The organism is Zhongshania sp. (genome assembly GCF_041584495.1).
Taxonomy (GTDB): Bacteria; Pseudomonadota; Gammaproteobacteria; order Pseudomonadales; family Spongiibacteraceae; genus Spongiibacter.
Map to the genome: position 1 here is coordinate 1 of NZ_JBFHDY010000009.1, position 57,671 is coordinate 57,671.

At 51.3% G+C, this 57,671-nt stretch carries 53 protein-coding genes and 2 pseudogenes (1 of these 55 running past the window's edge); 33 read left to right on the plus strand and 22 right to left on the minus strand.

Annotated features, from left to right (window positions below):
• Positions 1-315, minus strand: a 315-nt coding sequence (locus ABYP33_RS02925) for a Zn-ribbon domain-containing OB-fold protein (RefSeq protein WP_373088210.1), incomplete at its 3' end; no start/stop codon positions are given.
• 727 nt (positions 316-1,042) lie between these two features.
• Between ABYP33_RS02925 and ABYP33_RS02930 the strand changes: the two are divergent.
• Positions 1,043-1,147 (plus strand): annotated as a pseudogene (locus tag ABYP33_RS02930) (IS5/IS1182 family transposase); the annotation flags it as partial.
• 105 nt (positions 1,148-1,252) lie between these two features.
• On the opposite strand, the gene ABYP33_RS02935 reads toward ABYP33_RS02930, so the two are convergent.
• Both ABYP33_RS02935 and ABYP33_RS02940 read right to left on the minus strand, forming a co-directional pair.
• Positions 1,253-2,389, minus strand: coding sequence for an acyl-CoA dehydrogenase family protein (locus ABYP33_RS02935; protein ID WP_373088213.1), 1,137 nt, complete (start codon positions 2,387-2,389; stop codon positions 1,253-1,255).
• Positions 2,390-2,554: 165 nt separating this feature from the next.
• A complete protein-coding gene (locus ABYP33_RS02940) occupies positions 2,555-3,733 on the minus strand; it encodes an acyl-CoA dehydrogenase family protein (RefSeq protein WP_373088216.1) in 1,179 nt (392 codons plus the stop codon).
• 125 nt (positions 3,734-3,858) lie between these two features.
• On the opposite strand from ABYP33_RS02940, the gene ABYP33_RS02945 reads away from it, so the two are divergent.
• A complete protein-coding gene (locus ABYP33_RS02945) occupies positions 3,859-4,827 on the plus strand; it encodes a GlxA family transcriptional regulator (protein WP_373088219.1) in 969 nt (322 codons plus the stop codon).
• Positions 4,828-4,894: 67 nt separating this feature from the next.
• On the opposite strand, the gene ABYP33_RS02950 is transcribed toward ABYP33_RS02945, so the two are convergent.
• Entirely contained in the window at positions 4,895-5,779 is an 885-nt protein-coding gene (locus tag ABYP33_RS02950) for an enoyl-CoA hydratase (RefSeq protein WP_373088222.1), read from the minus strand.
• Positions 5,780-6,007: 228 nt separating this feature from the next.
• Between ABYP33_RS02950 and ABYP33_RS02955 the strand changes: the two are divergent.
• From ABYP33_RS02955 to ABYP33_RS02985, 7 genes and pseudogenes are all read left to right on the plus strand, one after another.
• Positions 6,008-6,106 (plus strand): annotated as a pseudogene (locus ABYP33_RS02955) (DUF4372 domain-containing protein); the annotation flags it as partial.
• A gap of 66 nt (positions 6,107-6,172) precedes the next feature.
• A complete protein-coding gene (locus tag ABYP33_RS02960) occupies positions 6,173-6,436 on the plus strand; it encodes a hypothetical protein (protein ID WP_373088225.1) in 264 nt (87 codons plus the stop codon).
• 521 nt (positions 6,437-6,957) lie between these two features.
• Positions 6,958-7,428: a hypothetical protein gene (locus ABYP33_RS02965; RefSeq protein WP_373088228.1), complete on the plus strand. Its 471-nt coding sequence runs from the start codon at positions 6,958-6,960 to the stop codon at positions 7,426-7,428.
• A 66-nt stretch (positions 7,429-7,494) separates the two neighbouring features.
• Positions 7,495-8,166 (plus strand): hypothetical protein, encoded by a 672-nt coding sequence (locus ABYP33_RS02970; RefSeq protein WP_373088230.1) that lies wholly within the window; start codon positions 7,495-7,497, stop codon positions 8,164-8,166.
• An 861-nt stretch (positions 8,167-9,027) separates the two neighbouring features.
• Positions 9,028-11,346 (plus strand): TonB-dependent receptor, encoded by a 2,319-nt coding sequence (locus ABYP33_RS02975; protein ID WP_373088232.1) that lies wholly within the window; start codon positions 9,028-9,030, stop codon positions 11,344-11,346.
• Between the two features lie 238 nt (positions 11,347-11,584).
• The gene (locus ABYP33_RS02980; protein ID WP_373088235.1) at positions 11,585-12,142 is read left to right on the plus strand and encodes a MarR family transcriptional regulator; all 558 of its coding nucleotides are present in this window, start codon (positions 11,585-11,587) and stop codon (positions 12,140-12,142) included.
• Between the two features lie 201 nt (positions 12,143-12,343).
• Positions 12,344-13,360, plus strand: coding sequence for an NADP-dependent oxidoreductase (locus ABYP33_RS02985; protein WP_373088237.1), 1,017 nt, complete (start codon positions 12,344-12,346; stop codon positions 13,358-13,360).
• 350 nt (positions 13,361-13,710) lie between these two features.
• Here the strand turns inward: ABYP33_RS02985 and ABYP33_RS02990 are convergent, their stop codons facing one another.
• The 4 genes from ABYP33_RS02990 to ABYP33_RS03005 form a co-directional block, all read right to left on the minus strand.
• The gene (locus ABYP33_RS02990) at positions 13,711-14,568 is read right to left on the minus strand and encodes a PA4780 family RIO1-like protein kinase (RefSeq protein ID WP_373088239.1); all 858 of its coding nucleotides are present in this window, start codon (positions 14,566-14,568) and stop codon (positions 13,711-13,713) included.
• A 128-nt stretch (positions 14,569-14,696) separates the two neighbouring features.
• Complete coding sequence (locus ABYP33_RS02995; protein WP_373088241.1) at positions 14,697-15,272, minus strand: PhnA domain-containing protein; 576 nt, start codon at positions 15,270-15,272, stop codon at positions 14,697-14,699.
• 122 nt (positions 15,273-15,394) lie between these two features.
• Positions 15,395-15,787, minus strand: coding sequence for a polymer-forming cytoskeletal protein (locus tag ABYP33_RS03000; protein WP_373088244.1), 393 nt, complete (start codon positions 15,785-15,787; stop codon positions 15,395-15,397).
• Complete coding sequence (locus ABYP33_RS03005; protein WP_373088246.1) at positions 15,745-16,695, minus strand: peptidoglycan DD-metalloendopeptidase family protein; 951 nt, start codon at positions 16,693-16,695, stop codon at positions 15,745-15,747. The genes ABYP33_RS03000 and ABYP33_RS03005 overlap by 43 nt, the downstream gene beginning before the upstream one ends.
• Positions 16,696-17,258: 563 nt before the next feature.
• Between ABYP33_RS03005 and ABYP33_RS03010 the strand changes: the two genes are divergently transcribed.
• Complete coding sequence (locus ABYP33_RS03010) at positions 17,259-17,747, plus strand: hypothetical protein (protein ID WP_373088249.1); 489 nt, start codon at positions 17,259-17,261, stop codon at positions 17,745-17,747.
• Between the two features lie 103 nt (positions 17,748-17,850).
• Here the strand turns inward: ABYP33_RS03010 and ABYP33_RS03015 are convergent, their stop codons facing one another.
• Positions 17,851-19,200, minus strand: a complete 1,350-nt coding sequence (locus ABYP33_RS03015; RefSeq protein ID WP_373088252.1) for a hypothetical protein — start codon at positions 19,198-19,200, stop codon at positions 17,851-17,853.
• A 319-nt stretch (positions 19,201-19,519) separates the two neighbouring features.
• Here ABYP33_RS03015 and ABYP33_RS03020 point away from each other — a divergent pair, with 319 nt between their 5' ends.
• From ABYP33_RS03020 to ABYP33_RS03090, 15 genes are all read left to right on the plus strand, one after another.
• Entirely contained in the window at positions 19,520-19,972 is a 453-nt protein-coding gene (locus tag ABYP33_RS03020; protein WP_373088254.1) for an acyl-CoA thioesterase, read from the plus strand.
• A gap of 121 nt (positions 19,973-20,093) precedes the next feature.
• Positions 20,094-20,465, plus strand: coding sequence for a PH domain-containing protein (locus ABYP33_RS03025; RefSeq protein ID WP_373088256.1), 372 nt, complete (start codon positions 20,094-20,096; stop codon positions 20,463-20,465).
• Positions 20,466-20,487: 22 nt separating this feature from the next.
• Complete coding sequence (locus tag ABYP33_RS03030) at positions 20,488-20,799, plus strand: hypothetical protein (RefSeq protein ID WP_373088259.1); 312 nt, start codon at positions 20,488-20,490, stop codon at positions 20,797-20,799.
• A gap of 27 nt (positions 20,800-20,826) precedes the next feature.
• Positions 20,827-21,159: a DUF3301 domain-containing protein gene (locus ABYP33_RS03035; protein WP_373088261.1), complete on the plus strand. Its 333-nt coding sequence runs from the start codon at positions 20,827-20,829 to the stop codon at positions 21,157-21,159.
• A gap of 35 nt (positions 21,160-21,194) precedes the next feature.
• Positions 21,195-22,997, plus strand: a complete 1,803-nt coding sequence (locus ABYP33_RS03040; protein WP_373088264.1) for an ABC transporter ATP-binding protein/permease — start codon at positions 21,195-21,197, stop codon at positions 22,995-22,997.
• 58 nt (positions 22,998-23,055) lie between these two features.
• Positions 23,056-24,516 carry a wax ester/triacylglycerol synthase family O-acyltransferase gene (locus tag ABYP33_RS03045; RefSeq protein WP_373088267.1) on the plus strand — a complete coding sequence of 487 codons (1,461 nt, stop codon included), beginning with the start codon at positions 23,056-23,058 and terminating at the stop codon, positions 24,514-24,516.
• A 21-nt stretch (positions 24,517-24,537) separates the two neighbouring features.
• A complete protein-coding gene (locus tag ABYP33_RS03050) occupies positions 24,538-26,007 on the plus strand; it encodes an AAA family ATPase (RefSeq protein WP_373088269.1) in 1,470 nt (489 codons plus the stop codon).
• Positions 26,008-26,112: 105 nt separating this feature from the next.
• Entirely contained in the window at positions 26,113-27,018 is a 906-nt protein-coding gene (locus tag ABYP33_RS03055; RefSeq protein WP_373088272.1) for a putative RNA methyltransferase, read from the plus strand.
• A gap of 137 nt (positions 27,019-27,155) precedes the next feature.
• A complete protein-coding gene (locus ABYP33_RS03060; RefSeq protein ID WP_373088274.1) occupies positions 27,156-28,583 on the plus strand; it encodes a wax ester/triacylglycerol synthase family O-acyltransferase in 1,428 nt (475 codons plus the stop codon).
• A gap of 92 nt (positions 28,584-28,675) precedes the next feature.
• Positions 28,676-29,632 carry an AAA family ATPase gene (locus tag ABYP33_RS03065; RefSeq protein ID WP_373088276.1) on the plus strand — a complete coding sequence of 319 codons (957 nt, stop codon included), beginning with the start codon at positions 28,676-28,678 and terminating at the stop codon, positions 29,630-29,632.
• The gene (locus tag ABYP33_RS03070; RefSeq protein ID WP_373088278.1) at positions 29,629-30,585 is read left to right on the plus strand and encodes a DUF58 domain-containing protein; all 957 of its coding nucleotides are present in this window, start codon (positions 29,629-29,631) and stop codon (positions 30,583-30,585) included. Before ABYP33_RS03065 ends, ABYP33_RS03070 begins: the two co-directional genes overlap by 4 nt.
• A complete protein-coding gene (locus ABYP33_RS03075) occupies positions 30,582-31,100 on the plus strand; it encodes a DUF4381 domain-containing protein (protein WP_373088280.1) in 519 nt (172 codons plus the stop codon). Before ABYP33_RS03070 ends, ABYP33_RS03075 begins: the two co-directional genes overlap by 4 nt.
• Entirely contained in the window at positions 31,093-32,142 is a 1,050-nt protein-coding gene (locus ABYP33_RS03080) for a VWA domain-containing protein (RefSeq protein ID WP_373088282.1), read from the plus strand. Before ABYP33_RS03075 ends, ABYP33_RS03080 begins: the two co-directional genes overlap by 8 nt.
• Complete coding sequence (locus ABYP33_RS03085) at positions 32,139-34,100, plus strand: VWA domain-containing protein (RefSeq protein WP_373088285.1); 1,962 nt, start codon at positions 32,139-32,141, stop codon at positions 34,098-34,100. Before ABYP33_RS03080 ends, ABYP33_RS03085 begins: the two co-directional genes overlap by 4 nt.
• Positions 34,087-35,874: a BatD family protein gene (locus ABYP33_RS03090; RefSeq protein WP_373088287.1), complete on the plus strand. Its 1,788-nt coding sequence runs from the start codon at positions 34,087-34,089 to the stop codon at positions 35,872-35,874. Before ABYP33_RS03085 ends, ABYP33_RS03090 begins: the two co-directional genes overlap by 14 nt.
• Here ABYP33_RS03090 and ABYP33_RS03095 read toward each other — a convergent pair.
• Positions 35,837-36,739, minus strand: a complete 903-nt coding sequence (locus tag ABYP33_RS03095) for a DMT family transporter (RefSeq protein WP_373088290.1) — start codon at positions 36,737-36,739, stop codon at positions 35,837-35,839. The two genes, ABYP33_RS03090 and ABYP33_RS03095, sit on opposite strands and share 38 nt — an antisense overlap.
• A gap of 129 nt (positions 36,740-36,868) precedes the next feature.
• Positions 36,869-37,180 carry a hypothetical protein gene (locus tag ABYP33_RS03100; RefSeq protein ID WP_373088292.1) on the minus strand — a complete coding sequence of 104 codons (312 nt, stop codon included), beginning with the start codon at positions 37,178-37,180 and terminating at the stop codon, positions 36,869-36,871.
• A 201-nt stretch (positions 37,181-37,381) separates the two neighbouring features.
• On the opposite strand from ABYP33_RS03100, the gene ABYP33_RS03105 reads away from it, so the two are divergent.
• Together ABYP33_RS03105 and ABYP33_RS03110 are read left to right on the plus strand one after the other, a co-directional pair.
• Complete coding sequence (locus ABYP33_RS03105) at positions 37,382-37,999, plus strand: DoxX family protein (protein WP_373088294.1); 618 nt, start codon at positions 37,382-37,384, stop codon at positions 37,997-37,999.
• A 104-nt stretch (positions 38,000-38,103) separates the two neighbouring features.
• On the plus strand, positions 38,104-38,718 hold the full coding sequence (locus ABYP33_RS03110) for an RNA polymerase sigma factor (RefSeq protein WP_373088297.1): 615 nt from the start codon (positions 38,104-38,106) through the stop codon (positions 38,716-38,718).
• On the opposite strand, the gene ABYP33_RS03115 is transcribed toward ABYP33_RS03110, so the two are convergent.
• The 3 genes from ABYP33_RS03115 to ABYP33_RS03125 form a co-directional block, all read right to left on the minus strand.
• Positions 38,715-38,915 carry a hypothetical protein gene (locus ABYP33_RS03115; RefSeq protein ID WP_373088299.1) on the minus strand — a complete coding sequence of 67 codons (201 nt, stop codon included), beginning with the start codon at positions 38,913-38,915 and terminating at the stop codon, positions 38,715-38,717. The two genes, ABYP33_RS03110 and ABYP33_RS03115, sit on opposite strands and share 4 nt — an antisense overlap.
• Before the next feature lie 63 nt (positions 38,916-38,978).
• The gene (locus ABYP33_RS03120; protein ID WP_373088302.1) at positions 38,979-40,214 is read right to left on the minus strand and encodes an ATP-binding protein; all 1,236 of its coding nucleotides are present in this window, start codon (positions 40,212-40,214) and stop codon (positions 38,979-38,981) included.
• Between the two features lie 192 nt (positions 40,215-40,406).
• Positions 40,407-40,766, minus strand: a complete 360-nt coding sequence (locus tag ABYP33_RS03125) for a hypothetical protein (protein WP_373088305.1) — start codon at positions 40,764-40,766, stop codon at positions 40,407-40,409.
• Between the two features lie 456 nt (positions 40,767-41,222).
• Here ABYP33_RS03125 and traF point away from each other — a divergent pair, with 456 nt between their 5' ends.
• The gene (gene traF, locus ABYP33_RS03130; protein WP_373088307.1) at positions 41,223-42,353 is read left to right on the plus strand and encodes a conjugal transfer protein TraF; all 1,131 of its coding nucleotides are present in this window, start codon (positions 41,223-41,225) and stop codon (positions 42,351-42,353) included.
• A gap of 20 nt (positions 42,354-42,373) precedes the next feature.
• Here traF and ABYP33_RS03135 read toward each other — a convergent pair whose 3' ends face one another.
• A complete protein-coding gene (locus ABYP33_RS03135) occupies positions 42,374-43,978 on the minus strand; it encodes a GMC oxidoreductase (RefSeq protein ID WP_373088309.1) in 1,605 nt (534 codons plus the stop codon).
• 100 nt (positions 43,979-44,078) lie between these two features.
• On the opposite strand from ABYP33_RS03135, the gene ABYP33_RS03140 reads away from it, so the two are divergent.
• Both ABYP33_RS03140 and ABYP33_RS03145 read left to right on the plus strand, forming a co-directional pair.
• A complete protein-coding gene (locus tag ABYP33_RS03140; protein ID WP_008252114.1) occupies positions 44,079-44,726 on the plus strand; it encodes a TetR/AcrR family transcriptional regulator in 648 nt (215 codons plus the stop codon).
• Between the two features lie 131 nt (positions 44,727-44,857).
• Positions 44,858-45,568, plus strand: coding sequence for an alpha/beta fold hydrolase (locus ABYP33_RS03145; RefSeq protein ID WP_373088329.1), 711 nt, complete (start codon positions 44,858-44,860; stop codon positions 45,566-45,568).
• Positions 45,569-45,654: 86 nt separating this feature from the next.
• On the opposite strand, the gene ABYP33_RS03150 is transcribed toward ABYP33_RS03145, so the two are convergent.
• From ABYP33_RS03150 to ABYP33_RS03165, 4 genes are all read right to left on the minus strand, one after another.
• The gene (locus ABYP33_RS03150; protein ID WP_373088311.1) at positions 45,655-46,008 is read right to left on the minus strand and encodes a YkgJ family cysteine cluster protein; all 354 of its coding nucleotides are present in this window, start codon (positions 46,006-46,008) and stop codon (positions 45,655-45,657) included.
• A 124-nt stretch (positions 46,009-46,132) separates the two neighbouring features.
• Entirely contained in the window at positions 46,133-46,900 is a 768-nt protein-coding gene (locus ABYP33_RS03155) for a M48 family metallopeptidase (protein ID WP_373088313.1), read from the minus strand.
• A gap of 27 nt (positions 46,901-46,927) precedes the next feature.
• Entirely contained in the window at positions 46,928-48,442 is a 1,515-nt protein-coding gene (locus ABYP33_RS03160) for a response regulator (RefSeq protein ID WP_373088315.1), read from the minus strand.
• Positions 48,432-51,491, minus strand: coding sequence for a cache domain-containing protein (locus tag ABYP33_RS03165; protein ID WP_373088317.1), 3,060 nt, complete (start codon positions 51,489-51,491; stop codon positions 48,432-48,434). Before ABYP33_RS03165 ends, ABYP33_RS03160 begins: the two co-directional genes overlap by 11 nt.
• Before the next feature lie 196 nt (positions 51,492-51,687).
• On the opposite strand from ABYP33_RS03165, the gene ABYP33_RS03170 reads away from it, so the two are divergent.
• A complete protein-coding gene (locus ABYP33_RS03170; RefSeq protein ID WP_184461163.1) occupies positions 51,688-52,305 on the plus strand; it encodes a response regulator transcription factor in 618 nt (205 codons plus the stop codon).
• Here the strand turns inward: ABYP33_RS03170 and ABYP33_RS03175 are convergent.
• The 3 genes from ABYP33_RS03175 to ABYP33_RS03185 are packed head-to-tail and all read right to left on the minus strand — an operon-like array spanning position 52,302 to position 55,924.
• Positions 52,302-52,628, minus strand: coding sequence for a YqcC family protein (locus ABYP33_RS03175; RefSeq protein WP_373088319.1), 327 nt, complete (start codon positions 52,626-52,628; stop codon positions 52,302-52,304). The two genes, ABYP33_RS03170 and ABYP33_RS03175, sit on opposite strands and share 4 nt — an antisense overlap.
• Positions 52,629-52,633: 5 nt before the next feature.
• On the minus strand, positions 52,634-54,757 hold the full coding sequence (gene dinG, locus ABYP33_RS03180; protein ID WP_373088321.1) for an ATP-dependent DNA helicase DinG: 2,124 nt from the start codon (positions 54,755-54,757) through the stop codon (positions 52,634-52,636).
• A complete protein-coding gene (locus tag ABYP33_RS03185) occupies positions 54,758-55,924 on the minus strand; it encodes a 1-acyl-sn-glycerol-3-phosphate acyltransferase (RefSeq protein WP_373088323.1) in 1,167 nt (388 codons plus the stop codon).
• Between the two features lie 298 nt (positions 55,925-56,222).
• Here ABYP33_RS03185 and ABYP33_RS03190 point away from each other — a divergent pair, with 298 nt between their 5' ends.
• The gene (locus ABYP33_RS03190; protein ID WP_373088325.1) at positions 56,223-56,819 is read left to right on the plus strand and encodes a cysteine hydrolase family protein; all 597 of its coding nucleotides are present in this window, start codon (positions 56,223-56,225) and stop codon (positions 56,817-56,819) included.
• A 21-nt stretch (positions 56,820-56,840) separates the two neighbouring features.
• Positions 56,841-57,671 carry the start of an ATP-binding protein gene (locus ABYP33_RS03195; RefSeq protein ID WP_373088327.1) on the plus strand. It continues 1,746 nt past the right edge of the window, so only the first 831 of its 2,577 coding nucleotides appear in the window; it begins with the start codon at positions 56,841-56,843; the stop codon falls past the right edge of the window.

The following is a 57,671-nucleotide window of genomic DNA, read 5'->3' on the forward strand; positions in this document are numbered from 1 at the left end:
ATCAGGTGCGGCATTGACTATTCGCCCCTCAACGATAATGCCGCTCTCTTCAAACGACACATAGCCGACAACATAAGGCACAAACTCTGCATCTGGCTGCCCATCATCAAACGGGAACTTTGGCTTAAACCGCTGAACGGTATAAGTCCACAAACGACCAACGCCAGAAATTTCAACGAGACCCTCCTCGCCGGACTGAGCACCAACTACCGCAGGAAAAACCACATCACCGGTATTCCCGTCTTTGCTCCCTAGCAAAGCCACAGAACCATCACGAACCCGATAAATACCCTTATCCATCAACCTCGAAGACATAACGAAATAACCCCGACAAATTAATATTATTCAAATATAACAGGAATAGTACATCAATGAACAATACCCCACAACAAAAATTTAAGCTCGGCTAGGCACCAACACTCTTAAGCTAAATTCCCACAGGACTATATAATGAATTCCGAATTTCTGCTGCAAATAGTGAATTTACGAAAAACCACTGAGCACAAACACTCACCACGCTACTAACGAGTAGATAACCACAACACCAGAGCTCATATTAAACATTGCCACCCAAACCAACCCATCAATAGATACCTTGACACCAAGATTCAGGTGGTCCAAGCCATTTTCAACACAGCGAAGACTCAGCTTAACCAGCAAGACTTGCTAATGCGAGAAGGCACCACTGTGGATGCCACCACTATTGCCGCGCCAAACTCAACCTAACAATCAAGACGGGAAGCGAGACCCCGAGATGCATCAGACCAAGAAAGGCAATCAATGGCACTTTGGCATGAAGATGGACATTGGGGTGAAGGTACCCCCGGCCTTATCCACAACGTAACGATAACGACCGCAAATAGGCCATGGCATCATCGCTACGGAGACATTATTACACGGCGAAGAACAACGTGTTTGGGACGGTGCGGCTTATACCGGTATTTACAAGCGTGAGGAGCTTAAAGAACACGAGGTTGATTGGCGTAGCGCCTTATAGCCAAGCACTCGTGCCAAATTGGCAAACGGTCTACCGACATTATTAGAGCACATAAAGGCGGGTGTTCGCGCCAAGGCTGAACACCCGTTCGATACAATCAAACAGCAGGTAGGGTATAGCAAGCTGCGCTACCGCGGCCTGGCGAAACACGAATCGCCGCCATCACCTTAAGCGCTATCACAACGCATATGAGGAACAACCCCGCTTCCGGCACTCCGAAAACCTTCACTAACTACAGCAGCAGCTCATGCACTGCTAGTCAAGCTCGGCCGATAACTTTATGAATTTTCTCTGATTATAATCGGCGTCACCAAAAGTAGTGTTAATCATCATCAATCTCTTGACATAGTGCCCCACACTCAGCTCATCGGTGATGCCCATGCCGCCATGCAATTGAATAGCTTCACCACCAATAAGCTTGCCAGCCCTACCAATCATTACCTTCAGAGCTAACAGGTCTTTATTTGCATATTGACTATTGGCGCTTGCGGAACACACAGCACGGAACAGCAACGAACGAGCCTGCTCTCCAGCTACAAACATATCGACCATACGGTGCTGCAAGGCTTGAAAACTGCCAATGACAGTACCAAATTGCTTACGCGTTTTACTGTACTCAACGGTCGTTTCGGTTAACTTTTGCATAATACCCTGAGCCTCTGCGCAAAGTGCCAGCATGGCGTCGCTTACAACAGTTTGCATCAAGCCAAAACCTTGGTGCAGCTCGCCAATTAACTGCGCATCGCCCACGTTGTTCAGAGAAATGTTCGCAGCTTGCTGACCATCCATCATTGGGTAAGCGGTAACACTAACCCCATCCGCCTCGGTGTCGATCAGGAACAGACTAATACCATTCTCGTCGCATTGATCACCAGCAGTGCGGGCAGAGACAATTAATTTGTTGGCGGCTGCACCGTTAAAGACGACGGTTTTTTCGCCGGTTAGGCGATACCGGTCGCCATCGGCTACCGCCGTGGTCTTAACATCGCTCAGCTCAAATCGGCTTTGGCGCTCATGATAGGCGAAGCCGCCCTGGAGGCTTCCGTCGATGATACTGGCAATCAATTCTTGCTGGATTTCGCCATCACCACTGCGAGCCAGTAAACCACCAAAAAGCAACACGGTAGCAACATAAGGCTCTGCCACCAGCCCCTTGCCAAACTCTTCCATAATTACCATGGTATCAACGGCACTGCCACCAAAGCCACCGAAGGCGCTTGGAAAAGGAATAGACAGCCAACCTAATTCAGCAAAGGTTTGCCAGTTGCTTGGATTAAAGCCGTGCTCCATCGCGACATTTTTAGTGCGCTGGTCAAAGTCGTAGCCGTCGGCAATAAAGCGCGCGACACTGTCTTTGATCATGGCTTGTTCTTCAGAAAGATTAAAATTCATAAGGCGCTCTCTATTAATCGTATTTTCGCAACGCGGCTATGTTACGCCGCAGGAAAGACCACTCCGGACAGCGTCGCAACGGCAGTGGCAAACGCAGCGGCGATTACCTTTTTATAACTAAACTGCGCGCGCATTACTGTGTCCATATCTCGGTGTCGTTTGGCGTTATAAGCCCAGCACCACTTTAGCGGTAATATTTTTCTGAACTTCATTTGAACCGCCATAAATTGTGGCAGCGCGGCCATACATGTACTCGCGTCGGGCGCGATCGCCAAACTCGTGACCCAGCTCGCTGCTGCTCAGCTCACCCTGTAGCACGCCGCTGTAGTACCCAGCCAGATCCATACGCAGCTGCTGGATCGCTTGCTGTATCTCAGTTCCCTTGAGTTTAAGTAATGACGACTCAGGGCCAGGACCTTTACCTTCGGCGAAGCCAGACAATACCCGTAGCTCCGTATATTCCAAGGCCATCAGTTCAATTTCAATATTGGCGAAACGCTGCTGGATCATTGTGTCTTCCATCAAGCTTTTACCGCCGCTAATTTCTGTATTGGCAATGGCTTTGAGCTCGCTCAAGAATCGGCCAGATTTAGCCACCTCAGCAATGGCCGTACGCTCATGGGCCAGCAGGAATTTGGCGTAGGTCCAGCCTTTATTTTCTTCGCCAATGCGGTTTGCAACCGGTACCCGCACATTGTCAAACACCACCTCATTCAGCGAGTGATAGTTATCAATGGATTCGATCTTGTTGACAGTAATACCCGGCGTGCTCATGTCGATCAACAGGAAGCTGATACCACTTTGCTTTTTACCTTCGGGATCAGTGCGCACCAAGCAGAAAATCCAGTCAGCATACTGGGCGTAGGTGGTCCAGATCTTTGCGCCATTGACAATGTAGTCGTCACCGTCGCGCACCGCCCGGGTTTTAAGTGCGGCCAAATCAGACCCAGCACCGGGCTCTGAGTACCCTTGGCACCACCAGTCATCGCTACTGTAAATGCGGGGTAAAAACTTTTGCTTTTGCTCTTCGTTACCGAAGGCAAGAATAACCTGGCCGACCATTTTTAAACCAAAGGGCAAAACATCGGGGACGCCTGCCACCGCGCGCTCGCGCTCATAGAGGTATTCTTGGGCAGTAGACCAATTAGTACCGCCGTGCTCTACCGGCCAGTTGGGCGCGATCCAGCCCTTGTTCGCTAGAACTTTCTGCCATTCAATAATGGCGTCTTTAAATGTTTTGGGGTTGGCAAGGCGCGCCGCGAGCTCATCGGTAAAGTGCTCCTTGAAAAAGTCGCGGACCTGATCGCGGAAAGCGAGGTCTGCGTCAGAAAATTGAATATCCATAGCGATGTTCTCAAAGTTATTAATGTAGCCAGTCAGTCTAGCGCGTTCCAATAGGATAATCTTTGGCGTAAAGTATCAGGTTATATGGCAAATGTGTCATTTTTATTGAGATAGAGGGAAAGGAAATGGAACCTTTCGGTATACGCGTTGCATTGGCGGCTTATGAGGGAGTTTGGGCCTCCACCCTGTACCCCACGGCCGATGTTTTGCAAAGCGTGAATTTACGACAGCTTACCGGCACGTTTAGCTGGCATATTGTCACCCCCACTGAACAGAGCATTGTGTCGTACTGTGGCAAACGTTTTACCGGTGACTCAACCATGATGGATAGCATTTGCTATGATTGGGTGGTGCTACCGCATTTCTGGGGCGATTTTGATCGCTCGCTTCAGGTACACCCGCAAATTGCCCATTGGTTGCAGCGACAATATGAGTCCGGCGCGCTGATTGCCAGCGTAAACAGCGGCGCTTTTTGGGTGGCGCACGCGGGACTCCTGCAGGGGCGTCGAGCAACTGCGTATTGGCGCCATATTCCTGTATTCAAGCAACGTTTCCCCAATGTTGAATGGCTGGAACAACAAGGCCTAGTGGAAGACGCGGGGTTGTATACATCCAATGGCCAGAATGCAGGGATGGATCTAGCCGTGCATTTGGTTGAACGAGCTTGCGGGACCGAGATGGCCAGCGCCTTGGCGAGGGATATCACTTTTGATAACCGACGAGATTATGATTTAACACTGTTTAATATGGCGGGGTTCCGCCACCATCGCGATGAGAATGTGCACCATGTTCAAGACTGGCTCGATAGACACTTTGCCGAAACGGTTTCATTTCAGGCTTTAGCAGAAAACGCCGGCATGAGCAAAAGTACGTTCTTGCGGCGTTTTGAACGCGCTACGGGCGAAAAGCCCACACGCTACCTCCAACGCTTGCGAGTAGAGGCGGCTAAGCATCGCTTAATTAACAGTGACGAGAATATTAAAACTATCAGCATCAATGTTGGCTATCGGGATATCAGCTTTTTTTCTAAGGTATTTAAATCGGTAACTACCCATAGCCCAAAACGCTTTCGGAGCCGCTATCGCCCTAGATAAACAAGGACATTTAGCCTCAACAGCCATTAACAGCGCAGCTCACAACGCTTAATTATTACGATAATGCCTAAGAACACGTATCGTCATTTACTTTCATCGCGACTTTAGCGTCGTTTTTGATAACTGCCGCCCCATTCGGATCCACCGGATATCCGTACTGCACCCGCGCGTGGGCATGACCAATATGATGCATAGCCAACGCTCCCGTTAGCGCCTGGTGCTGGCCCTGTACGTCCATACTAAAATTGACCGCTTGCTTTGCCAGTTTTAGACCGATTGCTGGACGAGATGCTATTCTGCGAGCCAAGTTGAGGGTCGCATCTTCGAGTTCTTCAATAGGGACTACATGATTAACCATCCCCAGCTCTTTACACTCTTGCGCCGTCAGAGTTTCACCCGTAAATAACATTTCCTTGGCTTTACGGGGACCTAAATCCCAAGCGTGGAGAAAATACTCATGCCCATTAACACCAAACGCCACCACGGGATCAGAAAATTGAGCGTCTTCGGACGCAACGATAATATCCATTGGCATCGCGATCATCATACCGCCAGCCATAGCCCTACCCTGTACCTGCGCAATGGTGGGCTTGGCGATATTACGCCATTTCCAATGCAAGCCGGTAAAATACTCCTCCTCACCTGCATACATTCCCGCTGCGCCAGGCTCATGGTGCCCCGCAGCCTGCACCACAAGATCATAATCCAGCGGATTCCGCTCTTCCGTAAGATCGTGGCCCGAGGAAAAATGCGGGCCGTCGCCAGCAAGAATAATCACCTTAATGCTCGAAGATTTCGCCGCAACATCAAAAGCATGATTAATCTCGTATAGCATCTTTAAACTTTGAGCGTTCCGCGTATCTGGCCGCGCCATAACAATCCGTGCAATTTCCGGCTCAGGCAACTCATAACGAATCTGCGTATATTCGACCGAGCTCTTTTTTTCTATCATGCTGTATACCTATATTAATACCACGAAAATATAAAAATCCTATAGCCACATAATAATTCATTTCACCTTTTATATAATTATTAGGCAGCCTCACTTCGATCCAAAACCAGACCATTGCCACCCCGTCTATCCGGCATAAAAATTCTTGAATTTCATTACCTTATTACAATAGGCGCGCGACAAAACCTTACAGAAAGGCAGCCTCAAATCTGATCACAACATAGCACGGTATTGCCTCAACTGCTGAACCCGGTATCGACACATGAATTTGAAACCCTCACCAAACGGCACCGCGAGGACCACAAACTAAGGAAAATTTCGCGCTGAGCCTAGCACAGCTTTCGGATCACTCCAGCTTGCGCCTGAACGATAACCAACCTTATACGCAGCAAAATGCGCGACTCCACAAACTGCTTTAGTCACCAAGGCCTGGCGCCAACGGATAGATTTCGCTGCGGAAATAAGCCACTCCCCTTGGACGCCTCGACGATCCCCCTTTTTCCTGCCAATGCTTCCCCGGCACAATTCCGAGGCACCAAAGGGGCGACAAAAGCTCATGGCGACGTCGACCATAACGAATTAAACCCCGATTTCGTCAATATTCATGACGATATAGGTATTTTCCGCTATTTACTGCTGGTCGACAGTCATGATTAGCAGCCAATTCGATCACAGCCACCAACACAGAATTTCTTTCTTCAACTCAATTTATTTGAGCGACGTGACACCCTAGCTAGCCTAGAGGTTTCCCGCCAATGCTTTCCAACAATTTAAATCATCCACAGCATCACTTACTACGACTATTTGTAGGGCAGTAATAAGACATACCGGCTCAGTGACGGCACACATACATTAAGGCGCAAGCCCAACATCAAAGAAAACTCCCATCATTGCCCGCCAAAAACCCCTCCCATTGCGACGCACACTCTCTCCTTTAAAATCAACCACCTGCGCGTATCGACTAGCGTACTCATAGGAAAATTTATCGACGCAGCACTCAATCAACACACCAACCACGAAAAACGGTGTAAAGCAGCTTTATTTAGGTGGTAGAAAAACTCGCACAACCCACGCCCTGGAAAAACAAATATTCGAAGTCAGCTATTGAATATGAATCCCACTCCCCCTATAGTATACCTATGTACTATATAAAAACTATTTAATGAGGACGCACCGACATGATTAAATACACGCCTGCCGCACTACTATTAATTCTTTCATCTTGGAGCTTTGCTCAAACGCCTAGCATACCTTCTTTCGAGAACAACCAAATTGGACTGGACGCACTTTCACCCAGAACTGCAGTTGAACTTACTTTTGATGTATTAAACGCGGCCACAGAGCCACTAGGAAATATTCCAGCCTTAATAATTCCAGGTGTTGCCGGAACACCACTTGCTCCAGTTGGAGCGCTAGCGCAGCTCGGAACCAGCGCCGTCTTCAATCTCGGCGATACGCTGGGTATAGTTGAAAATCTAGTGGTCCCGACTGCAGAAGGACTAGCCCCGATCGTTAGCGTTTTACTGGACGAGCCACTAACCATCGCTGAATATATTTTGTCTGGCGGGACCATTCTGAACCCAGCACTGGGAATTCCAGCAGTGCCCCTAGTGTCAGCACCACTGCCTCAACTTCTGCCTTCATTGTAATCACAGCAATAAAGATTAAACGCCATTGCCTTGCCCCATTCGACCACAATAAAATCAGAAGGCGCTATGCTTGCGAATAAACGCTGTTTAATTTTAGCCGTTGCCATGCTGCTATCTACGAGCCCTATAACGTCACACTCCGCAAGTGACGAATGGCGACTAGAAAAGACGGCAGATGGCATTAACATCTATAGCCGGGAATACCCTGGCTCTGAAGTGCGAGAGATAAAAGCTACAACACAGTTTACATCCAGCATTGGCTCGGTTGTTGCAGTTATCGAAGACATTCCCAACTCCGCTCGCTTGAACAGCATTATTGCCGAAGCCAGAACCGAGGGCCCCAGGAACAATGGCCGCTATCGAGTGTACAACCACATAGCGATGCCTTGGCCAGTTAAAGATCGCGACATATCGATTTGCCGCGAACTTAATCTTGATAACGAGACCTCAATAATTACCATTATTGACTTGGCCTGCGCAGGTACACCACTGAAGGAAAACTTAATTCGCATGACAACCTTCCGACAACAGTGGCGCTTAACTCCATCGGAGACAGGAACTATTAAGATTGAGTTTACTGCCCACTCAGAACCAGGCGGCCCAATCCCAAGTTGGATAATCAACAAAATGTCAACCGACGTTCCCTATCAGATCCTGCAAAATTTAGAAACTCTTAGCCAACTAGATCCTTACGTCAACAGCAGGATAGACGAAACTCGATTTAACAGACTTAATTGATAACTAAAATTATCGCAAGACGCCATATTTAGATATTTTAAAACACCGCAATACTAAAGATGCTCCAGCACCTTTAGTATTGCGCACAAAAAAAAGAAACCGGAGAATTTTACCTGTAAGCACAAAGTAATCTAAGCACCTCGGCACAACAAAACAGATTGACGGGATTTTTTTGCGGAAAATAACTTAGAATGAAATATGAACGGCATAAGAAGAAAACCGTCACCTTCATTTGCGTTTTTAAAGGCGTTATCAAGCCCCTAATCCACATAGGAACTTGTCACGATGATACTAGGCAGTTTTCTTTGATGCCTGCCCCTTCAGGGGCCTTTAACTTCTCGAAAAATGCCTTACACCACAGGCGCGACAACAATGGAACTACTATATAGCACTTAAAATTTGCAATTACACCCACGCTATTCTCTCTACTCAGAATAACGCGTGAGCCCACCGGCCTTTATCAAAGTAAAACGCCAGAATAACAAGAAAAAATCCTGAAAAATAGTTTATTGAAACGCAGGTACGACTGTTTCGCTCGCCGTTATAGCTGAAGAAAATGCCGCGCCAATGCCACTCAAGAGGCAAGAATGGAAATCCAACTTACCCACTACCAACCAAACTTCGCGCTAAACGGAAGCGGAGTTGGCCATGCGTTACATTTAAAAATGCAGCTAACCCGCTACCATCAACCTTGCCAAAAGAGATTAAAATAATTTAATAATTGTTAATAGTAAATATGTGTACTATCGGTATACTAAAATTAAATAACTATTCTAATACCGTCATAACAACAACGGGAATTAGGAAATATCACCTATGAAGTAAGAAAGTTGCTCATAATTAAATAACAGGAGTTAACTAATGACAGAGAAAAAATTCTTCCGCTATTGCACGTCCTCAATTATTTGGTTTTTTTGCATTGTTAGCCACATAAACGCTGATGAATACAAAGCCTCCAACAGAATGATTGAAGAGGTTATGGTTGTTGCGCAAAAGCGTGAAGAGAAAATGCAAGATATCCCCATTTCAGTACAAGCATTCTCTGAGAACAGGCTCGAGGCGATGGGCATTACCTCAATTGCAGACCTGCAATTGGTTGCGCCGGGCATGAATTATACCGAAACGTCCGGTTTCGGAATTATCTATATCAGGGGTGTTGGCTCAGACACCTTTTTAATGGGCGACCCCAACGTCGCGACCTACCTAGATGGCGTCTATTTGCCATTTGCAGTTGGACAAAACCAGGAACTTTTTGGCATTGAGCAAATAGAGGTGCTTAAGGGCCCCCAGGGTACGCTATTTGGGCGCGGCGCTAATGGTGGCGCAATAAATATAATGACAAAATCACCCTCTTTAACGGAACCGGAAGCTCAACTTGAAACGGGCTACGACTCGTTAAATACAGTCTTGACCAAAGCATATTTCTCCTACCCACTTGCCGACTCATTAGCCATGTCGATCTCTACCTCCTATAAATCCGGTGACCACTGGTATAACAAGGAATCAAGGGGGGGCGGAGAGAAACTACCTCAAGTCTCATCACAAGCCATGCGCATAAAGCTATTATGGACCCCTGTTGACGAGTTAGAGCTCGCATTTTCGTATATGCAGTCCCTTGAGCAAGGCACATCATCTGGCTTACAAGGAAATTCTGAACCAAGCCTATTGGCTCAGACAGTCGGTATAACACCGCAAACAGGATACACCGTTGAGAATGACGTCCCTGTGTATTTTCACGCAAACAATAAAATAATGAGTTTTACCGGAATATGGAGCGGCGACAATCACGACTACAAGTTTCTAATGAGCCGCCAAGACGGTAGCCCTATGGGCCTGTTTATTGATTTTGACGGTGCGCCACAATCCGTAGCATACTTTGGCACCAGTAACGGCGCGGTGAACGAAGTGGAGACTGCTGAGCTGCAAATGATATCGACGAGCGACGGGTGGGCTGGCAGTAACGTTCGCTACAATCTTGGTTATTATTGGGTGAACTGGGTATCCGCACTTGATCCAGTATTTCTCGGCCTGGCGGGCATAGATCTTTCTACCGGGGTACAAAATTCATCGATCAGTTTACCTACAGGCTTTGTTCAAGCGTTAGATGCGCTTTTGCAGCCCCTACTCGGCGTTGGTGTTCCTTCTGGCGCAGTACGCCTAGTAGGACGAAACACACTGGATTCTCATGCACTTTACGCTCAAACCTCAATTGACTTTTTCGATGCCTATACATTGACCCTCGGCGTACGATATCAAGAGGAGACAAGAACACTTGACGAATCCAGTTCCGCGCTAGGCGACTCCAATGTTGACCCTGTTGTATACATTCAGAAATACGAAAATATTGCAGATAAGGTGACAAGCACCAAACCTAAAATTGGCCTAGAGTACCGCCCACAATTCTTGGAAGATACAATGTTGTATATAAGTGCGCAGCAGTCGATTAAGGGCACTCAATTTAACTTAATCAATATTTATGATCCGCCAGAAATGATCTTACCAGAGGAGATGGAGGCTATCGAAGTTGGTTTAAAAACATCGCCCTTCGGCCCCGGGTCAGTCTTCAATCTTGCTTACTTTAAATACGACATTGAGAACCTTCAGGTTCAATTCGTCTCCTTACTTCAAGGCGGTGCAGTTACCCAAGAGAACGCGGGGGGAGCTGCGATAGAGGGTTTTGAATTTGAGTTTCAGACGTTACTGCTCCCCAGAGTAATCGACAATTTGGTGCTTATTGCTAACGGCACTATGCTGACCACGAAAGAATATACTGAATATCTTAATGGCAGCGGGTTTGACAAAAATACAGGCCTATTATCGACCGGCAACGATTTTTCAGGGAATGAAATTTCCCGAGCACCAGACACAACAGGGACCATAGGGATATCAAAAACCACGGAAGTTCCCGGTGGGACATTGGAAATTGGCGCAGATTACTACTATAACTCAGGGTTCTATTATCTTGCACAAAATTCCGAGAAAAGCATAGAGGATGCCTATACGGTATTGAATGCGAGGATCAGCTATTTTTATGCGCCGGAAAATTTACGCATCACGCTATACGGAAAGAACCTTGAAGGAACAGAATACAACTATGGCCGATTTCATGTTGATTTTGGCACAGCAGATTATAAAGCACCGCGGGATATCGTTGGCTTGAAATTGAACTGGCAGTTTTAATAGATGAGCGCAAGCAATAAACCTCACCCCAATCGTGTGATTCATAGACATCATTTCACTATTATGACGCCCTATGAACCGAGAACGTCAACGACCAGCAAACCCAGGGGAGCCCAGCACAGCGCTCAAAGCACATAAGCAACCCTATCGTAGCCGGCAACGGAGGGAATACCTCACTTAAGCACATGGCAAAAAATAGTACCGCTATTGTACTATCAAAGACAATAGGGGTATTATTATGCCATTTTTAGGGTTAATTAGACTAATGAATGGTAGACAACGAATAATCGATGTAAACAGAAGCTCAGACAGATTGACTGCTGAGCTAGAAGGGTATCCAAGTAAAGAGATTAAACCCCTTCTCCTATTAAGGTTAGCGGATAGACTACTTGATAGCTGCTTTACGAGAATGCTTTCTACATATTCAATCAGCGCAAGCGAATACCACACACTGGCTGTTCTGGATGTATGCGACGAAGGCACATCCTCCCCCGGTGTACTCTCCGAATTAGTTGGGCAAACCAAAGCTAACACAACGCGAATTCTGGAGCTACTACTTGCAAAGAAGCTAATTAAAAAAAAGAAAAACATCATGGATGGCCGGAAGCACGATATAACAATCACCAAATCAGGTCGTGATTGCGTAAAGCTTTGCACCAACAGCACCGTAGGGCCCGACACCAAGTCTATGATGGCCGGATTTTCTTCAAGTCAATTACAGGATTTTGAGAGCCTTCTTAGCCAGCTAATATTGGTACTGGATGATAAATCTCGAGATGGTAGCTTTGGCTCATAAGATGAGAACTTTTAATGGAAGCTACATCATTCATATGTGGCTTTTATCATACTCAACTTATTAATAGGGCCTATTGATCTTATTAAAACTTTTCGTTTTTAAATGCTCTTAAGTAAATTTTCGTAAAACATGGAGCACGATAAATTTATAGAGTAGACCTGTACTAGGCCTATTATTTCTTATTTTATATAGGTGCCGTAAATGAGTAATATTAGTAATCGCCAATGGTTGTTTGTTAAGCGCCCTACAGACGCCGTTGACGAAAGTTGTTTTAAAATAGTAACAACAGAAGTGCCAGATATACATGACGGGCAAATTTTATTACAAAACTTGTATTTTTCACTTGACGCATCGATGCGGACATGGATGAACGAAGGCCCTAATTATCTTGAGCCGCTTATTCTTGGCCAACCAATGCGAAGTGTAACTCTTGCTAAAATTGTCAAATCTAACAACCCCGACTTTCCAGTTGGAAGACATGTCATGGGGATGAATTCTTGGGAAGATTACAGCGTTTCGTGTGGAGATGGATTTTGTCAGCTGCTACCCAAGACACATGAAATTCCGTTAAGTTATTATTTAGGCGCTTTAGGGCCTACGGGTTACACCGCATACTTTGGGATGCTAGATATTGGATGCCCCAAAAGTGGTGAGAGTGTTTTGGTTTCCGGTGCTGCTGGCGCAGTAGGGTCGATAGCAGGACAAATTGCAAAACTTTCCGGATGCTATGTTGTTGGTTTGGCCGGTTCCGATGAGAAGTGTGATTGGCTTGTGAGTGAGTGCGGTTACGATTTAGCCATTAATTACAAAAAATGTGATGACTTAGATAAAAAATTAGCGGCAACTTTTCCTGAAGGCATTGACATATATTTTGACAATGTCGGCGGTGCGACCCTAGATTCTGCTCTTGCTAATCTTGCGAATAAGGCTCGAATAGTTTCCTGTGGCGCCGTTTCTGGGTATGACACTGGCGAAACTCCATCCATTCCTATAAAAAATCACTGGATGCTGCTAATCCGTGAGGCGAAAATGCAAGGTTTTTTGATTTCTAGCTTTATGCACAGAGCTACAGAAGCTGCCGAATACCTAGGAAAACATATCGGCAATGGAGATATAAGGTTTAAAGAGCACATTGTGGAAGGATTTGATTCTGCGCCCTCTGCTTTGAAAATGCTTTATGCTGGGAAAAATACAGGTAAGCTAATTGTTAAATTATAATGAATTTGCTTCTGACGGCTCCAAACAATAAATACACCTGTAAGGAGGAGGCCAACAGCTAGTCACGGTATAGAACTGAATCACCCAGGGGCTGATCATAAGCTAATTACCTTCAGCGGATTAGCTTATGAACGGACGCCCCGGATACTCCACAGAAGCATGAAGTCGTTTTGATTGATGACGAGCTACGTAAACTCATTCATGCACAACAACCAAAATCTGAATTAATTAAGTCGGCTCGAAAACACAGCCGCAGCCTCCAGTCAGATGGCTACGATAAAATCAAAGCAGGGATTACCACTTTCAATGAAGTTCTGCGTGTTACACGATCATGAAGCGCCACTTGCGCGTTAATCCTCTTCATTCGCCTCGCGAATCCGCTCACGGCGCTCAGCCTCTTCGGCCATGACCGCTTTAATTTCCATTAAGACGGCGTCAACATCGGCTGCTTCGCCTCTGTCTTCAAACACGCCCGTCAACTCGGTGTCTTCATTGAGCTCACCCTCTTCATACAGGGCCCAAATTTCATCTGCGTAGCGGGTTTGCAATAATTCGGGGGCGTATTGACCGTAGTATTCGGTCATATTATTGACGTCTCTCGTCAACATACTGTGGGCATTATTATTGCCCGCAGCGTCAACGGCTTGGGGCAGGTCGATTATCACTGGCCCGTATTCGTCAACCAACACATTAAACTCAGACAAATCGCCGTGGACCAGTCCTGCGCAAAGCATCAGTTTTACGTAGTACATGACCACCGCATGATCTTCTCTGGCCTGTTCCGCGGGCATCGACACATCGTTCAAGCGTGGCGCTACGCCACCCTCCTCGTCGGTAACCAGCTCCATCAGTAGTACGCCGTCAAAACAGCCATAGGGCTGCGGCACTCGCACCCCGGCTTTAGCTAGGCGATAGAGCGCATCAACCTCGGCGTTATGCCAGGCGTCTTCCTGCTGCTTGCGACCAAACTTAGAGCCTTTCTCCATTGCTCTGGCGCGGCGGCTATTGCGCACTTTACGGCCTTCTTGGTAAAGCACCGCTTGCTTAAAGCTGCGCTGAGCAGCTTCTTTGTACACTTTGGCACAGCGAATTTCTTCGCCACAGCGCACCACATAGACGGAGGCTTCTTTACCGCTCATTAAAGGCCGCAGCACTTCGTCAACAATGCCGTCGTCAATCAGCGGCTGGATACGTTTGGGTGTTTTCATTGCGCCCTTTTTGGGGTCTGGATCAAGACCATTTAAGAATAGCTGAAAATCAGCGCCGTTAGGCCATTGTAATCGGCCACGCCAAATTAGGCGATCAGCGCTAGATTCACAGTGAGTACGGACAAAGCTTAATTGGTTTTCTTAACGAAGGCACTGATAATCACAATGCGCGTACCGTTTATCCGGCCTTCAATATGCTCGGGGTTATTCGTCAGGGAGATATTACGCACGGAGGTTCCACGCTTGCCAACAAAGCTAGTGCCCTTCACATCTAAGTCTTTAATGAGCACCACCGAATCTCCCGCAGCCAGCTGAACGCCATTGCTATCTCGACATGGCTCGCGATCATCGCTGGCCGTAAGCTCGGTCGCAACAGCCCATTCTTTGACCTCGTCGTCAAGATAGACCATTTCCCGAAGGTCCTGCGCCCACGCGTGCTCACTCAGGCGCGCTAACAGACGATACGACAATACTTGTACGGGGGGAATCGGGCTCCACGCGGTGTCATTCAGGCTGTGCCAGCGATTCACGTCTAGCTCGCTGCCGTCAGCCAGTTGCTCTCGACATGCCTGACAGCTCATCACGCAGCGCTCAGCGTCGTCATCGCCATAGGGCGCTACCGGAAACACCGCCAAATGCTCAGCAGAAGAACAAAGTTCGCATTTAGAGTCACTGCGCTGCATAAGGGCTTGTTCGGTGTTCATAAGGGCTTGTCCGCACTAAAACGAGGTATTTTACGGCGTATAGTGATGAGAAACGACCTTAAATTTCACCCGGCCGCAATTCAACATCAATGTAGGGGCGTCCACCAATAAAGCCGCCGTTATTAGGCGGTTTTATTTTCCCAATCGCTGGTACTGGCATCTGCGTCGGCGTTTGTGGACGGTGACTCATCAACGGATCGAAGTTGCGGTGCGTCGTGCTTTTTGACTTGGCTAGCGCCAATGAATTGACCGCCCGATTCGATCACCAGCTCCCGCACTTTAATTTCGCCACTGACCTGACCTGAAGCAACAATTTCCAAACGATCAGCATCAACCTTGCCGTCAAGAATGCCGCTGACCAATACTCGCTTGGCACTAACATCGCCGGTATAGCGACCACTGCTGCCAATCGTCACATCACCATCGGAGTTCAACTGACCCTCCATGGTCCCGTCGAGATGGAAGTTATCGGTTAGCTTGACGTCGCCGACAAAGGTGGTGCCAGCTGCGACCACCGTCGTTCTGGGGCTACCGTCTGTTTTCTTAGCGTTTTTGCCAGTGAATCCCATTTTATTTTCCCCTCGCGCGTAAAAAGTACGTCGTAATTTTCCCAAGACCACTCCATAAACGGGCCCGGCGCTAGACGCCGGTGCAAATGCCGTACCTCATAATGCAGGTGAGGTGCACTGGACATGCCGGTATTACCGCTGTAACCCAATAAATCGCCCTGCCTGACATAGTCGCCAATGCTAACCGCAGTTTTGTTGAGATGACCGTACAGGGTGGTAAAACCAAAATTGTGATCCAATTTCACTAAGCGGCCAAAGCCACTGTCGTTCATGCCAGCCCACTCCACCACGCCGTCGGCGGTCGCGTAAACCGGCGTGCCGATACTCGCACGTAAATCCGCGCCACCGTGCAAAGCCATGCGGCCAAGCACTGGGTGATTACGCATACCGAATCGGCTGGTGACATACGCTTCGGCAAGGGGGTAGCCACTGGGAATGGTGCTAAGCATAAAGCGTTTTTCGGAGGCGGTTTGACTTGCCGTGTCTAGGCGCTGGTAAAGCGCTGTTTCGGGTTCGGGGCTCAAACCGATCATGGTTTCGATAGTGCCTAATTCATCGCTCATCACAGACAAGGCGGCGACTTTTTCTTCTACCGTAGCCTGCAATAACTTTTGTTGTCGCAGCAAGCTCTCATTTTTCTCTTTTACCAGCGCCTGGTATTCTTGCAGTTCAAGCACTTCGCCATTCAAGCTATTCAACTGGTACGAAAGAAAATAAATCGCCAGAAAGCCGCCCAAAAAGCACGTAGCGATAAATATCGCAATGCCCGCCATAAATCGGCGCATCAACTGCGTTACGGTATAGTGCCTGGCACCACTATAACTTGTTATTGTAATTCCGTAGTGCTCGCGCATTCAATTTCTCGTGGTTTCCGGATGCAAAAGCACTGTTCTTAAGCCCTTTAATTTAAGTGCTAACAGCCCTGCCGAACGATTATGTTTGCGGGCACAAATCGTGCCCAAGTCAATACAGCTGAGCGGATTATGTTACTAGTTCGCAATGGATGCAAATTGTAAGCTAATTCAAGCTATTACATGGCCTAGTAAAACCCATTGCGAGGCGCGTAAAGGTAATAATTAATTCCCCCACCACGGCTGAGGAGGCCCCGTTTGAACGTACACTTACCGCTGGTCAGCAATCCCTTCTACAGCTAGTCGCTTGATACTGACCACCGCTTTCCGATGCAGAATTTTTCTTTATTATTTAAACACTTGCGTAAAATTGGCGCTGCCACACAAGCCAACACCCGCCGACCAGGACAGGTACGCAGCGAGGTCTTAGCGCCTGCCCACTGGCCCCAGCCTTTTGTAGCGCCAATCGGCGCATGGGCTTGCCGTGAAGCGAGAGCCTACGCCAGCGCAGCTTAAATTCACCGAATGGCTCTTTACTCACCGCTCTATTGGCGCTGAAATACAGCATGACCTGCCACCTCGCTGGCGGCACCCACCACGCCCACTACGACTTTGCCTCAGAGTTTTGCATCTTTAATGACCTTGCGGTGACGGCGTGCACCCTCGTGGCGCAGCAAAAAGTCCAGCGCATCCTCATCGTTGACGGCGATGTTCACCAACACATCAAGGCGATGGCGCAGCCCGTATTTTGCAGAGCAATACCGCGGTATTTACCTCCTCAGCGCACTGCGAGAAGAACTTTCCTGTTCGCAAAGCCCATAGCGACCTCGCTCTCAATGTTGCCGCCAGCCGCGGCAACCAGGAATATTAGATATTGTGAACGCGGGCCTGAACCAGACACTGCGTTTGCCCGGCCCGATATCGTGTTTTACGACGCTGGCGTCGATATTTATGAACACGCCCCCCTAGGCTTACTCAATATCAGCAATGCCGGAATCCGAGCGCGAGATTGCTTGGTTTTAGAAAGCTGCGTGACCGGGACCAGCTGGCCTTAGCGCTGCGTCACGCGATTGTTGTCGAAGAGGGCGCCAAATTATTTAACGCTGCCTTAAACTAAAAAGCGGCCCGTAGGCCGCATAAGAACGCGCTACCGACGGGTCATCTGTTTGAAAAAATGCCCAGTATCGATTCTAGTAAACCCTGCAATACCGCCAATGGATCGGCACTGGGGTTTAACGTCAGCGCTGCTTGCAAATCACCGACCACATCGCAAACGGCAGCGAGTGGTGTCGTTGCCAACGGGCAGGCCCCACCACCCTGCAGCGCCGAGGCGACCGGTGCCAGCAACACATCTAATGGCGTACCAGTAAGGCCACTGCCGTCCTGCGCAGACAATGCGGCTTGAATGGGCGCCAATTGATCTAAAACAGCGTCAAGTGGCGTACCAGTTGTGCCCGAAGAACCGCCACCGGCTAATGCGCCCGTAATTGCGCTCTGTAAACCACCGAGCACAGTATCGCTCAGCGGCGCAAAGAGATCTCCGGCACCCGCACCAAACAAAGTCGTAAAGTCCCCTGCTGTTAAGCCGCTAAGGTCTCCGCCGAGCAGCCCCGTTAGACTTGCCACTGCCGCTTCAATTTGACTACTGAGCACCGGCCCCTGTCCCGCCTGCTCTTCAATAAAGGCAATGGGCACGACCTCGGTTAAGACATTGTCCAGTAAATTATTCACCGTGCTAGCGACCGCAGCGCCGGTGGTGTCGGGGTCCATGGATTCTACCGCTGCAACGGTAACCGCAAGATCGCTAAATGCCTGATTAAGCGTAACCAACAAACCACCTAAGATGGGTGCATCAGCCACTTGATCTTGCGCCATGACGGTCGCGAGCCCCTCACTGAAAGCCGCGCTCAATTGCTGCATCAATGCGGCCGCACTAGGTGCATCACCGCCGCTGCTACCACCGCCATTGGCGGCGGCAAACACGGGCGCCAGCGCATCGCCGAGGGGGGCTAATGGTGTGCCTGCCAACGGGTTGCTACCACTGTCACCGGCGCTGTCTCCAGTACAACTAGCGCCCGTTAAGGAAGCCAATGCCGCAGGAAGGTCGGTAGCCAACTCAGTTACTGAGGTCTGCAGCCCTGCAGCTGAAGTCGCCAGCAACGCGGCGGGATCTTGCAGGCTCGCAGGGTCTACTTGCACAAGCACTGAATCTAAAACATCCAAAACGTCAGTCACAACAAAACCACCAACGCAATTAATTGCACCTTCCAGCGGGGTGCCTGCCGCCGCTCCGGCCAACTGAGTGACGACTTGCTCAGATAAAGGCTGCTGAACCACATCAAGTGGGCCTTCAACCTCAGAATAACTTGAGGTAACCGGCTGCTCTGCCTCTGACGTTGTCTCGCCAGACTTACTGCTACTACCGCCACCGCCGCCACCGCAAGCGGTCAGCGCCAAACTGGCGCCAAAGCTCACTGCAAGAAGGGTTTTTCCTGAAAAGCACTTCATACTAAATACTCCGTTAATTAGTTTAAATAAAATGGTGGAACCCATTTTAGAAAACACGTCCGATCACCCAGTTTTAACTCTGCAGCAGAGTATTTATATATTACAGCGTTCTGAGCGTGCTGTGTGCAGTAGAACAAGATTTTCAGATTAATTAAGTAAGGGAAAACCGAAGAGCAAGACCAAAACGGCGTAAATTCCATCACAATCCGTAATGAAACCCATGCATCCAAATTTGCGGCGAATGTAGCTGGTCAAAACTAGAATCGCCCTTTGCTCGCCAGTCAGGAATAATAGATGTTTTATTTGGGACAACAGCCTTATGCCGCAAGCCCCTAACTGGGACAGACCCACGCCATTCACCATGGACTTTAGCGTTGATAGTAGCCATATCGACGGCATTGGCCATGTTAATAACGCGGTTTATGTCAATTGGTGCCAGCAAGCAGGCTGGAGCCACTCTTTGGCACTGGGTCTTAATCTCGAGGATTACCGCAGGCTTGATGCCGCCATGGTGATTCGCCGTGCCGATTACGACTATATTTTATCGGCCTATGTTGGCCAGGAATGTGTCATGGGAACCTGGCTGACCGCCGGTGACGGCAAACTTATTATGGAGCGACAGTTCCAATTGCAGCGTAAAATCGACGGTAAAACCCTATTGCGAGCCACCTGGCAACTGGTTTCTATTCGCATGAGCAACGGTAAACCTAGACGGATGCCGCTAGAATTTATTCAGCGCTATGGTCAAGCTGTTATTGCCGCACCGCAATAATTCTGGCACCGCCTTAAGCCAGATGCCCGAGCAAAAATCAGCAAGGTCAATGCAGGCTCGGCCATTCGGTGTAGAATAAGACAAACTCCCACCCACATTCCCATAAAGAGAGTAGCCACTGGTGACAAGTCAATACGCTGAACACCCCGCCATGTTTCGCAACAAGCCCCTCGGGTTCATCCTTGCCGTCATCCTTATTCCGGCGGCCATCGGCATACTTATCCTGATGGTTTGGTATTTACGGTGTAAGTCGACCAAATTGGAAATTAACGGCAATGAAGTGGTATTGGAACAAGGCCTGCTGAGCAAAGCGCGCACCGAGCTATCGGTCAGCGGTATTCGCACCGTTAAAATTAATCAGTCCTTTTTTAACCGTTTATTCAAAGTAGGTACCGTATCAATTTACACCGCCGGCGATAGCCCAGAAATTCAAGCGGCGGGAATGCCACGTCCAGAGGTGTTTCGCGAGCTGGTCAAGGCCGCGCAGGCTTAAGGCCTGATAAGGATCTAACTGCATGAGTGAGCACAACTCGGGCGACGACCGCCAAGCCCTTAAAATCGCGGTAGCGTCATTGGTCATTGTCGCCCTACTCGGTGTCGCGCTGATGCTATTCCTTCCCTTGCTAGGCAGCTTTGTCGACCAGCATTTCAGCGCCGGGATCGGTTTGAAAGACGCCGCCGTCGTGGCATTTTTTACCACTGTCGTCACCCTTGTTATTTTTGCCGTGGCCGCTGGCGACGGCTTGTTGGGCGAGCTGCAGTTTATGCTCAGCGGCTTCTTTGGCTTTTTTTTGGTGTTATGGCTGCTTATTGCATGGATATTTTAATGCCCCACGCCCCTCAGGGGGCACCACATGTTTGACCTTGGCGATCTCACCCTAAGTTTTTGCTTTTTTGGTTTGCTCGCTTATTTTTGGCGCGCCCAAGGCACCCGCGAACTCGCGCTGCGCGCCACCCGAAAGCACCTAGAGCAACAGCAGCTGCAGTTATTAGATGGCCATGTCGCCCTCCGCGCGGTGTGGTGCAAACGTGACACCAGTGGCCAAATCAAACTGTGGCGCCGTTATATTTTTGAATTTACCGCCACTGGTCATGAGCGTTATAAAGGCCAAGTGATAACCCTCGGCAATCGCGTTGAGGGCGTTGAGCTAGAACCCCATCGTTTCCCCAACGACATTATTCACTAGGCGCTCACTACAACGCCTTACAAAAGAAACTCCTTATGCGCCACGGCACCAGTTTTAATCCCGAACAAGACGTTAATTGGAAAACCCTGAAAGAGCTCATTCCCTATTTGCTGGCCTTTCGTCAACGTATCGGTATTGCCCTGCTCTGCCTGGTCGCAGCCAAGGTTGCCAGTGTCGGCCTACCATTTATACTCAAACATATCGTCGATCAGCTCGACAGCCAAGATCAGCCCGCCATTGTTGTCTTGCCCTTGGCGCTGCTAATCGCCTATGGGGCATTGCGTTTTGCCAATGTGCTGTTTGGCGAGGTACGCGACACTATTTTTGGCCGGGTGACCGAGAGCGCTATGCGCAATATCGGCCTCACCGTGTTCAAACATTTGCACTCATTAGATTTAGATTTTCACCTTAATCGGCGCACTGGCGGCCTGTCCCGCGACATTGAGCGCGGCACCAACGGCATTAATTTTTTACTGCGTTTTATGGTTTTCAATATTGTGCCCACCTTTATTGAAATTGGCTTGGTAGTGGTATTGCTCGGCTGGCGCTACAGTATTTGGTTTGCGCTAATCGTGCTCATTGCCGTTATTTGCTATGTGGCCTTCTCCATTTACGCCACCGAACGCCGCACGGCCCATATTCGTCGCGCCAACGAGGCGGAATCCCGCAGCAGCAGCCGCGCGGTAGACAGTCTGCTCAATTTTGAAACCGTCAAATACTTTGGCAACGAACACTACGAAGCCCAGCGCTACGACGAAGAACTGGCCAGCTGGCAATTAGCCCGTCGCCTAAATCGTTTGAGTCTGTTCGCCCTTAACGCTGGCCAGGCCTTTATTATCGCCGCTGCCATGACCGCAGCCATGATTCTCGCCGCTAACCAAGTGCTGGCCGAGAAAATGACCCTCGGTGACTTTGTACTGATCAATGCCTTTATGATGCAGATATTTATGCCGCTTAATTTTCTCGGCTTTGTTTACCGTGAAATGAAAGGCTCTATGGCCAATATTGAAGCCATGTTTGCTCTGCTTCGTCAGCGGCCCACGATTAATGACGCCGCGCAAGCCCCAACGCTGGCGTTAAAGGACGGCTGCATTGAAGTACAAGACCTCAATTTTCAGTATCACAGCAACCGCCCCATTTTAAACAACATCAGCTTTACGGTTGCCGCAAAACAAAAGCTCGCTATTGTTGGCAGCAGCGGCGCAGGCAAATCTACCCTACTTAAATTATTGTTTCGCTTTTACGACGCCAGCAGCGGGCGAATCCTCATTGACGGTCAAGACATCACCGCGGTCAGTCAAGCATCCTTGCGTAGCGCGCTCGGTATCGTCCCCCAGGACACGGTACTGTTTAATATGTCGATACTTGAAAATATTCGCTACGGCCGCATCGACGCCAGTGACGAAGATATTTACGAGGCCATTCGCATGGCCCACCTCAGCGACTTCATCGCGCGTTTGCCCAAAGGCGTAGACACCTTGGTGGGTGAACGCGGTTTAAAACTGTCGGGCGGCGAAAAACAGCGTGTCGCCATTGCCAGAGCCCTGCTCAAGAAATCCCCTATCATGATTTTTGACGAGGCCACCTCGTCATTAGACAGCGCCTCGGAACGGCTTATTTTAGAAGCGATAAAAGATATTGCGCGAGAGCACACCATGCTGGTAATCGCCCACCGCCTATCAACGGTAGTCGATGCCGACCATATTTTAGTACTTGATCAAGGTGAGATTGTTGAGCAGGGCAATCACGCGTCGCTATTGGCCCAGCAAGGCCAATACGCCCACTTGTGGCTGATGCAGCAGCGCGAGCGCCGCATAACCCCTACCGCAGAAGAATGATTGCCTGCGCTAACAGACTCTTATAGCCTGAAGACCACCAACACAAAGTGAGAATAATATGCAGCAGCTCTCTGGTCAGGACGCCATGTTCATTCACACTGAGGCCACTGGTATACCACAGCATATCGGTGCCCTCAGTATTTACGATCAATCCACATGCGCCGACGGTATTATCCGCTTCAAACAAATTTTGCAGTTAATCGAAAGCCGCGCCCACCGCTCACCGATATTTAAGCGCCGACTGCGCAGGGTTCCCCTTGGTCTTGACCAACCCTACTGGGAGGACATCGAAAACCTCGACATCGAAAGTCATATTCATCATATCGCCCTGCCCAAGCCCGGAGACTGGCGCCAACTCTGCATTCTGGCCTCACGCATCCACTCCCGCCCCATGGACTTGAGCAAACCACTATGGGAGATGTATGTCATTGAAGGCCTCGACAGCGTTCGCGGCCTGCCTAAGAACTGCTTTGCGGTGATGATTAAAATTCACCACGCCGCCATGGACGGCGCCAGTGGCGCTCAGTTTATTCCCATGATTCACGACCTTAGCCCAGATGTTGGCGATGCTGGCACAGCGCCACAACGGGTCGTACAGCAATACAATAACTGGCATATGCTAAGTCGCGCCGTGGGCAATAATTTAAAAAAACCCAAGCAATTTTTTGACCTCGCTGGCAGTTTAATTCCCGCTTGGCAGCGCATTCGCCGAGGTAAAAAAGAGCAGGATTTTGTCAGCCTCGACGACAAACAAAAAACCTTATTTCAGGGCAAAATATCCCCCCACCGAGTTTGCGACGCCGTGCCCTTCGCCTTTGAAGAGCTGCGCGCCATAAAAAACACCGTACCTGGCGCCACCATTAACGACACCATGCTCTGCGTGGTTTCCGGCGCCCTGCGCAAATACCTACACGCCAAACAAGCCCTGCCCGAAAAGACCCTCGTGAGCGGCTGCCCTATTGATGTTCGCAGCGATGCAGAGCGCAGTGGCGGCGGTAATATGGTGGGCTTTATGACGGTCTCACTGCATTCCAATATCGCCGATCCCAAGGAGCGACTGGCGGCAATTCACGACGCCTCCATGAGCAGCAAAGCCTATGCCGAAGCCCTCGGCCCCCGCGTTGCGGTCAATGTGACCGAGGTCTTGCCCGGCGGCGTTTTATCGCTGGCCTTGCGCGCAGCTGCGTCCACCGGCCTGACCGAATCTGCGGTGATCTTCAATACCGTGGTCACCAATGTACCTGGACCCAATCAGCAATTGTATTTTTGCGGTGCTAAGTTGGTCGACGGCATGAATTTCGGCCCATTATTACCCAATGTTGGGCTATTTCACATTGTTTACAGCTCAGTGCTGAATAAAGTGGGCAGTATTTCTATTTCCTTTACCGCTTGCCGTAAAATGCTGCCAGACCCCGAATTTTATTCCGAGTGCCTGCAGGCGTCGTTTGACGAGTTAAAGGCGGCCACCCTCTGCAGCACTAAAACCGCAAGCCCAGTATTAGACTCAGTACACCAATAGCTAAGGGAGTAGCTCGCAGGCATGAATGACAGTCACGATCTCCGCCTAATTATCGAATCACGAATCCCCGTAATTATCATTGAAACCTGGGAGGAGCGCCGCGCCCTGTCGCTGCTGACTAAGCTCGGTATTCAGCAGGGCCTGCCGGTGTTCTCGTGGTCGGTGACCGACGGCCTACGCCGCGCCGATTTTGATCTGGCGCCCAATCAGCCGCTCACCGCCGAACCCGAGGCCGCGCTAAAACATATTCGCAGCACCGACAGTGCCGGGCTATACGCCCTGTGTGACTTTCACCCCTACCTCAGCGACGAGCCTCGCAATATTCGCTTAATCAAAGAAATTGCCATGCAAGCCGAAGACAGTGGCAAGAGCTTGGTGTTTATCAGCCACGCCTTCAATATTCCCAGCGAATTCAAACGTCACAGCGCCCGCTTTAACCTGTCGATGCCCGAGGACCACAAGCTCCGCGCCGCCATTTACAAAGAAGCACAAAACTTCAGTAACACCACCGGCCGCAAAGTTAAAACCGACCGCGACGCGCTAGACAAGCTGATCAACAATTTGCGCGGGCTGCCCTTGGAAGACGCCCGCAAGCTCGCTCGCGGTGCCATTATTCAAGACGGCGCCATTACCCATTCCGACCTTAGCAGCGTCAATAAGGCCAAATTCGAGCTACTCGACATGGACGGTGTGCTCAGTTTTGAATACGACACCGAAAACTTTGCCAATGTCGGCGGCTTAAGCAAGCTGAAGGACTGGCTGGGCAAACGCGAACAGGCCTTTCAGCAGGGCGGCGCCGACTCCCCCAAGGGCATTATGATGGTGGGCGTGCAGGGCGGCGGCAAAAGTCTGGCCGCTAAGGCGGTCGCCGGCTTATGGGGCATGCCGCTATTACGCATGGACATGGGGGCGCTCTACAATAAATTTTTTGGCGAGTCTGAACGCAATGTTCGCGAGGCCTTAACACTGGCCGAAACCATGGCGCCCTGCGTATTGTGGATAGACGAAATTGAAAAAGGCATTGGCAGCGATGACCACGACGGCGGCACCTCCAAGCGGATTTTAGCCACTCTCCTCACTTGGATGGCAGAACGCCAACACGCCGTATTTATTGTTGCCACCGCCAATAATATTCAGCGCCTGCCACCTGAATTAATACGCAAAGGCCGTCTCGACGAGGTGTTCTTTGTCGACCTACCCTCGGAGCAAGTCCGCCAACAGATCTTTGCCATTCACCTTGAAAAGCGCAGCTACCCCTTGGCCAATTTCCGCTGCGCCGAGCTCAGCGCCGCCAGCGCTGGTTTTACCGGCGCCGAAATAGAACAGGCAATTGTCGCCGCTCGTTACTCCGCCAAGGCCCGCAATGAAGAGCTGTGCACCGCCCATATCATTGCCGAAATCGACGCAACCGTACCCCTATCAGTGACCATGAGCGAGCAGCTCGATGCCCTCCGTGCCTGGTGCCAAACCCGCGCCGTCGCGGCCGATTAAGAAAAATCACCTCATCGACCTCGGCAAAGTGACATAATAGCGAACAAGCGGCTGGGGTTAGCCCGCTGCGTTTGTTCTGCCACCTCACCTCAACTTGGACCAGCCATGCCCCTGCTCGCCCTAGAACACATGCTCTGCCCCTTAGAGCAATATCCATTACACCGCGACGGTAAAACTTGGCGCTGCAGCAATAATCACTGCTTCGATATTGCCAAGCAGGGCTATGTTAATTTACTGCCGGTACAGAACAAAAAATCCCTAGACCCCGGCGACAGTCAAATAATGATTCAGGCCCGCCGTCAATTTCTGGATAGCGGCGCCTACGCCCCCCTTGCCCAAGCACTCGCCACGACGGTTGCCGATTTATGCAAAGGCCGTAATGACCTTGCCATTCTCGACGCTGGCTGCGGCGAGGGCTATTACCTCAACACGGTTTGCAACAGCTTGCTCGCCGCCCAAGCTGAACTTGCGCTCACCGCCACCGGCTTAGACATTTCCAAATGGGCGGTGCGCGCCGCCCGCATTCGCAATGCGGGTATCAATGGACTGGTGGCGAGCAACCGACAAATTCCACTGCCCGACAACAGCCAAGATATCCTGCTCTGCACCTTTGGCTTTCCCGTGTTTAGCGAGTTTCAGCGAGTCGTTAAGCCTGGCGGTCATATTATTATGGTCGACCCCGGCCCCGAGCATTTGATCGAGCTGCGCCAGCAAATTTACGACGAGATCAGGCGTTCGCCCCCAGCAAGCTTGGCTGCAGGCATCAACGCACAGTGGCAGCAGAGCAGCGAAACCGCGCTTAGCTTTAGCACGCCAATACTCAGCGCCGAGTTATTTGAACAACTGCTAATCATGACCCCCCACCTCTACCGCGCCAGCAGGGCCGGTCGGGAGCGCGCCGCCAAACTTGAACAGCGCGCGCTCACGGCCGACGTCTGCATACGCGTCATTAGCCACCAAACTTTAGTGCCAGATCACATTGAAAGTGGCCCAGTTATTGCTGTCATTTAAGGACTAATGTTAATGACAGCCAGTCCAGCGTTTGCAGCGCAACAGCACCGTCACTTTCTGCCTGTATTCTGGCGACCAACGCCTGCGCACCGCGCAATAACAAGGCGTGCTTGCACACAATAATGGATGGATTCTCAATGCAGCAACTCAATGGTCTCGATGCCCTCTTCGCCCATAATGAACGTCAGCATGCCCCCATGCATATTGCCGCGCTCATGGTATACACCCCGCAAACCACCAAGCACAAAAAATTTCTCCTACAGGAAGTCCGCAATACCATTGAACAACGCCTATCGGTATCGCCGGTATTTCGACGCCGCCTGCTAACCGTCCCCTACAATCTTGATCAACCGTATTGGCTTGAAGATGAAACCTTCAATCTCGATAATCATATCCACAGCCACGAGTTAACCGCCAAAAGTAGCGAAGCGAATTTCCACACCCTTATTACCACACTCCACGCCCAGCCAATGGACATGAGCCGCCCGTTGTGGGAAGCCCATGTGATTCACGGCTTAGGCCGACTAACAAATTACAGCAAAGGTAGCTTTGGCATTTATATGAAAGTGCATCACGCCGCCTTGGATGGCGTCTCCGGCACCGACATCCTCGCCGCGCTGCACGGCATAGAACCGCTTGCGTTTAAACCCGGCGCACGCCCCGACACCTGGACCGGTGAAACCCCACCATCCCAGTGGACGGTAAGCCTTAATGCGTATAAGAATAATCTGCATAAGCCGCTGCAACTGTTTCGCCAAGCTCGTCAACTTTTACCCAAGCTCCGTCAAGGAATACAAGAACACGGCAGCGACCACACACCTGGGGTCAGTTGGCAGAAATCGCCATTTAATACCCGCATCGACGCCCAGCGTCAGGTGTTTGTGGTGCGCTTCGACTTTTCACGCCTGCGCGCCATTCGCCGTGCTTTCCCACGCACCACTGTGAACCATGTCATTCTCTGCATTGTCGGCGGCGCGCTGCGCAGCTACCTCATTCAACGCAATGCGCTACCAGATAACCCGCTGGCATCCCTTGTTCCAGTGAACGTGCGCAGCAAAGATCTCAACAACTGCGGCAATGCCATCAGCATGCTGATTAGCAATCTGCGCACCGACATCGAAGATCCGCTGCAACGTTTAGTGGCGGTACGCGACGCCGCCACCTCGGCCAAAAAGCGCAATGACAATATTGGCCGCAATAGCTTGAGCAATATTTTTCGCGTGCTGCCCAGCAGCCTGGAAGCGGCGGCGCTGCGCGCCCTGTCGGCCCTCGCCTACTGGCCTGGCGGTCTTCCCTTGCCTGCCTGCACCTTTATCAGCAATGTCCCTGGACCACCCATACCGCTGTACTTTAATGACGCCAAACTTGTCGACATGCTTGGCCTTGGCTTAATCATCGATCACGTCGGCTTATTTCATGTTGCCATGAGTTACAACGGCGTCCTTAACCTATCAGTCCTTAGCAGCCCCAAAACCCTAGAAGACCCAGCGCTTTATCGCCGCTGCTTGGAGGCGTCCTTTTCTCAACTGGATCACGCCATGCAGCGCCAGGCTAATGAGACTTAATCCCAATTTGGTCTTGAAATAAGCGATCAAATCCCCATTTCTAGTGTCACATATCGGCAACACCACACTCGCTTGCTAAGGGACCGCCCGCAATGACGGAAAAAAACGCTATTGGCCAGTTACGCAACTGGCTGACTTCGCAGATTATCGGCCAGCAAAGCCTAGTCGACCGCCTGCTCATCGCCCTCTTGGCCGACGGCCATTTACTGGTCGAAGGTGCACCTGGCTTAGCCAAGACCAAGGCAATAAAAACTTTGTCAGACGGCATTGCCGCGAGTTTTCAACGTATTCAGTTCACCCCCGACTTACTTCCTGGCGATGTCACCGGTAGCGATATTTACCGGCCAGAGACCGGCGTCTTTGAATTTCAGCCCGGCCCAGTTTTTCATAATTTAGTATTGGCTGACGAAATTAACCGCGCCCCCGCCAAAGTGCAGTCGGCGCTACTCGAAGCCATGGCCGAACGCCAAGTCAGCGTGGGCAGCAACACACTGCAACTCCCACCGCTGTTCTTGGTTATGGCGACCCAAAACCCCTTAGAGCAAGAAGGCACCTACCCCCTGCCTGAAGCCCAACTCGACCGCTTCTTAATGCACGTCAATGTCGCCTACCCCGACGCCGCGGCGGAGTTGGAAATCCTGCGCCGGGTGCGCGCCGAAGCCAAGGGTGAGATTCACCAGCCCGCGCCACTGAGCCAAGACATCTTATTCGCAGCGCGGGAACAAATTCTCAACTTGCACATGGCCGAAGCCGTTGAGGAATACATAGTGCAGCTGGTGATTGCCAGCCGCGAACCCGCTCGCCTCGACACGGAATTGGCGAGCTGGCTAGAAGTGGGCGCCAGCCCCCGCGCCACCATTGCCCTCGACCGCTGCGCTCGCGCCCACGCTTGGCTCAACGACCGCGACTACGTCAGCCCCGACGACGTCCAAGCTATTGCCCACGACGTGTTGCGCCATCGCCTAATTCTCAGCTTTGCAGCCGAGGCCGACGGCATTCGCAAAGACCACATTATCGACCGCCTCTTGCAGGTGGTGCCGGTGGCATGAGCGGCTTGCCACGGGGCAATTTTAACGCACCAGTACGGGGCGCCATTGTGGATCAACAAACACTGATCCACACCCGTTTTGCCGGTGCGCAATTGCGCGCCACCCCCAAGCGGCGGCATTTTGCCAAGCAGAGCGGCAGCCACACCTCGCCGGTCAAAGGCCGCGGCCTTGCCTTTCACCATGTACGCGAATATCAGGGTGGCGATGAAATTCGCCACATCGACTGGCGAGTCACCGCCCGCACCGCGAAAGCGCACACCAAGATTTTTGAAGAAGAAAAGGAGCGCCCAGTAGTGCTCTGCTTAGACCAGCGCCACGCCATGTTCTTTGGCAGTCGCCACTGTTTTAAATCGGTACTCGCCTGCCATGTTGCCGCCACCCTCGCCTGGGCGGGGCTAGACAATAACGACCGGGTTGGCGGCTTGGTATTTACCGACAGCGGGCACCGGGAAGTTCGGCCTCGGCGCAGCCACCGCGCGGTATTGAACTTCATTCACACCGCCGTCGACTACAATCAGCAACTGGCTGCCACCGCAGCCAGCGCTGACGACAGTATTGCACCGCCGCAAAGCCTCGCCACCGCCTTCGAAGAATTGCGGCGCATTACTCGGCCCGGCTCAACAGTCTACGTGGTCAGCGACTTTAACGGTTTCGATCAAGACGCCGAGCGGCAACTGCATTTAATCGCACGCCACAACGATGTCATCGCGATTACCATCAGCGACCCACTAGAAGAAAATCTGCCAAGCTCTGGCATGTACCCGGTAAGCAATGGCCGTGAGCGCCTGCAACTGATGCTTAACTCTGGTATCCGTAAACAGTTTCACGACCGCAGAGAAGCACGCCACGTCGCCTTAAAGACCAGCTTTCGCCGCGCCGGTATTCATCACATTGCCCTAACAACCGACGCGCCGTTTTTTGATCTTTTACAGCGAGGCATGATGGGCAAATGAATACGCCAAACCCAACAATGCCGCCAGGCGGCGCAACCCCCCTAGACCTGCTAGCGGATATCCATCTTCCGCCAGCGGTGCCTAGCTTTCCCTGGGCGCCCGGCTGGTGGGCGTTAATGATTTTAGCCATTGGCCTCATTGCCACTGGTTTTTGGCTATGGCGGCGCTATCACCAGCGCAGTGCTTACCGCCGCGCAGCCCAATTAGAATTAACGCGTATTCAGGCTATCGCCGACGATGCCGAATTTGCTCGCCAACTCAACCAACTATTACGCCGAGTGGCTATTCACTGTCAGTCGGCAAGCTCGTCTGCGCCTACAATAGCGGGGCTAAGCGGTGAGCAATGGCGGAATTTTTTGCTCAATAGCTGCGGCGCCAAGCCCGCGTTTACCAATACCACGCTCGACGCACTTGTCGCCGCCGCCTACCAAAGTCAATGCCCTGCGCTAGACCGTCAGCAGCTTTTAGAGCAAGCGCGGCTGTGGATTCGCCGTCACCGGAGCAAGTATGTTTGAGTTTCAATGGCCATGGATATTTGTTCTGCTACCGCTGCCCATACTGGTGCGCTGGCTATCAAAAGCCCAGAACCGCGCCAGCGGCGCCGCACTGCGGGTACCGTTTTTTGCCCAACTGCGCAGCCTAAGTGGCGAACAAAACACCCCTGCCGTCAGCGGCAATAAATTTCATTTACTGCTCCTCAGTTTGCTGTGGCTGGCCCTGCTCGGCGCCTGCGCCAGACCCATCTGGATTGGCGACGCTGTTGCCATGCCCACCAATGGCCGCGATTTAATGCTCGCCGTGGATATTTCTGGCTCAATGTCCCAGGAAGACATGATCATCCAAGACGAGGCCCTACCCCGCCTCACGGTGGTAAAGGCCGTTGTAAACCAATTTGTGGAGCAGCGTCAAGGCGATAAACTCGGCCTGATTTTATTTGGCTCACAACCCTATATTCAGTCGCCGCTAACCTTCGACCTAAACACGGTTAACACCTTAATGAACGAGGCTCAGGTCGGCTTTGCCGGTAAACAAACGGCCATTGGCGATGCGATTGGCTTTGCCATAAAACGCCTGCGCGAGCGGCCAGAAAATAGCCGCGTAGTGGTCTTGCTCACTGACGGCGCCGACACCGCCAGCAATTTAAAACCCCTCGAAGCCAGCAAATTAGCCGCCGCTGAAAAAATTAAAATTTACACTATTGGCGTTGGCGCCACAGAGATGCGCGTGCCGGGCATTTTCGGCAGCAACTTTGGCGCCCGCACCGTTAACCCCTCCGCCGATCTCGACGAAGACACCTTACAAAGCATTGCCGACACCACCGGCGGCGCCTATTACCGCGCTCGCAATCCTGCCGAACTGCAAGCTGCTTATGCGGCCATTGCCGCCTTAGAACCGGTGGAGCAAGAACAGGAAATGCTCAGGCCTGAGCGCTCGCTCTTGCACTGGCCGCTATTGGCCGCCGGCGGTCTTTGGCTACTATTGGCCCTTGGCCGGAATTTGCCTGTGCTGCCTGTGCGCAGCAATGCCGCCGACACAAACAATGAGGCCGCGCAATGAACCTGCCCAGCCTGCACTGGATTCGTCCCGACTTACTGTGGACCATTATTCCGCTGCTCATTGCGGCGCTGCTTCTGGCCCGTCAAAGTCGTCAACAAGGGGCCTGGCACAAGCATATTGACCCTAGTCTGCTGCCCTATTTGCTCGACGGTCAACGCCGCGACAAACCGGCGCGCTCCATCGCGCTATTACTCTTGGCGGCGCTACTCGCTTGGCTGGCACTGCTCGGCCCCGCATGGCAACAAGCACCCACACCGCTCTACAAGAACAATGAAGGCCTGGTGGTGGTATTGGATTTATCACCGTCGATGCTCGCCGAAGATATTCAGCCGTCGCGGATTCGCCAAGCCCGGTTTAAACTTCGAGACCTACTGCAGCTTCGGCAAGACGGCCAAACTGGCTTGGTGGTATTTGCTGCGGACGCGTTTGTGGTCGCCCCACTTACTGACGACGTCAACACCTTGCTCACGCTGATCCCCGGCCTACACCCCGGAATGATGCCGCAAACCGGCAGCAACCCCTTGGCAGGGCTAATACAGGCCAAGGACTTATTGGATCAAAGCGGCGGTAATGGCAAAATTTTATTAATAACTGACGGTGTTAATAAAGCGCAACTTAAAGGCTTAAAAAGCTTCCTCAAAGACAGCCCTTACACGCTCTCTGTGCTCGCTGTTGGCAGTCGCGACGGCGCCCCCATTCCCCTACCTGATGGCGGCTTTGCCAAAGATAGTAGTGGCAATATCATTGTTCCCGCGCTGAGCAGCAAAGAATTGAAAGCCCTTGCTAGCGCCGGTGGCGGCGAGTATCGGGAGCTCAGCTTAGACGACAGCGATATTCGCGCCTTAAACCTAGGCGCCGCGAGCTTGGCCGAGAACAGCCAAGCCCCGCCCGGCAAATCATCAGATCGCCACTTTGATCAATGGAAAGACGCCGGCGGCTGGCTGGCCTTATTACTACTGCCACTGGCCTTACTCGGCTTTCGGCGCAGCTGGCTGCCCAGTCTCTTACTGCCACTATTGTTGCTGGGCCAAACTCCGCAGGCCAATGCCGTTGAATTCGACGCCCTGTGGCAAACCCCAGACCAACGCGGCGCCGCCTTATTAGACAGCGATCCGGCAGCGGCAGCCGAACAATTTAAAGACCCCGCGTGGAAAGCCAGCGCCCAGTATCGGGCGGGCGAGTATGCCGCTGCAGCCGAAAGCTACGCCAAACTTCCCGGTAGCGACGCCGCCTATAATCGCGGCAATGCCCTAGCCAAAGCCGGCAAATTAGACGACGCCATCGCGGCCTACAACGAAGCGCTAAAGCAAGAGCCTGACATGAGTGACGCCCTACGCAATAAAAAAATACTCGAAGACCTGAAAAAACAACAGCAGCAAAACCAAGACCAGTCTGGCGGCGGCGACAAGGAGGACAAAGACCCGCAATCCCCGTCGTCTGAGCAAGCAAATCAACAGGGCCAAGACGGGCAGCAACAGCACTCTGATCAAGAGCAACAGGGCGAGCAAGGTCAGCCGCAATCGGATCAAGATCAATCCGAACAACAAAATGCCAATGACCAAAACGAGGGCCAGACGCAGCCAAATCAGGAGCAGCTCAATTCCTCACCGCAGGAGCAAAGCGAGTCCAGCGCCGAGCAAGAGAAGGCGCAAAAAGAACAGCAGGGCGCCCAACAGCGCCAAACCGAATTAGCAGAGGACTACGCCAAGCAAGCTGCTGAGCAACAATCTGTGGCGGCCGAGCAAAACAACGACGCCAGCCCAGATGACAAAAGCGAGCAAACTGCGCTTGCTGAAAGCCAACAACCGCTGAGCGAAGAAGACCAATCCAAAGAACAGTGGCTGCGTAAGATTCCCGATAACCCCGGCAATCTACTGCGCAATAAATTTCAGTACCAGCAACAAATACGTCAACAACGTGGCAATCAAATTGAGCGAGAGAATTATGCGCCCTATTAAGCACGGCCTAGTTGCCCTGAACAAAATGAATACAGGCACAAGCATGCATGTTCATCAATTTGGCTTTCGCCAATTAGAAGCCGCCACTCTTGGCATATTGCTGCTAAGCCTGCTCTGCTGGGTACCCAGCGCCTTAGCCAAAACTAATGTTCGCGCCAGCGTAGATCGGCAACAAATTTCTAGCGAAGAAACCTTTACGCTGTCACTGGTCGCCGACAGTATTTTATTTTCTGGCGAACCCGATGTCAGCGCGCTAGAAAAAGACTTTCATATTATTAATCGCCAGCAAAGTAGCCGCACAAATATTATCAACGGCAAGGTCAACAGCAGCCGTCAATGGGATTACACGCTTGCCCCAAAACGCGAAGGCACGCTAACCATCCCCGCCATTCCAATGGGCCAGTTTCAGACCCGGGCGTTGACCATTTCCGTCGACAAGGCCAACCGCCAGACTCGCGGCGCCAATGGTGACAGTGTGTATTTAGAGTCCGACGTCACGCCCCGCTCTGCTTATGTGCAGGCGGAGCTGCAATACACCGTTAAAATATTTACCTCTATTAATTTTTTAGACGCTTCTCTTGAGGCGCCCGAAGTGGAGAATGCCGTGGTGGAAGCCACTGGCGAACAGCGCTACCAAACCCTCGTCGATGGCCGTTACTACCAAGTGATTGAGCGCCACTATTCCATTTACCCACAAACCAGCGGCGAGCTAAGCATTCCTGCGCTAACCTTGCAGGCGCGAGTAGAGGGCTACCGCCCATCAATGCTCGACCCCGGCCGTTTGGTGGTAAAACGCAGCCAAGCGCACCACCTCAATATTAAGCCACCGCCAGCAGAATTTAAGGGTGCGGTGTGGTTGCCTGCCAAGAAACTGGTACTTGCCGACACCTGGAGTAAAGATCCCAACAGCATCCAAATAGGCGACTCCATTACTCGTACAGTGCATATTCAGGCCAAAGGTTTACTCGGCTCGCAGTTGCCTGCACTGCCGACCTATACCCTAAACAAGGCCAAGCTCTACCCAGATCAAGCCAAAATTGACCAAGGCGATGAGCAGTCAGAGTGGAGCGGCGTGCGCAGTGAGTCCGTCGCAATTATTCCGACCGCGGCTGGTGAGCTAGTGTTACCCGAAGTGCGCATCCCCTGGTGGAATACCACCACCAATAAGGCCGAAGTGGCAGTGCTGCCAGAGCGCCGCATCACCGTTGCGCCCGGCATGATGAACAATGTAAATTCCACGCCGCTCAGCACAAGCAATTCAGCATCAAATCAAACCCTGACCACAAACCCTGCCGAAAATACCTTGGCAACCACCAGCCCCGAACAAGCAACGACCAATGCCCTGCTTTGGGTCGTCATTGCAGCACTGAGCCTGAGTAATATTGGTTTTGCTCTAGCATGGCTGCGTAGCCGCAACGGAATGCTAAACGCCAAAAATAACGTCAGAGTAAAACCGGAAAACGAGAGTGAGGCGGCCGCATTCAGTAAACTCAAAAAGTGCGTCCAAGAAAATACTGACGCCAACAGCCTGCGCGGCGCACTAGTAAACTGGGGGCAATGCTATTACCAACAAGCCCTAAGCCTTAGCCAGTTAGGCGCACGCGCCAAGGAGCTTGAACACTATTGCCAAGCCTTGGACGCCCAGCTTTTCGCTGGTCGCGATGCAGAAATTGACGCCAAGGCGCTGCTAGATACGGTAAAAAGACTACGCGCCACAAAACCCCACGACAATGCCGCTAGCGTGCCTTTAGCCCCGCTGTATCCGTCGACGTAGGCTCTGGCGGGCTGCGCAATACCAACACCCCACCCAGCACCACGCAAATTATCCCGACCAAGGTTAGGTGGTCGGGAATATGATCCCATATCAACCAATCTATAACGCCACTGAAAACCACCGCAAAATAGCTTATTGGCGCCGATACCGAGGCCGATATATAGCGGTATGCCAAGGTATAAAGAACAAAACCCAAATAAATGACCACGCCCATATACACCAAGCCCGGCCATGCCGACAGGGGAATTGGCTGATAATGAAACAAAAAGAAGGGCAAGCTCACAATGACGGAGATCAAAAAATAGTAAAACAGTATTCGGTTTTGCGGCTCACCCTGCATTAACTCACGGGTACTGATCATCGACACGGCTAAACCCAAGGCTGACAGCAAGGCCAGTACATGCCAGACACTGAATCCGACAAAGCCTGGCTTTAACACCAGCACCACCCCAATAAAACCAATGAGCAACGGCGGCCAAGCATGGCGACCTACCCGCTGTTTAAACCATAGCAAAATAACAACTGGCACCATTAAGGGGGCCGAAGCCCGCAGGAGGGTCGCCTCCACCAAGGAGATATGACTGAGGGCGAGATAAAACAAATAGAAGCAAGCGCAACCACTAACACCGCGCACAAGGTGCAAGCCAGGACGACGAGTGACCAAACTTCCCCGCCCGGCCCGCATTATCGACGGTAGGGCAAAAAAGAAACTCAGGCCGTACTGCACCATAACAATGGCGGAAACATGGACCTCTTGGGAGACGTGTTTACCTACCGCCGCGACGGTGCTCGACAGCAACACAGTCAATAAGGATAGCGCCAGACCAGTGAGCAGTTGTTTTTTGGGCGTAGAAACAGTAATCAAGGACAGATCTCAATATTGCCAGCTGCCACACTATAAAGAGGCCTTGATCCATTGGCCAGCGAGATCGATACGAGACAGCGCTCACCAAGCCCAAAACCAAGCAGCTGGGCGAGCACTCAGCGGACGGTATTACTTTTTAGCGCCGCATTTCGCTTCGCCACATTTGCCTTCTTTGGCGGCCTTATCGGCACCGCATTTGGCTTCACCACATTTACCTTCTTTGGCCGCTTTGTCAGCGCCGCATTTCGCTTCGCCACACTTGCCTTCTTTGCTCGCTTTGTCAGCGCCGCACTTACCCTCAGCGTCTTTGGCGTAGTCGGCCAACTGGTAGCCACCGCTCATTACCTTGGCAGCAAAGGGGTTGGTATCAGCTACCGCAACAGAGGCCATTGAAGAAGCAAGCATCGCCGCGCTGAAAGCAGTCATCGCAGTTTTTTTCATATTGTCGTCACCCTTAATAAATGAAATTTTAAATTGGCCGTCCAATGACGACACTCGCCATTAGAGAAGTCTCGTTACCGAGTGTTACAAAGCCAGTGCAAATAAATTGTCGGCCTACCCTGTAACAAGTTTGCGTACTCTGCGTCTTATTGCCAATCGATCGGCGAGTACCGCATTGCCCTCTTCTACGGAGTTCTGTTAATGATAGATTTTTTTCGCTATATCCACCGCACCCACAACAAACTTGGCGCGACGCTGGCGCATCTTGATGGTATTCCAGCTTTAGGCCTACGTCTCTACTTAGTGCCAGTTTTTTGGATGGCAGGCAGCAGTAAAATGGCCAATTTTTCAGCAACGGCAGAATGGTTTGGCAATAGCGACTGGGGCCTGGGACTGCCCATTCCCTATGTTCTGGCATTTCTCGCCACCGCAACCGAGGTACTGGGCGCGGGTCTATTGCTGCTTGGTCTCGCAAGTCGCTGGATCGCCATTCCGCTCGCCGTCACGATGATCGTTGCCGCCTTAAGCGTGCACTGGCAATTTGGCTGGCAGGCGATTGCCGATGCCAGCGCGCCCTTTGCCAATGCTAGAGTCGCCGAGTCCGTAGACAAGCTCGCCGCCGCTCGCTCACTACTGGACGCGCACGGCAACTACGACTGGCTAACATCCAGTGGCAATATTGTTATTCTTAACAACGGCATTGAGTTCGCGGCAACATACTTATTCATTTTACTGGCTTTAATGGCCATGGGTGGCGGCCGCTATGTCAGCGCGGACTATTGGTTGAAACGCAAATTTGAGCAAGCAACTAAGGTATAAGTATGGGGACAAGCACAGCTTTATAGTGAAAACGCGGTGACTTGCTTGCGCCAGCACCTCGGGATCAGTGACACTAGCAACATAATCTGGGTTTGGAAGCCTCTGTGTCACAACTTATCAATGATCCTGAATTTATTGCGCGCCTGCAGTCTGGGGACAATAGCGCCTTTAAATCGCTCATCAGCAGCTACCACAACAAGTTGCTGATCGTCGCGCGGGCCATTGCTGGCGACGTGTTTGCAGAGGACGTCACCCAAGAAGCCTGGGCATCTATTTACAAGGCCATTGCTAAATTTGAAGGGCGCTCCAGCCTGTCGACCTGGATGATTCAAATTGTGAGCAATGAAGCCAAATCGCGACTTCGCCGAGAAAAACGCCACAGCAGTTATGGTGATGTCAGTGATATTGGTCAGGGTGTCGACCCCGACGCTTTTGACAGCAGTGGGCATTGGAGCAACCCGCCCGCGCACTGGGATATTAATACCCCAGAGTTAATGCTGCAGGAAGATCAGCTGCGCCAGTGTATAGAGCACACGTTAACGATGTTACCAGAAAACCAGAAGGCGGTGTTTTTATTGCGCGATGTTGAACAAATCGATTTGAATGAAATTGCCGACACACTGGCAATCAGCCAGGCCAATGTGCGGGTACTACTACACCGCGCGAGATTACGATTAATGATGACGATTAACCACTACCAGGAGACCGGCGAATGCTAAATTGCAAACAGTTTACCGATCTCGCCAGCGATAACCTCGACGCCCAATACCACGGCTGGAAGCGCATTAATATTCGCCTGCATTTGCTCCTTTGTCGCCACTGCCGCCGCTTCAATCGTCATCTTGACCGCAGCCGCCGCACGGGCGCCGAGCTTGCGAAAACGCTCTGGCAAATCGACGGTGCCTCCAGCGAGCACATTTTCTCCCGCATGCAGCCCGCGGCAAAGCAAGATCCCGGGGACGGCACGCCTTAATGACGGCTATGCCGCGGGCAAATACACCCGGAACTCACAGCCTTTATCCAACTCACTAATAATATCAATGCGGCCGTCACACTCATCAAGAATGCGTCGACAAATGGCCAAGCCGATGCCCGTACCCTCGTAGTCACCCTCTCGGTATAAGCGTTCAAATACGCCATATACTCGGGACTGATAATGACTGGCAATGCCGATACCATTATCGCGGATATAAAACCCCACCTCGTCCTCGCCGGCATCGTCCACGGGGCCGATTTCCACCACCGGCGGCTTTTGATCGCGGCTAAATTTCACCGCATTATCGAGCAGATTCGATAGCAATTGATACAGCGGAGTCGGCGACATATTCACCGTGCCTAATGGCTTTCGATGCAGCTCGGTGGCGTATTTTTTCATGTCACCGCCATGCTCAACAACGGCGCGGTCGAGATACTCATCCAAGGCCAATGACGTAGCTGGCACCAGCGACTGGGTGGCGCAGTACTGTTGTAAATCGTCGATCATCTCAGTCATGCGTTGGGTCGTCCCAACCATGGTCTGCAGCCACTTCGACTCATCCTCTTGAAGAGTTTCACCTAAGCGTTCATTCAATAGCTGACCAAATACCGAAATAGAGCGCAACGGCTCTTTAATATCATGAGCCGTTACCTTGGCGTACTCCTCCAATGCGATATTAGAGCGTTCCAATGAAGCATGATTCTTTTCCAACAAGGTCTTCATTACGCGGGTTTCTGCCAGCTCTTGAGTTCGCTGCGCGACCAATTCCTCGAGGTCTTTCGTTAAGTGTTCAACCTGCTGCTTTTGGCGCCGATTTTCGTCGACCTCTTCTCTAAGCTGTTGATTTAATGCAATAAGCTGCACATTACTAGGAATGGCCAGGGCCCTGGGAATCAGCGGCCAAACCACAATCGCCGTGCCCACCGAGGCAATAGCGGTAATTAACTTGACACCGCCACTAAGCCAATAGGCGCCATACCAAACATTAAAGATGTTGACGAGATGGGTGGCGCCGCAGGCAAAGATGAAAATCGCAAACATCACAAATATGTAGTTAAACTTGAGGTCATCGCGCTTTCGCACTAAATAAACGAGGGCAACAGGAATAGTGAAGTAAGACAAACTTATCAGCACATCACTGATAACATGAAGACGAACCAAATTTTCATTCCATAAATAGCAATGCCCATGGGGCGGCATTTCCGGCCCCAATAACTTGTTTAAAAACTCATTAGCCATAATATAACCGAGCCTGTGTACGCCACGCTCAATTGCGCAATTTACGAATTTGGGAAATTACCTCCTCCAATGCCGTTACAGCAAGGGAGTCCTATGCTAAGTAACCGGGGAATTCACTTAGATGAACCCTGAACGCAGTGTCACTCCCCATATATTTAATAATAGTGCATTATTGCCTAAAGTCATCGTCGGCTAGAGAGCCTTCGCAGAGTTTGCCGAGATTTTAGTTGGGCAACTGCAATCCAAATGCAGGTATTTCGCCGTTATGTGCCAGTAAAACTCCTGGGGTTGGCGCTGACCTTCCGTACAACTTCCGCTGGGGAAATACGGCGCGGACAATGAAAGGTGTTTTGCGTAACCTAGAGCCGTCGCAACAATCGGCACCCCCGCTGCCCCAGCAATGTGATAGTAGCCGCCCTTCCAGCGGGCGACCTTACTGCGAGTGGCCTCCGAGACGATAATCAACACCACGCCATCGCGTCTCGCCAAACACATCTGCCATTTGCGCGACAAAATTATGTTGGCGACTACGCCAAGCCAACGCAATAACATTCCCAACGGCCCAACAAATAACTGGGCTTACCCATAAACCGAATTTGACGGCCCAAAGCACTCGTCACACCCACCATAATAAAGAAATCCCAATTGCTGGTATGAGGAGCAAGTATTAGCACATATTTTCGGGGTGTCGCTGACCCACTGGGTCATTGCCCGCCTCGCAGTGTTAGCAGCTTGCCACTGACGCGCCTCACTAAATTTAGCCGCCATGGGCAGCTGCAAATGGTTTTGCACTGGCCATTAGCCACTTCCGTCGCCAAAATTTTGTTAAACCTCACCTATCGCCCACCGGAGTCACGCCTTATGGCGAGATAGCACCCGGTCGAATATTACACAAAATCAACGTAATGCGCTTGCTCGGGGGAATACGCTACACTATTCTGCCATTCAGTATCCTAGGCCAAGTCCAGCGCGGGCAAAGACGGCCCGAATAAGAATGGAGCCCCACTTTTGCCATTATCACTTCGCAATTTATATTCCTGCTTATTTGTCGCTGGCCTACAGCCCCTCTCCCTGGCCGCCCATGCGACCACGCCACCGTATCAACTCGCCGCCGTGCAGCAAAACCCAGCGGCGCTTAACCTTCGCGACGACATCAGCGCTACCATATTGCAGATGGACGGCTATATTTTCATTGATGACAGTGACGAGCTAATTTACAGCCTTAAGAAGGCCAACGACGAAGGCCGTGCTTTAGAGGGTCGCTCTAGGGGAATTTTGGTGATACCCGGCGATGAGGCCGAACTAGTACAACGCCTAGAAGAAATGGGGGACGACACCAATAACTTAGCCGCCGGCGGTCATTTCACCCTAAGCACGTCATCGCCAGCCTGGCATATTGTTGGCGGTTCAGAATTTAGCGGAAGTGCACGCTTTAACTATGATGAAGACGACGCCAATCGCTTGCGTTTTGCCACGCTGGTCGGCCTGTTCAGCTTTGGTGAATTACAGTCGTCTATGGAGGTCTCGGCGCTGTGGTCAAATTACCTGGGCCTAAATTACCGTTTTAACATTGATGGTTTTGCCAACACCCAATTTGGTATTACCCCAAAAATTCAAAATATCAGCCTTATTGAGCGCAGTATTCTTATTTCTGAATACGAAGAAGAAAAACTATTCGATTCCGGCCGCGATGTCGACCATACCCTTCAGCTCAATGCCGACCTTGGCATAAGGCATCAACTAAACAGATGGGTACTTGGCCTGGCAATAAAAGATATTTATCAGCAAGAAATGCAGAGCACGATTGGCACCGTTTACCAGCAACGCAGCCAAGTTAATGCCAGCATTGACTACCAAGCAACGCGGGCGACATGGCGACTTGATGCCGACCTCACGCCACAGGCCGCTTTCGGCGAAATGCCCGCCCAGCGCGTTTACAACTTAAGGAGCGCTATTCCTCTCAGCCAACGGATAACACTCTTGTTGGGCTACAGCTGGCTAAACAACCCCTACGGTGACGACAGCCCTTCAATTGGCCTGCATTACAACCTCGACCAGCTACTACATATCCATGCCGAATTTAACTATGTTAGCAACAATGAACTGGGCGGCAGTATTAATCTCCAGCTGCCACTTTAGATTTACACCACATCAACAACCTAGGCTTTTTGCGGAATAAAGCTCATTGCATGCTCAGTTAGCGCCGTAATGGTGAGCGAGGGATTCACGCCAAGATTCGATGACAGCATCGACCCATCGCACACCAACATATTGCGGTAGCCGAAAACCCGGTTTTGGCTGTCGATCACACCTTCTTCACGACTTTTACCCATTCCGACACCACCCATACAATGCGCGGTAGCAGGAATATTGAACAAGACCTCGCTAACCAAGCTGCCAGCCATGCCGCCAAGGCGGCGGGCAGTGCGCAGTGCAAATTCACTCGCTTCAGGAATATGCGCGGGAATCGGTTCGCCAACACTGACCATGCGCTTGCGCCACGGCCAATACCAGGCTCGGCGATACTGCATATCAATATGACCGTCGAGGGTTTGCATACACAGAAATATGACCGTCTGCCGCGCCAAACCAAAGGGGATCAGTGAGGCGACAGCTTGTTTAGGCGCCTTAAATAGCAATTTCAGCATGGTGTACAACCACACAAACACCCGGCGCCAGTTTGGCTTGCCACGGGTCATGGCAGTGACCAACAAGCCCATGGCATCGGAGCCACGGGGGTAGCGGGTGGCTTCAATATGGGTTTTGTCGTCGAGGTAAATACCCGAGCCAATCGCAATACCCTCATCCATATTTTGCTCGCCGGGCAGGCGCACGCCAATTAATGATTCGGCATTGGTTCTGACTCTACGGCCAAGTTCCGGGGAAATATTCGGCAGCGAGCCCTTATCCCGAAGTTTAAACAACAGGTCTTGGGTACCAAGTGACGACGCCGCAAACACCAGCGACTTAGCCCGCCAGCGCCGCTTATGGCGGCGCAGCAAAGACGTGCTCGATACCGTGGTAATTTCATAACCGTCTGCGCCGTCGACCTTACCATTTAGCGGCACAACATTAATCACTTTGGTTTCGGCAAAAACCTGCGCGCCCTGCTTTTCGGCAAAATACAGATAGTTTTTATCTAGGCTATTCTTGGCGTTGTGTCGACAACCAACCATGCAGCCGCCACAGGCAATACAGCTATTACGCTCAGGGCCTTCACCATTAAAATAGGGATCAGGGTATACCTTGCCCGGTGCCGCACCCTCATCACCAAAAAAAACACCCACCTGGGTTTTGTAAAAACTTTCACCACAGCCCCAATCATCTGCGGCTTCTTTTAATAAATGGTCCGCAGGACCAAGAATACGATTTTCGGTCACGCCGAGCATTTTCTGCGCACTGGCGTAATGGGCCGGCATCTCAGCTTGCCAGTCTTTTAAGCCCGCCCAACTGCCCTGCTGCCAAATTTCTTGCTTGGGTACCAGCAAGGTATTGGCATAGGTAATCGAACCGCCGCCCACGGCATTGCCGTGCAAAACCAGTACGTGCTTAAACCAGCGCAAATTGAAAAAGCCCTTCATACCCAGCATGGGTCGCCACAACCAGCGATGAAAATGCCAGTTAGAACGCGGATAAGTTTCGGCGCTCCAGCGTCGGCCCATTTCCATCATGCCCACGCTATAGCCTTTTTGGGTCAGGCGATGGGCCGCCGTAGAACCGCCAAAGCCGGTGCCGATTACTAGATAATCAAAATCGTAGTCCACGTTTTATTCACTCTCTCGCATTGTCCGCTGGCGCGCCGACAAATTTGACATGACTTCGTGTCACTTTACATCTAACAGCACCTCATGTCAAAATCAAAAAATGACCAACTCCCCTACCAAACCTCGCCGGTATCGCGGCGCCAGCGGCGACCAACGGCGCGCCGAGCGCTGCCAACAACTCTTGGACGCTGGCCTCAGTGTTATTGGTGATGTCGGCTACCAAGCCTGCAGCGTGCGCAGCATTTGCGCCGCAGCCGGATTAACTGAACGCTATTTTTACGAGTCATTTGCGAATAAAGAAGCGCTGCTGGCCGAAATCTATCAGGCGCAAACAGACTATTTAAAAGCCAATATGCTGGCTGCGTTTACCCGCGCCGAGCGCAATAGCGAAGCCTTTGCCCACGCCGGACTACACGCTTTTTTTGACACACTGCATCAAAACCCGGCGGTTGCTCGGCTATTATTGTTTGAGATTCTCGGTGTTAGCGACACCATCGACAGGCTTTACTATGAGGTAATGGAAGACTTTGCGGTATTGATCCGCTCACTCGCCAGCTCGCTCGGACTGGCCGATATCGCGCACACACCCAACCAAGACATTATTTACGCGGGCTTAGTGGGGGCAGTAATTCAAATTGCCCGCCGCTGGGCGCTCACCGACTACCAAGACAGCGTCGACGCCGTAATTGGCAGCAGCCTCTTCCTATTTGTGGCAACCGCTAATTACGCCTCACCAGCCACGCAATAAGTCTTCACGTAGCGAGCCAATCACGGCTTGTATTCAGCGCCGCCAAGCGTCAAGGTAAGCGCACTATTAGCGACGCGTTCTCAAATGCCAACGACCTTATATCCAGCCTCCGCCAGCACCTTGTCGCCGATATAGAACACATTCGGGAACATCTTAATATAGCGCGCTGGTTGGTATTTGGTGGTTCTTGGGGCGCGAGTTTGGGGCTGCTATATGCCCAGGCTCATCCTCAGCGGGTGAGCGGTATGATTCTGCGTGGCAGTTTTTTGGCCAGAGAGCAGGACTTATTTTGGTTTGCCCAGCACGGCGCGAGTGAGGAATTCCCGGAAGCGTGGCAGGCATTTATAAAAGACATCCCGCAAGACGAAAGACACGATCTGGTCGCCGCCTATTACCAGCGCCTCCATCACGGCGACAACGATACCCAGTTAAAATACGCCGCTATTTGGTCGGCCTGGTCTGGCAAAGTCGCTACCTACAATTTAGGCCAGCGTACTAACAAACATTCAAATAACAACACCATTACAAACGAGGCCCAACGGCAGGTCGATCCTGCCCTCGTTAGCAAGGTTAAAATAGAAGCCCACTACGCCCAGCACCGCTATTTTATTGCCGAAAACCAAATACTCGACAATCTTCACCAGCTACCCAATGTGCCGGTAACGATTATTCATGGCGAATTAGACAAAACCTGTTTGCCCGCCGCCTCCCGCGCCCTTGCCGCCGGCATTGCCAACAGCGAACTCATTCAGCTTGCCGACACCGGCCACCTCATAGAAGAAGCCAATATGATTACCGCCTTGGTGGACGCCACAGATCGCTTTATCAGAAAATTAAATTAGCGTCCCTCACAAATCAGTGCGGCCATTATTGATCCACGCTGACAAACCTATACCTATTCAAGGAAGATCAAAAAACTAATGATCAACTACACCAAAACTTGCCTGGTATTAGCGATGTAGTGATGAACCTGCCGCTCAACCTCAGGATCGACCATCTCGACTGGGCGCCGATCATTTGGGCAGGGCATACGCGGGGTAGTACCAAACAAACGACAAATCAAAGGCCGTTCGCCGTACACCGTGCAGCCCTTAGGCCCGAGGTGTACACAGCTCAACTCACTTAGGGCCGTTTCGTGTTCAGCATCGGTTTTTACCGGCAGCCGCGACATTTCTTCAGAAGACGTCGTTACCGGACCGCAGCAATCATGACAACCCAACACACATTCAAACGACGGAATACGCTCGCGCAGCCGCGCGATGATATCTCGATTTTGGTACATTTATTTCTGCCTTATTAGCGAATTCCAACAAATTTGAGCAACGCTAGTGCATACCAATTATCAATGCCCCCTAATTACCGCATGGACCATCACCTAAATTTGTTTACTATTGCAATAGCCACAATCACTCCCGAATAATCACTCCGCCGTAGGCTTCTAGTTCGGCTTTACACTCACGCCACTCAGGCATTGCGGCGTCCATTAAGGCATAAAACCGTGGACTGTGATTAAACTCCTGCAAGTGACAGAGTTCATGAACTATTACATAGTCAATACAGCGCTCGCTGGCTTTTATCAGATGGATATTTAAACACAGACGACCACTGCTAGAGCAGCTACCCCAGCGCGAGCGCATTCGTCGCAAACGCAATGCTGGCACTGTATTTACCCAAGGTAATTGAGCCGAAAAAATAGCCAGCCGTTGCTGAAAATGCTGCTGTGCCTGTTGGCAATACCATTTTTGCAATAAGCGGCTAATGGCATCGGGCGAACTGATTTGAACTAGCAGTTCGCCGTCAACAATGGCGACTTTCTGACTGCTGGGCGCCAATTCTGCGCCAGTGCGCAAAACATAGCTGCGCCCTAAAAATAAATGGGCTTCGCCGTCAATAAAACGAAAGCCAATATGGCGGGGCTGCTCTTGCAACTCTCGTCGACGCTGAACAATCCAGTCACTATTGCGAAAGATCAGCCCGTCGATTTCCTCGCGCCGCGCCGCAAAGGGGGCGCGCACGACCAAGCCACCCTCAACATCAAGCTGCAAACTTAATTTACGACGACGGCGCCGGCTGCGAATTAGAGTAACATTGAGGCGCTGCCCCCCGATGCAAACGCTGCGCTGCGTCCTTTCTTCGGTATTTCCGCGCAATAAATCCTTAAGCGAAGCGCTCATTTTCCTCGACTCATAAAGGAGATTGCATCACAGGTGAGCGGGAAATTCACAATGGAATATCGCGCCGCCACCGGGATTATGTTCGTGACGAATACCGCCGCCATGGGCCTGCATAATCGACTGGCAAACAGAAAGACCAATCCCCATGCCGCCCTCTTTGGAACTCACAAAAGGACTAAACAGCTGCGCTTCGATTTCAGGCGCCAAGCCCGCCCCGTGATCGCCCACACTGAAGCACACCATTACCCCCTTAGCGTAGGTTCGCACTTCAACCGGGCTGTCATTGCCGGCATTGGCGGTGGACTCCATGGCATTGCGAATCAAGTTCAATGCGACCTGCTGCACCTGCACTTCATCGACCTGGATATCTGGCAAATTCTCCCCGCCGTGTAAAACCACCGGTATCGCGTTCACGCGAGAATCGACCTCTGCCAGTGCCAGCACATCTTCCAGAATGCTGTTTAATTCCAGTACTTCACGCTCACCGGTCGGCTTTTTAACATAGCTGCGCATCCGCTGGATAACCGCCGCGGCGCGCTCGGCCTGAATCGCGATCTTGCCTAGAACATCGTGCATTTTTTGCCGTTTGTTTTCGGGAATATCCGCCAATAGCCGCTGGGCCACGCGCGCGTAGTTTGTCACTGCGGTCAACGGCTGATTCACTTCGTGAGCGATACCCGCCGCCATCTCACCGCCAGTACTCAGGCGCTCAATATGGGCGAGGTGCTGGCGCTGACTGTCTAATTCGCCTCGCGCTGAATCCAGCGCCGCTTGACTAGCCAACCATTCGCTAATGTCGCGCAACACTAACACAGCACCGCCTTCCTTGCGCGGCGACGCACTGAGCGCAACATGAACAACATCACCGTTACGCGCAGTTAATTTGGCACTCTCTTTACGCAGACTAACCCCTCCTTCACACAGCAAAGTTAGCGCTTGATTTAACCCGTTATCATTCGGGAAGAGTTTTAGCTGGGCAAACAACTCACCGACGGTATCTGTAACTGCGCAGCCGGTTAACACCGCGGCTCGTGCATTCATCGACGTTACTCTACCCTGCACATCTAAACCGAAAATACCTTCCTCAACCGCATTCAAAATACGTTGATTTTCGTCTTCAAGCTCACTGTTGCGGCGGGCGAGCGCGCGCTCTAAACGCTGTATTTTAACGTGAGTGCGCACCCGCGCTAAGACTTCGTCGGTCTGGAAAGGCTTTGCGATATAATCTACACCGCCAATGGCCAGCCCATGAACCTTGGATTGACTATCGGTGACCGCCGACAAAAAGATAATGGCAATGTCTGCCGTGTCGGGGTCGGCTTTAAGCCGCTCACAGACTTCAAAACCGTCCATGCCGGGCATCATTACATCTAACAAGATCAAGGCTGGGTGCGCACGCTTTGCGGTATACAGTGCCGATTCACCGTCTCGTGCCGCCAACAATCGGTAACCGCTACCTTCTAAGGTTTTAAATAAAACCTGCAAATTAGTCGGATTATCATCGACCAGCAAAACCTGCTCGCTACCCAGCTCATGCGCCATTCAAACTTACCTCACCCGATGCTTGGCGAAGTAGGCGCGCCAAATTCTCAAAATCAAACTCACTTAAGAGCTCTTCTGCTTCTTCAACAAAACCAAGGCACTCTGGCCGACCACGGCGCAACTGCCCCAGCAACTCACGACTTCCTGTCACGTCGCCGAGATCTACCGCCATTAGCAACTCCTGCAAATCGCAATATGGGGGCAATACCACGCGCGAGCGTGGCGCCTCCACATCCGGCACGATCACTTCCGCGGCGCTGGCAAGGGCCTCGTCTCCGCAGGTACTCGCAACGACTTTTAATAGATCATCAATGCCAATGGGCTTGGGTAAAAACCCGTCGCACCCCACTTCAACAGCCTCGGCCATCATGTCTTCGTCGGTTGTAGCCGAGGCCATGATGATCGACACCCCCGTCATCTTAAGTTCCTGTTTAATAACCCTAGTCGCCTCCATGCCATCCATTTCAGGCATGCGCAGATCCATCAACACCAATTGCGCGGTGCGCTCTTTTAAAAGCGCGATAACCTCAAGACCATTAGCGGCCTCGCGGATGTCATCGCTAACATCTTCGAGCATGCCCAGTAAAACATGGCGATTAATTGCAACATCATCGGCGACAATGATTACGGGGTTATTGGTCACTTTTGCCAATACGTCTAATTCCGGTTCCGCCGTCAGCTCAATTTTCTCACCTGGTTCACTGACTTTAGAGACATCCAGTAAGGGGATCTCAAAATAGAAACAGCTGCCCTTGCCGAACTCGCTACTCAGATTTAAATTACCGCCCATTGCCTCAACTAGGCGACGACAAATGGCCAAGCCCAAGCCCGTGCCTTTGCCGTCTTGCGGATTTACTTGCCGGAAAGGCTCAAAGACGTCCCGCAGTTTCTCGCCGGGAATCCCCATGCCACTATCCTGCACACTGAAGAGTAATACGTGACGACCCAGATCAACATCGAGCTTGAGTTCAACGCGGCCTTTAGGCGTAAATTTAACGGCGTTATCAAGTAAATTAACCAGTACCTGACGCAACTTCACTTCGTCGGCTTGCACGGTGTGAGGGACGTCGGCCGCGACATTTACGACAAAGTCCAAACCCTTTGATTTGGCGCGATGGCCGACAATATCACTGACGCTGGACACAATTTCGCTCAAGTCATTGGCGCGGTAAACAATATCAATATTACCGCTTTCAATTTTCGCCAAATCCAATACATCGTTAATTAAGGTCAGCAGATGCTTGCCGCAACTTTCAATAGCCCGCAAATATTCTTGACTGCCACTGGGCACACCGGCGTCCCGCTGCAACAACTGGGCATAGCCCAAAACGCCATTTAAGGGGGTGCGCAATTCATGGCTGACACTCGACAAAAATTGGCTCTTGGCGTGCAGGGCGTCTTCTGCCGCAATACGCGCATTCACCAGCTCTTGCTCTATGCGCTTGCGATCAGTGACATCGGTCATAATTCCCATCGCGCGGATCGGCTTATCGTGGGCATCGTGTTCTACTACATCACCACGGCTGTATATCCAGTGATCGCAGCCCGACCGATCTTTAACCCGAAATTCAACGCTATTCCCCGTTGCCAAGCCCAGCCAGCTGTCCACCGCCGAGGCAATAATTTGCATATCGTCGTCATGGGCAATATTTTGAAACGCAGCAACGGGATAAGGCTTAGCGGGCACGTCGTAACCCAGCATGCGGAAAAAACTCTCACCCACAGTAACCAACCCGGTCTGCAAATCTAAATCCCAAAGGTGGTTATGTGCGGCGTCGAGGGCGAGTTGAAAACGTCGCTCGCTCAGTTTTAACGCCCGCTCGGTCTGAGTGCGCTTTTCCACCATGAAATTAGCTTCTTCAGCTAATTTTTGAAACTCAGCAAAGGGCAAGCGCTTAACATCAATCGCGGTTGAGCGCTTACTCGCATCGGCAAAAAACTGCTGAAAAATAGTAAAACCTGATTTACTTCGACGCGCCAACCAGCGTGCCGTCAAGGTTGAGAACACCATTAGGGCAAACGCAATTATCACAATAAATCGAATATGCTCTTTTACGCGCAGCTGCAACGCGGCATGCTCTTGCCCGAGCTTAATATTCAGTTCATCTAAGAACACCCCTGAGCCCAAAGTCCAGCCCCAGGGCTCAAAGTGGCGAATATAGGAGATTACCGGCTTATTCTCGCCATTTTGGTCAAGCCAACTCAGCTCGGTGAATAGACTGCTGTCAGCGCCACTGACCTGTGTGCTCTTTTGCACAATATTCGGCATTAGTGCTCCGACACTGGCAGGGTCGTAAGCATTGACCAACTGCCGCCCGTCGTTGTCGACCACAAACATAATAGAGTTGTCTGGATCGATGGGCACCGCCGCAATTCGCTCAACGACTTCGCGTTTCAAGCGACTCACTTCATCGCGTAGATAAACGCTGGCCCCCATATAGAGGTCAAGAGGTTTGTAGTAGTAAACAAAGCTAAAATTGCGCTCTGTTGCGCGATTGTTGCTGTCAGTAAAGCGGTATTCTATAAAGTCGTAATTTTTGTCTTTAATCGAATCCGTAATCTGACTAGAAAACGCATTAAGGGCATCACGATCTGATATTCGCTGACTGCCTTGGGGGTACTTCGGCGCCAAAATTGACTTACCCGCGCCATCAAACAGAAAGAAAAAGCCTTTGTTATCGAGAAAGCTCAAGGAACTCATTGTTGCCCGCAATCGGCTAATTTGCGCCGCGCGGCTCTCGCCGACGAACTCTTTACGAGTGGTTTCGATTAACGACAAACCTACCGCAACCTGCTGGCGCAGATCGTTGTACAGCTGCCGGTTAAGCTGGGTACGTTTAAACTCCAGGTACTCCATCGCCTTATCGACTTCACGGCGCAAAAGTTCGCGGCGCGACTCGATATAACTGTCACGCCACGCCTCGCTCTGCTGGGTATAGCGCTCGTATTCCTTGGCGATCCAGATATAGCCAAGGATCGCCAAGGGAATCGCTGACAAAGCGACTAGGCTTATGAGATATATCTGTACTAAACTGCGCTTAGTACGCATGCGCAACCCTTGTTGTTGTTGTATAACCAGCGCAAGTGTTTCTTGCGATTTATTGAGACGAAAGCTTATCCAGTCTTAACACTTATCGCCAGTACCATTCACCTAAAACGTGAATACATTAATTAAGCACAGCAATAGCTTAGGGTTTCATGATAGCCTAAGCATACGATAAAACGGTAACCGCCAGGACGGAATCATGACAGCAGAAGCCACGGTATACCTCGTTGAAGACGACGACGCGGTAAGAGATTCACTCCAAATGGTCTTGGAATCGGTCGGCCACAAGGTCGCCAGCTATTCACGGGCCGATGCCTTTTTAGAAGATTACAGCGTAGATATGGCTGGCTGCATGGTATTGGATATTCGCATGCCAGGCATGAACGGTATGGAGTTACAGCGTCAACTCAATGCCCGCAACTCCATTTTGCCCATTATTTTTGTCACCGGTCACGGCGATGTCCCCATGGCTGTTGATGCCATGCAGCGCGGCGCCGTCGATTTTGTGCAAAAGCCCTATCGCGAAGAAGAACTGCTCGGCAAGATTCAGCAGGCTATTACCGCCGACATTGAAAATCGCGCCGACTTAGAAGAGAAACACAAAATTCGCGCCAAATTGGCTGATTTAACCCCACGTGAAACTCAAGTCATGGAGCTGATGATTGAAGGCAAGGCGAATAAAGTCATCGCCTATGACCTCGACATCAGTCAGCGCACGGTAGAAATCCACCGTGCCCGTGTGATGGAGAAAATGGGCGTGCGCTCATTGGCCCACCTCGTCCGCATGGTAATGGCCGCAGAAGAGAGCAACAGCTAACGATTGCCACCAAGCAGCTCGTCCATCCGCACCAACGCGCTCAGCAGCCCGCCCACCGGCAGCTGTTGACCGCGAAAATATTCCTGCGCCATTGGCGTAATCCCGCATGCATTGGGCAGCGCCTGCTGCTCTGCCACAAGAAAGTGGATCTTGGGAATAAAGATGAACTGCAGCCATTGGGTAAAACTCAGGGTATCCACCGCAAACGGCTGTTCGCTGCGCAATGCCTGCGACGCAGGCGCTATCGCATCCCAACAGCCGATTTGACGCATCTCAGCTTCAATATCAATTAACACTTCCGCAACGTGGTGATAATGGCTCATCGCGCCTACTCGATAATTTGACGATAAGGCGGCATAGACGCCAGCATTTTGCGGCCATAATGGCGACTCACCATTCGTCGGTCAAGAATGGTAATACGCCCCGTGTCGGCCTCATTGCGCAGCAGTCGACCACTGGCCTGAATCAAACGCACCGCCGCGTCTGGCACGGTGATATCCATAAAGGGGTTACCTTTGTTGCGGCTGACCCACTCGGCCAAGGCTTCTTCAACCGGGTCTTCTGGTACGGCAAACGGAATTTTCGCAATCACCACATGGCTGCAGTATTTGCCGGGCAAATCGACACCCTCGGCAAAGCTGGCCAGACCAAAAATCACGCTGCCTTTGCCGTCATCCAAGCGCTCGCGATGGCGACTGAGAATTTCGTGTTTGGGTAAATCGTCCTGCGCCAGAATGCGAGCCTGCCAGCCAACCGACAAGCCTTCTCGCACCGCGCGCAATTGCTTGCGGGAGGAGAACAACACCAAGCTACCCGCACCCGCATCTAATAAGGTCGGCAGCATCTCGATAATGGCGGCGGTATGCGCTTCGGCATTACCGGCATCGCAATCCATGGCAGGAATATACAACTCCGCGGCTTCCGCGTGACGGAAAGGACTGGGCACGACGTCAAAGCTCGCGTCTACGTCCAAACCCGCGCGCATACTAAAGCGATCGAAACTGCCTAGCGCAGTCAGCGTGGCGGACGTCAGTACCGCGCCGTAGCAGCGCGACCACAATGCCGATTTAAGCGCATTAGCCGCAAGTATTGGACTGGCGTTCAACTCAACATCAAATAGCCCCTGTCCGGTTTCTACTAGCGCCAGCCAGCGGGCATTGGGTGGCTTCTCCTTCGTTGCATCGCTGGCGTAAGATCGCCACAGCGCAGCGGCGGATTCCGCCCGAAAACGCGCCATCGACACCGTGGTTAGCCACTGCTCATTGGCCTCGTGGTTCCCGCTCAGCTCATTATTGTCCATGCCGTCTTGCAGGCTATCGATGACCTTCTCGGCCTGCTTAATAACCTCACTAAAACCCGCCAACAAGCTTTTGGCGTGTTCCGCCAATACCGCGGGCACTATGCCGTCAGCAAAGCGCACACTTTTTATGCCTTGGCGCTCCTGCGCACCGTCGAGCAAGCCTTCCAAGACGGGCCGCAACGGAATAAGCCCCCGCCGCACCGCAATCAATTGGCTCAATAAGCTTTCAAGTTCACTGCGAATACTATTGTCCATGGCCGGCAGCGCAATCATGGCGCTTAGTGCCCGCTCTATTTGCTCCACCCACCGTTCGGTGGCCGCCAACCGGAAGTTAGCGCTAAAGTGATTAATCACTTTGTCGGGCAGGTGATGCGCCTCGTCAAAGACGTAAATACACTCTTCCGGCGGCGGCAGTATTGCGCCACCGCCCAGCGCCAGATCGGCGAGCACCAAATCGTGATTGGCAACAATGACGTCGGCCTGGGTCAAGGACTCACGGGCCTTAAAGAAGCTGCATTGCTTGACATGGCTACAGCGCCGCCCAGTGCACTGGGCGTGGTCAGTGGTGACCCGCGCCCACTTATCGTCGGCGATAACGGTCTGCCAGTCATCGCGATCACCCGCCCACTTACCAGTGGCCATCTGTTTGGCAAAATCAGTATACAGCGACAAACTCTCAGCATCTGGCGCAGCCATGTGCTCGTCAATATACAGGGGTAGCACTTTGGCGTCCGCGCCGGACAGCAGCTGATCTAGCTTAGACAAACAAATATAGCGGCGGCGCCCCTTAGACAGACTAATTGAGAAGTGCAGACCGCTATTGGTCAGCACATCTGGGAGGTCGCGGTAGATAATTTGCTCTTGCAGAGCGACGGTGGCCGTGGAGATCACCAAGGTTTTATCGCAGGCCTTGGCTATGGGCACCGCCGCAAGGGCGTAGGCCAAGGTTTTTCCGGTACCCGTGCCCGCCTCGATTACACAGAGATGGTCGCCACCGCCGCGCTGGTGTTCCTGATTACGTTTAATACCACCCAAGGTTCGGGCGATATGGGCAATCATTAGACGCTGCCCGTAGCGGGCTTTGAGATTTTTTACATCCAAAAACTGCCGATACGCTTCCTGAATGGTCTTTTTCAGCTCGTCCGTGAGCACCTATACGGCCTCGACAACAATCCGCAGATCTGCGCTACGCAATTGGTTTTTGACAGGATTGGCGTAAATTTCCATGGCTTTTTCGCGATACTCGACCGGCATGTGGCTGAAGCGCTTTTCAAAGGCAACATGATCGGCTTGGGTGAGCTTTGGCACGCGCGCTAAGCTCATCCAATTGTCATCGTTATAAACCCGCTGATACGCGATAATATTGCTCGGATGCAGGCGATACTGATCAATAATAATTTCATCCAATGCTGCCGCGACCTCAGCGGCATCACTAAACTCGCCTTTTAATGGCGCGCCGAAGGCAACATGAACATTACCTTTGTCGCCCACAATACCGGCCGCAATGCTCTTTAAATCCTCATGTTCAGCTTTTTGATAGCCGCCGTCACGGGCAATATGCACCAATTCTTGGGCCTTGGCCGCATCCAGCGGATCCCACTCATAAGAGATCGAGACCGGCACGATATTCAGCGTATTAATGTAGTCAGAAAAACGCTCCTCAGGCTTATTCTGCGCCATGCCAATCATTTTAATCACTGCGGCCTCGGTCGCGTCATTACCATCTTTAGCGCGGCCTTCGCGCTGGGCAATCCAAATTGAGCTGCGCTCGTTTAACAGCGAAAAGCGTATATAACTCGCCAATTGGCGAAAAGCGGCCAACATCTGCCGGGGGCCGCGAGCAGAGCGACGCACAATAAAGCTTTTGTTCAGCCGCATTAAATCAGCGGCAAAGGGTTTGGAGAGTAAATTGTCACCAATCGCGATACGCACGGTGTCGCGCTCATGATGATATAGCGCGTAGTTAACAAAGGCTGGGTCTAAGGCAATGTCGCGGTGATTGCTAATATATAAATAGGCTTGGTCTGAATCGAGATGCTCCAGACCAGAAACTTGGAAACTCGTGGTACTGCCTTCAATCATGGCATCCATATAGCCTTTGACGATCCACTGAAAATCGGCAACATTGGCAATGCCCTTCATCTCACGCGCCAAATACCAGCGCAACAATGGTCGAACTAGCCATGGCAACGCCTTACTTAAGCGCGGCATCCGCAAGCTGGCAATGATATTGAGCATTTCCGGATCCACCAATAGTTTCGCCAATACCGGCGCCACTTCGTCGTCGTGGTAGGGCCGTATTTCAGCGAAGGTATCCATTGCTCTGTGCTCTCACAAATATAAAAGGGCGTACAATAAAGGATTCAGCCGCAGGCGTCATCTCCTCGCCGCCGCAAACGGGCAATTTTCCAAATCTTCTCACTAAGCAAGGCAATTTAAGAAGCAAATTGCAAAAACGGCAAACCGCGCACGTAACAAGAAACATAAAAAATCATTAAAACAATAAAAATCAATAACTTAAAAATAAAAACACCCTTGGAATGCAAGTTGCTTCTACATATGCAACTTACAAAACATCACGATCAAGGCATTCAGTATTAACCCAAGGGAGCCAGCCATGAAAACGCCAACACGCACCGCATTACTGCTTATCGGCTTTCAAAACGATTACTTCGCCAAAGAAGGTATTTTGCACTCGGTAATAGAAGAGTCCTCGCGAGTTAGCGGGGTGTTGCAAAATACCCTTACGCTGCTCGATGCCTCAGCGGAGCAATTTGACCTGATTATATCGACACCCATTCTGTTTACCGACGGTTATAGCGAATTAGACGATCCCGTTGGCATACTTCGCACGATAAAAGACGTTGGCGCCTTTAAGGCTGGCCAATTCGGTTCCAAAACGATACCTGAACTCGATGCCTATAAAGACATTATCACCGAAATACCCGGTAAACGCGGCTTAAACGCCTTTTCTAACACCCATTTAGAAGCTCTTTTACGCGAAAAAGACATTGAGCGCCTGGTACTTGCGGGCACGGTAACATCGATATGCATCGACTCGACCGGCCGCCACGCCGCCGACCTCGGCTTTAAAGTAACGATTCTATCGGACTGCACCTCAAGCCGAACGATTTTTGAGCAGGATTTCTACTGCGAAAATGTGTTCCCGCTCTATGGCAGCGTCTGCAGTTCATCTACACTGAAGGTGGCATAAAATAAAATCAGAGGGCAGTAAATGAGCGCCACCGACAGCGAGCGTGAGCTTTTGCTCCAACACCGCATGGTTGAAGAGCTCGCAGCCAAACATCAAGAATTCCAAACCCTAACAGACTTACTGGAAGAGGTTGTTTTCCGCTGTGACAACAGCGGCAAATTAACCCTACTAAACTCCGCCTGGACCCGCAAAACTGGCTGGCCAGTTAATGAATGCCTTGGTCGTCGCTTAGTCGAATTTGTCGACGACGGCAACGCCATCAAGCAATTAAATAGTAATCTCACTGACAGCGAACCACTGATCAGCGAATTGCGTATCGCCAGTCGCTTTGGTGACATTAAGACCTTTAGTATGCGCGCTCGACGCAGCGGCAATACGTGGTACGGCTCACTTTACGACGTCACTGAACTCCACCTGGCCATGGGCGCTTTAGAAGAGAGCAAAGAGCAAGCCAGAAAGCTCGCCCTGGTCGCGAGCCGCACCGACAACTTAGTGGTTATTTCTGATGCCAAAGGACGTATCGAGTGGGTTAATGAAAGCTTCACCCTCATTACCGGCTACAGCCTACAAGAGGTGCGGGGCAGATCACCGGGATCTTTTTTACAAGGCCCGCAAACGGACCACAGAGCCATTGAGCAAATGCGTAACGGCCTAGCCCAAGGCAAGGGATTTAACGTAGAAATCGTTAACTTCAACAAAAATGGCACACCATATTGGCTGGCCATCGACTGCTCCCCGGTGCTCAACGAACACGGTGAACTCGTCAATTTTATTGCCATAGAGCGGGAAATCACCGAACGCAAACAAGCTGAACAAGCCTTGCGTGACAGCGAACAACACTATCGCAATATT

Bases quoted from the DNA above. Each gene is read 5' to 3' on its own strand.
- ABYP33_RS02945 (WP_373088219.1), top strand. From the start codon at position 3,859: ATGGAACCTTTCGGTATACGCGTTGCATTGGCGGCTTATGAGGGAGTT.
- ABYP33_RS03015 (WP_373088252.1), bottom strand. From the start codon at position 19,200: ATGAAGTGCTTTTCAGGAAAAACCCTTCTTGCAGTGAGCTTTGGCGCC.
- ABYP33_RS03125 (WP_373088305.1), bottom strand. From the start codon at position 40,766: ATGTTATTGCGTTGGCTTGGCGTAGTCGCCAACATAATTTTGTCGCGC.
- ABYP33_RS03160 (WP_373088315.1), bottom strand. From the start codon at position 48,442: ATGGCGCATGAGCTGGGTAGCGAGCAGGTTTTGCTGGTCGATGATAAT.
- ABYP33_RS03010 (WP_373088249.1), top strand. From the start codon at position 17,259: ATGACCTGCCACCTCGCTGGCGGCACCCACCACGCCCACTACGACTTT.
- ABYP33_RS03045 (WP_373088267.1), top strand. From the start codon at position 23,056: ATGCAGCAGCTCTCTGGTCAGGACGCCATGTTCATTCACACTGAGGCC.
- ABYP33_RS03185 (WP_373088323.1), bottom strand. From the start codon at position 55,924: ATGGATACCTTCGCTGAAATACGGCCCTACCACGACGACGAAGTGGCG.
- ABYP33_RS03170 (WP_184461163.1), top strand. From the start codon at position 51,688: ATGACAGCAGAAGCCACGGTATACCTCGTTGAAGACGACGACGCGGTA.
- ABYP33_RS02995 (WP_373088241.1), bottom strand. From the start codon at position 15,272: ATGAACACCGAACAAGCCCTTATGCAGCGCAGTGACTCTAAATGCGAA.
- ABYP33_RS02935 (WP_373088213.1), bottom strand. From the start codon at position 2,389: ATGAATTTTAATCTTTCTGAAGAACAAGCCATGATCAAAGACAGTGTC.
- ABYP33_RS02975 (WP_373088232.1), top strand. From the start codon at position 9,028: ATGACAGAGAAAAAATTCTTCCGCTATTGCACGTCCTCAATTATTTGG.
- ABYP33_RS03155 (WP_373088313.1), bottom strand. From the start codon at position 46,900: ATGAGCGCTTCGCTTAAGGATTTATTGCGCGGAAATACCGAAGAAAGG.
- ABYP33_RS03020 (WP_373088254.1), top strand. From the start codon at position 19,520: ATGCCGCAAGCCCCTAACTGGGACAGACCCACGCCATTCACCATGGAC.
- ABYP33_RS03065 (WP_373088276.1), top strand. From the start codon at position 28,676: ATGACGGAAAAAAACGCTATTGGCCAGTTACGCAACTGGCTGACTTCG.
- ABYP33_RS03040 (WP_373088264.1), top strand. From the start codon at position 21,195: ATGCGCCACGGCACCAGTTTTAATCCCGAACAAGACGTTAATTGGAAA.
- ABYP33_RS03085 (WP_373088285.1), top strand. From the start codon at position 32,139: ATGAACCTGCCCAGCCTGCACTGGATTCGTCCCGACTTACTGTGGACC.
- ABYP33_RS03075 (WP_373088280.1), top strand. From the start codon at position 30,582: ATGAATACGCCAAACCCAACAATGCCGCCAGGCGGCGCAACCCCCCTA.
- ABYP33_RS02980 (WP_373088235.1), top strand. From the start codon at position 11,585: ATGCCATTTTTAGGGTTAATTAGACTAATGAATGGTAGACAACGAATA.
- ABYP33_RS03100 (WP_373088292.1), bottom strand. From the start codon at position 37,180: ATGAAAAAAACTGCGATGACTGCTTTCAGCGCGGCGATGCTTGCTTCT.
- ABYP33_RS02965 (WP_373088228.1), top strand. From the start codon at position 6,958: ATGATTAAATACACGCCTGCCGCACTACTATTAATTCTTTCATCTTGG.
- ABYP33_RS03060 (WP_373088274.1), top strand. From the start codon at position 27,156: ATGCAGCAACTCAATGGTCTCGATGCCCTCTTCGCCCATAATGAACGT.
- ABYP33_RS02985 (WP_373088237.1), top strand. From the start codon at position 12,344: ATGAGTAATATTAGTAATCGCCAATGGTTGTTTGTTAAGCGCCCTACA.
- ABYP33_RS02990 (WP_373088239.1), bottom strand. From the start codon at position 14,568: ATGAAAACACCCAAACGTATCCAGCCGCTGATTGACGACGGCATTGTT.
- ABYP33_RS03050 (WP_373088269.1), top strand. From the start codon at position 24,538: ATGAATGACAGTCACGATCTCCGCCTAATTATCGAATCACGAATCCCC.
- ABYP33_RS03175 (WP_373088319.1), bottom strand. From the start codon at position 52,628: ATGAGCCATTATCACCACGTTGCGGAAGTGTTAATTGATATTGAAGCT.
- ABYP33_RS03105 (WP_373088294.1), top strand. From the start codon at position 37,382: ATGATAGATTTTTTTCGCTATATCCACCGCACCCACAACAAACTTGGC.
- ABYP33_RS03140 (WP_008252114.1), top strand. From the start codon at position 44,079: ATGACCAACTCCCCTACCAAACCTCGCCGGTATCGCGGCGCCAGCGGC.
- ABYP33_RS02950 (WP_373088222.1), bottom strand. From the start codon at position 5,779: ATGATAGAAAAAAAGAGCTCGGTCGAATATACGCAGATTCGTTATGAG.
- ABYP33_RS02960 (WP_373088225.1), top strand. From the start codon at position 6,173: ATGCGCGACTCCACAAACTGCTTTAGTCACCAAGGCCTGGCGCCAACG.
- ABYP33_RS03190 (WP_373088325.1), top strand. From the start codon at position 56,223: ATGAAAACGCCAACACGCACCGCATTACTGCTTATCGGCTTTCAAAAC.
- ABYP33_RS02940 (WP_373088216.1), bottom strand. From the start codon at position 3,733: ATGGATATTCAATTTTCTGACGCAGACCTCGCTTTCCGCGATCAGGTC.
- ABYP33_RS03165 (WP_373088317.1), bottom strand. From the start codon at position 51,491: ATGCGTACTAAGCGCAGTTTAGTACAGATATATCTCATAAGCCTAGTC.
- ABYP33_RS03080 (WP_373088282.1), top strand. From the start codon at position 31,093: ATGTTTGAGTTTCAATGGCCATGGATATTTGTTCTGCTACCGCTGCCC.
- ABYP33_RS03030 (WP_373088259.1), top strand. From the start codon at position 20,488: ATGAGTGAGCACAACTCGGGCGACGACCGCCAAGCCCTTAAAATCGCG.
- ABYP33_RS02970 (WP_373088230.1), top strand. From the start codon at position 7,495: ATGCTTGCGAATAAACGCTGTTTAATTTTAGCCGTTGCCATGCTGCTA.
- ABYP33_RS03120 (WP_373088302.1), bottom strand. From the start codon at position 40,214: ATGGCTAATGAGTTTTTAAACAAGTTATTGGGGCCGGAAATGCCGCCC.
- ABYP33_RS03055 (WP_373088272.1), top strand. From the start codon at position 26,113: ATGCCCCTGCTCGCCCTAGAACACATGCTCTGCCCCTTAGAGCAATAT.
- ABYP33_RS03070 (WP_373088278.1), top strand. From the start codon at position 29,629: ATGAGCGGCTTGCCACGGGGCAATTTTAACGCACCAGTACGGGGCGCC.
- ABYP33_RS03090 (WP_373088287.1), top strand. From the start codon at position 34,087: ATGCGCCCTATTAAGCACGGCCTAGTTGCCCTGAACAAAATGAATACA.
- ABYP33_RS03005 (WP_373088246.1), bottom strand. From the start codon at position 16,695: ATGCGCGAGCACTACGGAATTACAATAACAAGTTATAGTGGTGCCAGG.
- ABYP33_RS03150 (WP_373088311.1), bottom strand. From the start codon at position 46,008: ATGTACCAAAATCGAGATATCATCGCGCGGCTGCGCGAGCGTATTCCG.
- ABYP33_RS03035 (WP_373088261.1), top strand. From the start codon at position 20,827: ATGTTTGACCTTGGCGATCTCACCCTAAGTTTTTGCTTTTTTGGTTTG.